The sequence below is a fragment of the Bacteroides sp. D1 genome, assembly GCF_000157095.2.
Lineage (GTDB): Bacteria > Bacteroidota > Bacteroidia > Bacteroidales > Bacteroidaceae > Bacteroides > Bacteroides xylanisolvens.
This window is the reverse complement of record NZ_JH114350.1, coordinates 806,736-864,406: the sequence shown is the minus strand read 5'-3', so window position 1 is coordinate 864,406 and position 57,671 is coordinate 806,736. Positions and strand designations below refer to the sequence as shown.

Below are 57,671 nucleotides of genomic sequence, written 5' to 3'. Positions count from 1 at the left end.
TATCCGTGGCATTTTCATAGTGAGTATGAAATTATTTATGTGGAGAAGGGAGAGGGGGATTGTCTGGTGGGTGACAGCATTATCTCCTATTCAAAAGGTGATTTGATTCTTTTCGGTTCCGAACTGCCTCATAGTATGCAAAGTCCACCGGACGGCGGGGAAGAATCTGATAACGAAGAAAAATCCGAACCGAAAGTAAGAGGAGTCAATATTCAGTTTGAGAAAGATTTTATGCATTATTCAATTTCTCAATACTCCCAGTTTATTCCTATCAGGAATTTATTGGAGGATGCTTGCAGAGGAATTAAATTCACAATTACCCGTTCGGGGAAAATCATTAAGTTATTGGAACAAATTCCTTCTGCCAAAGGAGCAGATCAAATCATCCTGTTGCTTTCACTTCTACAGATGATGGCTACCAGCAATCATAAGAAATATCTGACTACTTCTCATTATACTCCGTCCCCTTCGATTATGCGTAATGAAAGAATGGAAAAGGTGATTGCCTATTTGAATAAACATTATACCGAGTCTATCGGTCTGGATGAAATTGCTTCTTATACAGCGATGAACCCTGCCGCTTTCTGCCGATACTTTAAAGAAAACACAGGAAAGACATTTAAAGAGTATGTACTTGATATGCGTATCGGATATGCTTGTAAACTATTGAATAGTAGTATGATGAATATATCTCAAATCAGTGCTACTTGCGGATTTGAATCACCTGTACATTTTAACCGCATCTTTAAAAGGGTGACAGGAATGACACCTACTTTTTATAGGGAACAGATGGAATAAGCTTTTTCAGGCAATAAACATTTGAGTATAATTTCTTTCTCGTTCGTATATAATAGAAAAGGAATAAACATGAACGTAAATAGAATGAAGAAAAGAATTTTGCTTTTGTTGTTGGTGATACCGGCATTGGTAAAAGCGCAAGATGTGATGACAGAAACCCGTCGGGAACTGACGTCTCCTGATGGAGCTTATCGTTTTACCTTTTATCAACGTGCGGTGGGAGAGGATAATGCACAAATGTATTATACCTTGACTTATAAGAATCGTCCGGTGATTGAAGAAAGTAAACTGGGTGTTCTGATTGAAAATCAGTTATTTGAATCGGCGTTGGGTATACCGAATGATACTTGTCATTTTTGGTGTGAGAATCTGAAGTTGACAGAGACTGAACATCAAAAGACGGACGAGAGATGGAAGCCTGTATATGGCGAACGTGCGGAAGTACGTGATTGCTACAATGAGATGACTTTGAAACTCAAGAAGGGAGAAGGAAATGGCAATCAGGACGGTGGTTATGATAAGCGTAAGAATTACTTTATGAATATCATAGTTCGTGCCTATAATGAAGGAGTTGCTTTCCGCTATCATTTTCCGGAAATGACAAACGGGCTTTTCTTGCATATCGTTGGTGAGCAGACTAGCTTCACAATGCCTGAAGGAACGATGGCGTATTATGAACGTTGGGCGCAAGGACCTTATGAACTTCGTCCGTTGGAAGGATGGGGCAAAGAGGAGAGTGAGCGTCCTTTGACCTTGAAACTGCCTGATGGATTATCTGTAGCTTTGTTGGAAGCGGAAATGGTGGATTATGTTCGTGGTAAATTCCGTTTATCGGCAGAGAAACCTTCCACTTTGGAGACAAGCCTGTATAGTAGCGTTGATATTATTTCTCCTTACAGCACTCCGTGGCGTGTAATCATGGCTGCCGAACGTCCGGTCGATTTAATTAATAACAATGATATTGTCTTGAATCTGAATCCGGCTTGTAAGCTGGCTGATACTTCTTGGATTAAACCCGGGAAAGTATTCCGTTCGGGCGACTTGAAACAAGATAGAGTAAAAGCAGCCATTGACTTTGCGGCAGAACGTGGTATTCAGTATGTGCACATGGATGCAGGCTGGTACGGACCGGAAATGAAAATGAGTTCGGATGCTACTACTGTTTCTCCTGATAAAGACCTTGATATACCCGCTTTGTGTAAATATGCCGAATCGAAAGGAATCGGACTTATGGTGTATGTCAATCAGCGTGCATTAGTGCAGCAGTTGGATACTCTGTTGCCTTTGTATAAAAAATGGGGACTGAAAGGTGTCAAGTTCGGTTTTGTACAGATAGGTAATCAGCGTTGGAGTACCTGGCTGCATGATGCAGTTCGTAAATGTGGAGAATATGGTCTGATGGTAGATATTCATGACGAATATCGTCCGACAGGTTTCAGCCGTACTTATCCTAACCTGATGACGCAGGAAGGTATTCGTGGAAATGAAGAAATGCCGGATGCCACACACAATACGACTCTTCCTTTCACCCGCTATCTGGCAGGTGCAGGAGACTATACGCTTTGCTATTTCAATAATCGGGTGAAGAATACGAAAGCACATCAGTTGGCGATGGCAGCTGTGTATTACAGTCCTTTGCAATTTATGTTTTGGTATGACAGACCGGAATTCTACCAGGGAGAAGAAGAACTGGAATTTTGGAAAGCAATTCCGAGTGTATGGGATGACAGCCGCGCGTTAGATGGAGAGGTTGGTGAATATATCGTTCAGGCACGTCGTTCGGGGAATGACTGGTTTGTAGGAGCAATGACGAATACGGAAGCCCGCACAATTACATTGACTACGGATTTTCTGGAACCGGGTAAGAAGTATATGCTTCACCTGTACGAAGATGATGACAAGCTGAATACACGAACGAAAGTACGCAGTACTCATAAGAAGATAAAAGCCGGAGATAAGCTTGTTTTGAAGCTAAAAGCAAGTGGCGGAGCTGCATTGCATTTTATTCCGTTTAAGTAGGCAAGTTTATGTTTCTTTTTAGGCACGGATAACGCAGATTACACTGTTGCTTTATGCAACCATCATTTCTAAAACCGTGAAATCCGTGTAATCCGTGCCTGAAAAATATAGTGAGGTATTATTTGCTATAATTAATCAACCACTTCACCATTTCCGGGTCGTAATGAGAGAAGAGGAGAGTTTTCTCATTCATTGAGTGGAAAGGTTATTCAAGGAATTAAAGAACTAATTCCTTGAACAACCTTTCTAAAGTATTATCTAAATCTGTAGAGAATCCCGGATGAGGACGGGACACTTGAATACAGGAGCTTTTTACCGCAGTCAGCCACCGGAAGCGGTCCGGAATATCCATATTGGCAATAACTCCTCCTTCTTTATTTCCCTGACAAATCTTGTCGAAGACTTTCAGACCTTCTATCAGACAGTTGATGTCCAATTCGGAAGAGAACAGTTTCAATTTGTTTTCATCTATTGTATAAAGAGATTTGAGATATTTGCACCGTTTGGAAAACAGTACAATACCTACATTAATAAATTCCTCACGTTCTACTTTAGGAACGAAACGGATAACTGCGTATTCATATAAGTGCCTTTCTTGCATTTTGCGCTTCATTTACAAATATTTCGGAATGCTTGATCCTTTCTTCTAAAAATTGAATATAAACATCTCTCAAGTCTTGCGGAGTTTCCTGTCCTTCCGTCCAGTTCAGCCAGTCGTCAGGGACGGCATTGACTATCTCTCGTATCTTGTCATCGGTAAGTAGTTGTTTGAATGTTGCGTCTACTTCTTCCAGTTGATCGGCAAACGGCAATAGTACATGATCTTTTATTTGTACGAACGGACTAAGTGCGTGTTTCTGCCAATTCGTCCACGAATGATGGAAATAAAGGGAAGCTCCATGATCGATTAACCACAATTCTTTATGCCACATCAGCATATTCGTATTCTTGATTGTACGGTCTACATTGGTCAATAACGCATCCAGCCACACAATTTGCGAAGCAGTTTTACCGTCCACCTTATGCACAACAGGGTCGAACGTCAATGAACCGGACAGGAAATGCAGACCCATGTTCAACCCACGGCTCCATTGCAGTAAATCCTGTATTTCTTCATCCGCTTCTGTCCGTCCGAAAGCCTCATCCAGATTCAAAAATATAATCTCCGGAACTCTGAATCCCAGTGTACGGGCTATTTCTCCCCCTATCAATTCGGCAATAAGGGCTTTAGTCCCATGTCCTGCTCCTCTGAATTTTACGACATATTTAAATTCATCATCCGCTTCAGCCAAAGCCGGCAATGACCCTCCTTCCCGCAAGGGAAGAATATATCTTGTTACATTTGCTGTACGTAAATCCATATCACTCCTTTCTTAAATTGAGAATAAAGATACAACGTTTTTATGGAATAGTCAGTGAAAGGCTTCCTATAATAATAGTTTTTTTGTATTTTTCGGTTGAGTATACTTTCTTCCTGCTACGTATTATATAAAACAATGATAAATGAATTAAACATGAAACTACTTCGATTTTGGGTGTTTGGAATAATGTCCGTTATTCTGTTACCCAGCAATATGGCAGCCGAATGGCAGTGGTCTGTACAGCTGCCAGGTATTATTTCCAACGAAACGAACGATCATCCGCAAGCATTCTTGTGGATACCTTCCGATTGTACTCAAGTGAAAGCAGTGATAATAGGCAATCATAATATGACAGAGGAGACTTTGTTTGAAAATTCCCTATTTCGTGAAAGATTATCAGAAACGGGTATAGCACTGATATGGATTACCCCTGGATGGGATCAAAGATGGGATATAACTACCGGATGTCAGGAAGTCTTTGAAAAGATGATGGAGGATTTTGCGAATGTCAGTGGCTATAGTGAATTGAAATATGCGCCTATTGTCCCTTTAGGACATTCGGCAATGGCTACTTACCCGTGGAACTTCGCAGCCTGGAATCCCGACCGCACATTAGCCATTATCTCTTTACATGGAGATGCGCCGCGCACTAACCTTACCGGATATGGTCGTGACAATATGGAGTGGGGGAAACGTACGATTGACGGCATCCCTGGATTGATGATTGAAGGCGAATACGAATGGTGGGAAGACCGTGTAAATCCGGCTTTGGCATTCCGTATGATGTATCCTAAAAGTTGCGTCTCTTTCCTTTGCGACACAGGACGAGGACATTTCGATATAGCCGACCGCACCGCTGGTTATATTGCGTTGTTCTTAAAGAAAGCACTGGAATATCGTATGCCCGCAACGTATGATTTGGATAAGCCTGTGGAATTGAAGAAGCTGAATCCGCAGAATGGCTGGCTTGCCGAAAGGTGGCATCCGAATCAGAAGAAACGTGCAAAAGCTGCTCCTTATAAAGAGTATAAAGGAGACTCGCACGATGCATTCTGGTATTTCGATAAGGAAATGGCTGAAATGACGGAAGAACGCTATCGCCGGGAAAGAGGGAAGAAACCACAATATTTAGGTTTTGTACAAAAGGGGCAATTACTCACATATAATCCCAAATCCCATGTGAAAGTTGCCGCCCGCTTCCTGCCGGAAAAAGACGGATTGACTTTTCATCTGAAAGCTGTATATACGGATAGCTTGCATACTGCAATTTCTGACGAACATTCGCTCACTTCTCCTGAAATAACCCGTATTTGTGGCCCGGTTCAGAAGGTGAACGACACAACCTTTACTGTCCGTTTCTACCGTATGGGAATGTACAATCAGCGCCGTACGGGAGATATTTGCCTTCTAGCTGGTAATGATGGTGACAAACATTATAAAAGCACAGTTCAGGAACTTAGTTTTCGGATTCCCTATCGCAATACGGAAGGTAAACGCCAGCATATTCTTTTCCCGGGTCTTGACGATGTGAGGAAAGGCACGGAAACTATCTCTTTACATGCAACCTCCGATTGCGGGCTACCCGTATATTACTACGTGAAAGAAGGGCCGGCAGAAATAGAGGGAAACAAGTTGGTATTTACTCGAATTCCCCCACGCAGTAAGTTCCCATTGAAAGTGACTGTGGTGGCATGGCAATATGGATTGGCAGGAGAAGTGCAGACAGCCGAATCGGTAGAACGGAGTTTCTTCATTTATCAATAGGCAATTGATAAATGAAAGATTATGGCACTATAAGTTGGAATTCGTTTTTTTGCATTGAGTAATAGGCGGAGTCTATTCGTATCCAATAATAAATAAGGATATTAAAAATGATTATGAATAAGAAATCTTTAGTTGCAATCGCATTATTGGCAGTATCGGCTATATCGTCGGCTCAATCTGTGTACCCCGGACAGCACCAGGGGAAAATGAAAAAAGAGACAGTGGCTCCTGTTCGGGTAGAAAGTTTTGATTTGAAAGACGTCCGTTTATTACCGAGTCGTTTTCGTGACAATATGTTGCGGGATTCCGCATGGATGACCTCTATCGACGTAAGTCGTCTGTTGCATAGTTTCCGGACAAATGCCGGAGTCTTTGCCGGTCGTGAAGGCGGTTATATGACAGTGAAAAAACTCGGTGGTTGGGAATCCTTGGACTGTGAACTTCGCGGACATACTACCGGACATCTGCTTTCGGCTTACGCTTTGATGTATGCTGCTACTGGAAGTGAGATTTTCAAGTTGAAAGGGGATAGCCTTGTCAACGGGCTGACCGAAGTCCAGAACGCTTTGAAAGGCGGATATTTAAGTGCTTTTCCCGAAGAACTGATAAACCGTAATATCCGGGGAAAGAGTGTTTGGGCACCTTGGTACACCTTGCATAAGCTTTATTCCGGCCTGATAGACCAATATCTGTATGCGGATAATCAGCAAGCTTTGAAAACAGTGACCAAAATGGGCGACTGGGCTTATAACAAACTGAAACCACTTAGTGAAGAAACCCGCAAACTCATGATACGCAATGAGTTTGGAGGTGTCAACGAATCATTCTACAATTTGTATGCTATCACAGGAGATGAACGTTACCGTTGGTTGGCTGAATATTTCTACCATAATGATGTAATTGACCCGTTGAAAGAACTTCGGGACGATTTGGGAACCAAACATACGAATACGTTTATCCCGAAAGTCATAGCCGAAGCGCGTAACTATGAACTGACAGAGAATGAGACCAGCAAAAAGCTCTCGGAATTCTTCTGGCATACCATGATTGACCACCATACTTTTGCTCCGGGATGCAGTAGTGATAAGGAGCATTTTTTCGACCCGAAGAAATTTTCTAAACACTTGACCGGCTATACCGGAGAAACCTGCTGCACTTATAATATGTTGAAGCTTAGTCGTCATCTTTTCTGTTGGACGGGCGATTCATCTATTGCCGATTATTATGAAAGGGCACTATATAATCATATCTTGGGACAGCAAGATCCGGAAACAGGAATGGTCACTTATTTCTTGCCCTTACTTTCGGGCTCACATAAACTGTATAGTACCAAAGAGAACTCTTTTTGGTGTTGTGTCGGCAGTGGATTCGAAAATCATGCTAAATACGGAGAAGCTATCTACTACCACAACAACCAGGGAATCTACGTAAATCTGTTTATTCCTTCCCAAGTCACCTGGAAAGAAAAAGGGTTAACCCTTCTCCAGGAAACGGAATTTCCGAAAGAGGAAACGACCCGGTTTACTATTCGTGCCGAGAAACCGGTTCGTACTACTGTTTATCTAAGATATCCTTCATGGAGTAAAAAAGCGGAAGTTCTTGTGAACGGTAAAAAAGTAGCAGTAAAACAAAAGCCAGGTTCTTATATCGCTATCACCCGTGACTGGAAAGATAATGACCGTATCTCGGCTACTTACCCGATGCAGATTGCATTGGAAGCCACTCCCGATAATCCGAATAAGGTAGCTTTATTGTATGGCCCGTTAGTGCTTGCCGGAGAACGGGGTACGGAAGGTATGCAGGCTCCCGCACCTTTCTCTAATCCAGCTTTTTATAATGATTATTATACTTATAATTTCCATGTGCCTGCCGATTTGCGTACCTCATTGAAAGTAGATATGAAACATCCGGAACGTACTTTGCAGCGTACAGGAAAAGAACTGAAATTTATAACAGAACAAGGAGATGTGATTCGTCCGCTTTATGATTTGCATCATCAGCGTTATGTGGTATATTGGGATTTGCAGTCGAAATAGAAAAATTTAAGAACGAATTACACGAATTACGCGGTTTTATAATTATAATTGCATCAAACAATAGCGTAGTTCGTGTAATTTGTGTTTAATACGAATTTAATAGATAACGAAAATGAAGGGAAGATTATTAATCGTAATTTTTATAAGTATCTGTTTTATTGCAGGTTCCTGCAATGTATCATCCGTACAAGGGAGTCGTTATAACTTCTCTTCATTAGATTCTGTTATTCAAGGCTGGGTGAGTAAAGAGTACTATCCAGGTGCTTCTATCTGTGTAGTAAAGAATGATTCTGTCATTTTTCAGAAGAACTATGGTAGCTATACTCCTGATACAAAAGTATACGTAGCCTCTGCCGGAAAATGGGTGGCGGCTGCTGTTATCGGAGCGGTAGTGGACAGTACCAGTTTGGACTGGGATGACCCTGTGGAAAAGTGGTTGCCGGAATTTAAGGGAGATGCCAAAGGAAAAATCCTTTTACGACAACTGTTATCTCATACTTCCGGAGTGCGTCCCTATCTTCCTGAACCGCGTGTAGATAATTACAATCATTTGGATTCTGCCATTATTGAAATATTGCCGTTAGATACGGTTTTTACTTCGGGAAGCCGGTTCCAGTATGGAGGGCTTGCCATGCAGATTGCCGGAAGAATGGCGGAAGTGGCAATGGGGAAGGAGTTTGAAACTCTCTTTCAAGAACTATTGGCGCAACCATTGGAAATGAAAAATTCTCATTTTACTCCGATAAATACAGATGGCGGACATGCCCCGATGTTAGGTGGTGGTCTGTGTACCACCTTGAACGATTATATTCATTTCCTATCTATGATTTATCATGATGGAATGTATAACGATAAGCGGATTATATCAGCAAAAACTGTAAAGGAAATGCAGGCCGACCAAGTGAAAGACGCAATAATCCCTTCGAATAACTCGGATAATTATGTAGCGAAAGGGCTAGGACAATCCCACAATGGAATCTACGGATTGGGAGAATGGCGTGAATTAATCGATAAGAAGACAGGTGAAGCTTATCAGATTAGTTCACCAGGATGGGCTGGCGCTTACCCGTGGATCAATAAACGGGAGAATGTTTATGGCTTCTTTATTGCTCATGTAGTCGGTGCTTCCAGTAAAGAAGATGGTTTCTCGTCTTTTTATGGTAGTCCTGTAATTTCGAGAACTGTTTCAGAGATTGTAAAGGGACATCCGTTGGTTGTGAAACAAGGCCGCGTTGAAGTGGGCAACGGTTCTCTTTACTATGAGGAAGCCGGCACAGGTGCTCCCGTCATCTTTGTTCATGGTCATTCTTTGGATCATCGTATGTGGGATGAACAATTTTCCGTACTGGCAAAAAAATATCGTGTGATCCGCTATGATTTGAGAGGATATGGCATTTCGTCTTCACAAACGGAAGACTATCAATTCACACACGCTGGAGATTTAGTTACTTTGATGGATTCTTTGCACATCAAGAAAGCGCATATCGTCGGACTTTCTTTAGGTGGGTTTATTACTGCTGATATGTTGGCGTATTTCCCTGACCGAATGTTATCTGCTTTTTTAGCCAGTGGAAACATTCGGAAATCGAAAGGTCCCAGTGAACCGATGACTCCGGAAGAAGCAAGAGTACGTGATAAGGAGATTGCTGCTTTGAAAGAGAAAGGGGTAGATGTGATGAAGAAAGAGTGGTTTGAAGGATTGATGAAGTCAGGAGGAAGTCAGCGGGAACGAATGCGTGAGTCTCTATGGCAAATGATCGATGAGTGGGATGCGTGGCAACCTTTACACAAAGAAGTACGGGTGGTAGCTGGTTTGGATGCCATCGAGAAATTGAAAAAGAATCATCCCGATGTACCTGCTTTAATTGTTGAAGGTCATTCTTCCGGCAACCGATTCTCAAAAGAACCTCCCATTTTACAATATCTTCCCAATGGAAAACTGAAAGTAATTGACGATTGCGGACACATGCTGAATATGGAACGCCCGGAAGAATTTAATGCAGCATTGGAAGAATTTTTGAAAAACGTTCAATAAAGAATAATATTGTAACTGATTATATATAGAATAGACTAAGTACCATGAAACAAACTATTATTGCTGTTATCTGTTTTTTTTGTGTTTCTTCATTATATATACAAGCACAAAAAATAAATCATCCTTCATTACTGTATACTCCACAACGCATACAGCAAGTGAAACAGCGTATGCAGCATGAACCTAAATTGCAGGAAGCATGGGGAGATATTAAGAAAACAGCCGATGAAGCTTTGCAAAAGAAAGATTTTAATCGATTAGACTATTTGTCGTTAGCTTATTTGATGACTGATAATAAGGAGTATGCAGACGCAATCAAAGAAATCCTCCTGAAAGCTGTGGAAGCCGAATCATGGGGAGATGTGGAAATGATGGCACGTATTCCTGCATGGCGTTCACAACTGGGTATGGCTCATAAGAGTTTTCTTTCCGCAGTGGGGTATGATGCTGCATACAATGTCATGTCTTCTTCAGAAAGAAAAAAGATAGCCGAAGGATTGAAACGGTTAGCCGTGGAACCGGCATTGGGAGACTGGTTGTTGGAGCCGACCCGTATTCACTCATTGAATTCGATGGGACATAACTGGTGGACCTCCTGTGTTTGTCAGGGTGGAATATTGGCTTTGAGTCTTCAAAATGAACTTCCCGAAGTAAAAGAATGGGTGGAGCAACTTCACGAATCACTTCCTGAATGGTTTGATTTTGCCGGTGATGTATTGCAACAGAAAGCAAAGAGTTTTGATGAGGCTGGTGGAATGTATGAAAGTCTGAATTACGCCAACTTTGGTATTCAGGAAGCTTTGTTGTTTAGGATCGCTTGGATAAATACTCATCCCGGACAGAATCCGGGTGATATTCCTCAATTGGCAAAATTGCCGAGTTACTTCTCACAAGTCTGCTATCCGCGTACAGGTATGCTGCATAGTTTGAATTTTGGAGATAGCCATAAAAATGTATCGGCAGAATCCAGCATGATGTTATTGTATGCATTGGGGGTGAAAGATCCAACTATTTTGTGGTATATAGCCCAGGTGGAACAAGGACAACATCGTGATGGCTTTTTCCTGAATCGTCCCATGGGCTTCTTTTACACTCCTGATTTGAGTAAGGCGCCCGCTGTCCCTCAACTGCCGACTTCTCAATTATTTGCCGATTTTGGTTGGGCTACGATGCGTGATTCGTGGGAAAAGGATGCTACGATGCTGGCTGTAAAAAGCGGTCATACATGGAATCATTCTCACGCAGATGCCAATTCATTTATTGTCTTTCATAAAGGGGTGGATATTATTAAAGACGGGGGAAACTGCTGGTATCCTAATCCTGCTTATCGGAATTATTTCTTTCAAAGTCAGGCGCATAATGTAGTATTGTTTAATGGAGAGGGACAACCTCGTGAGCAGCAGTACAGCGGTTCTACTTTGAGAGGATATTTATATCATCTTCTGGATGCGGGAAATGTGAAGTATGTTCTGGCTAATGGAACAGGTCCTGTATCTAATAATTTCAGTCGTAATTTCCGTCATTTCCTTTGGATGGATAATGTTATTTATATGATTGATGATTTGAAAACACATAAAATAGGGCAATTTGAATGGTTATGGCATACGAACGGGACATATAAAAAGTCGGGAGTTGACGTGAATGTGACGAATGGTAACTCATCGGTTGTGATTCGTCCGTTATATCCTCGTTTGCTGGCTAAATCCGATTTTGTGCATGACTACCCGGAAGATTTGTATTGGGAAGAAATAGAAGCTCCCACTGAAGATTTGAAAGGCACTGAAACCTATTATTCATTTCATTTGCCGGCAGAAGTCAATCGTGTAAAAGGGCTGACAGCTATTATATTAAAGGAGACTCCTAATGAGAAAGACTTGCCACAAATGGAACGGCGGGAAGGACAAGATTGGATTGGGCTTCGTATCCGTCATAAAGGGAAAGTGACCGATCTTTATATTAATCAATTAGCGGACGGCAGGCTAATGCACAGCAACTCATGGATTATGCCGGACGGCTGGATGACAGATGCTTATATGTTTGCTGTCTCTTATCCCGAAGGTACTGAAGCTGCTGATGCAAAAGATTTCTTTATCTGTCATGGCAGTGCATTGAGACGTGATAAGGAGACTTATTTTTCTTCTTTGGCCAAGTTGTTTGTCATTCAAAAGGAAGAAGATAAGAAACTCAATCTTTGGATAGACGGGCAACCGAAGATCCATGCTAGTTTCAGGAGTAAGAAGAAGCCAATAAGAGTAGAGGTTAATAATAAGAGAATTCCAGTTGTGTATAAACAATCCCAATTGAGTATAAAGCTGGTAGATTAACACTCATTTTTATTGAGGAGTGTGTTTTGTTTTTGTATAAACCTACATAAAATTCGGGATATTTTATGTAGGTTTGCATTGTTTCATCAAATATGAATCCTATGAATAATCTGATACGACATATAACAAGCCTTATATTTATTTCTCTTTCTCTGTCTGCCTATCCGATTTCTTATTCTTTTCGTGGTCTGTCAGAAACAAATGGATTATCTGATTTAACGGTCAGTGCCTTGTATAAAGACTCCGTAGGTTATCTTTGGATTGGAACAGCTACGTCTGTTGAATGTTTTGATGGTTTTCGTTTCAAGCATTATCCGATATTCGGAGATGATGAAAAACTGAAATGGGTGAATGTGATTGCGGAAACGCAAGGCAATCAGATTTTGGTGGGAAACGATATGGGCCTTTGGCGGATAAATAAAGAATCCGGTAAATTAGAACCGTTTGTTGCTGAAGTGATAAAATTCGGAGTTCGTTCTTTATTGACCGATGCGCAGGGAACCTTATATATTGGCAGCGAAAAAGGATTGTTTGTCTGCAAAAATAATGAATTGGAGCAGATTACTATCAATGCGGATATGTGGTCATCGGATAATTTCATAGTCGATTTGAATATGGGAGAAAAAGATACATTATGGATTCTGACCCGCTCCAAACTATATTCAATGAATCTGTCTACCCGAAAAATAACTTTATGTCCATGCGGTGACAATGATAGACAGGATTATACTTATCGAAAAATGGCACGAATTGGTTCCAGGCTCTATTTAGGGATAATGGAACATGGAGTGGTTGTTTACGATATACCGACAGGGAAGTTCAGGGATAATTGGATTGATTTGGGATGCAATGTAATTTCTTCTTTGTCGGGTGACGGAAAAGATATACTTTATGTTGGAACAGACGGAAATGGAGTACATTTTGTATCTGTCAAGGAAAATAAGGTTATGAAATCTTTCCGCTATGAACCCGGTACTAATGGCGGAATCCGCTCTAACTCTGTCTATTCATTGCTGGTGGACAGGGAAGGATTGATATGGGTTGGATTCTATCAGTTGGGACTTGATTATACACTGTATCAGAGCGGGCTTTTCTCTACCTATTCTTATTCTCCTTATTTTGATTCAAAAGACATACCGGTACGGGCTATAGCTATCAATGAGAATGAAAGATTGATAGGTTCCCGCAATGGCCTCTTCTATGTTGATGAGACGAAACGGCGTTTTAGGAGTTTCAAGTCACCCCAATTACGCTCTAATATGATAATGTGCATTTACCCGTTTCAAGGAAAGTATTATATCGGTACGTATGGTGGTGGCATGTATATACTGGATTCTTCTACATTAACTATCCATGATTTTGAACCTTCGGAGACTCCTTTTGTGAAAGGGCATGTTTTCTGCATCAAGTCGGACAATGACGGTTGTCTGTGGATTGCCACTTCAATGGGCTTGTATCAGTATAAAGATGGCGAACAACTCAATCACTATACCAGTTCGAACTCCAAACTTCCGGAAGGGAATGTGCTTGATATATGCTTTGATTCTACAGGAAAGGGCTGGATTTGTACGGCTACCGGTTTATGTATTTGGGATCCTTCCACTCGTAGTATCAAATCAGATATATTCCCCGAAGGCTTTATACATAAAGAGAAAATCAGGACAGTATATGAAGATTCTTCCCACGAGCTCTATTTCCTTCCGGATAAAGGCCCTATTTTTATTTCCGATTTGTCAATGACTCATTTCCGAAGATTCCAGCCGGGCATTCTTTTGGAAGGGAAAGATGCCATGTTTATGATCGAAGACCGTGAAGGGTGGCTGTGGATTGGTACGAATCTGGGCCTGTACCGTTATGATAAAAAAAGTACAATTGTTCCTTATACTTTTGTGGATGGATTACCGAGTTCTGTTTTTATTACCTGTTGCCCTGTTATAGATGCTTCGGGAACAATCTGGTTTGGCAATTCCAAAGGATTGATTTATTTGACCAGGGATTTACGTGATATAAATGAAGAAAACAGTTATCCCCTGGCTATTACAGATGTATATGTGAATGGTAAAGAACCTTATCATCCTGCTATACAGAGAGAACAGCATCTCTATAAAGTCTCTTTGGAATCGTCGCACAAGAATCTGACTATCTGTTTCTCCGGATTTACCTATTCCGATCCTGCATATATGTCTTATGAATATAAAATGGAAGGGATGGATGATGATTGGCAGTTGTTGGGTGGTAAATCCGAACTGACCTATTATGACTTGTCTTCCGGGAAATATCAATTCAAAATCCGTCGGATTGGTGAGCCCGGTTCGGAAATCTGTTTATCAGTGACTATTGCTTCCTCTTTTAACGCGACCTTATGGGGAACAATTCTATTATTGATTGCAATAATATGCTTAAGCTATGCTTATTACCGGAGAAAAAAGAACTCTCCGGCTCTTGCGGTGGACGCCATAGAAACCGGGAAACCGGTAGTTGAAGAAAAATACAGAAAGAGCAATGTGAGTATGGAAGAATGTCATCGGCTGGCAAACGAACTGGACATGCTGATGCAGGAAAAAAGACTGTATGTTAACCCTGATTTAAAGATTGCGGATTTGGCGTCAGTGCTGAACGTCTCTCCATATACATTGTCCTACGTGTTTAATCAGTTCTTGAACAAGAATTATTATGATTATCTGAATGATTACCGCATAGCTGAGTTTAAACGATTGCTTAATGAGGATGAATATTCAAAATATACCTTAAGTGCTTTAGCTGAACTGTGTGGTTTTAGTTCTCGTACTTCCTTTTTCCGTTATTTTAAAAAGACGACCGGAATAACCCCGAACGAATACGTCCAAAGTATAGGACGAACTAATGAAGATTGATTGCCGGAGTCTCATATAATAATTTGAGACTCTAGCTTGCTATTGTTTAATTAGTTGATTATCAGTAGATATTATGACTTCTGTTTCCCTTCCAATAGGATGAAATCTATCCGCCCTTTTTTATTGTTTCTTTTCCGTATTTACCATTTATATTTGCCAGCGTAATGATAAACAAAAATCTAAGCAATGGAAAATATAAACATGAAATCCACTCAACTGGTTGCTGACTCTTATAAGAGTTATCATCATTCCGTTTATCTTTATATCTATTATAAAATAGGTAAGGACGAAGAAGCAAAAGACCTGTCACAAGATGTCTTTTTGCGTTTGATGGACTATAAGCAGATATTGTGTCCGGAAACAGTGAAACATTTTATATTCGCGATTTGCCGGAATCTGGTAACGGACTATTTGCGTCGTTTTTACAAAGCTCAAGAAGTAACTTCCTATCTTTTCGACCGGATTCCTACTTGTACCAATGAAGTGGAGAGCCAGATTATTGCCAATAATCTATTGACATGCGAATGGGAGAGAGCCAATCAGCTTCCTGAACAACGTCGGAAGATTTATATCATGAGTCGTTTCGAAAATAAATCCTCGGCTGATATTGCCGCCCAATTGGGAATTTCTTCCCGTACGGTGGAAAACCACTTATTTATCAGTCGGAAAGAAATCCGTGAGTATATCCAACAGTGTATCTAATATTAGAATAAATAGTATAAATGTTAGTTTTAAATTTTATGTATATGAAAAAAAATCTCTTCAGATTCTCATCGAGAAGATTTCTATTCTCTACGGTGATGGCCTCTGCCCTTGTAACAGGTGCTCCGCAGGTGGTATTTGCCAATGTGGGAGAAGTGCAGGCTGTTTCGCAGACTGGGGCAATCAAAGGTAAAATCGTGGATTCCTATGGCGAACCTGTTATTGGTGCCAATGTCAAAGTGAAAGGCACTACCAATGGTACGATAACGGATATGAATGGAAACTTTACTTTGAATAATGTATCAGGTGGTACGTTAGTGATTTCTTTTATTGGTTATAAGACGTTGGAAGTTTCTGTAAAAGGGACGAATCTGGCTAAAATTATCATGCACGAAGATACAGAGGTGCTGGATGAAGTTGTTGTGGTAGGTTATGGTACTCAGAAAAAAGAATCGTTGACAGGCTCGGTAACAGTGGTCGACCAAAAACTTTTTAAGGACAAAGGTACAGTGGCCAATCCGCTCTCGGCTATGCAAGGTCAGGTTCCGGGCTTACGCATCACCCGCTCGTCGGCTGCTCCCGGCGAAGAAGGATGGGGTGTCTCAATCCGTGGCTCTGTCTCAAAGAACAAGGTAGAACCTCTTTTGATTATTGACGGTGTACCAGCCAGTGGTGTCAGCGAGATGGCTCAACTCAATGCCGACGACATCGAAACCATTAACTTCCTGAAAGATGCTTCGGCTGCTATTTATGGCGCAAAAGCAGCGGGTGGTGTGATTTTGGTAACTACCAAACGTCCCGATGCCGGCAAAACCAGAGTGGAATATAGCGGTTCGGTTACACGTAAAATTGTGGGTTTGCAACCCCGCATGATGAGCATGGACGAATGGACGGACGGTGTGCTCCAAGCCCGTTTGAATGACGGCTATGGCGAAGACGACAACTGGGTGCGCTATGCCCGTTTGGCCAAAGCGATGAAGGGGAGTTGGATTAATCTGCATGGTGGAAACAACCCCGATGAAGATCCTATTCCGGGAGGATTCCGTGGCGTGGCCGACTTTGTGTTTCACGATATGAACTGGACTGATGTGCTGTGGGGAAATGCCACTTCTACCCAGCATAACCTCAGCGTAAGCGGAGGTTCGGAAAAATCGACCTACCGACTTTCGTTGGGGTATTTGAACGACCAAGGGACACTGCAATGGGGGAACAACTCGAACGAACGCTATAACGTACGTTTATTCAACAGTTTCAAGATAAACAACCGTATCAGCTTGGAAACCAATATGTCAGCTAGTCGTCAGCATCAAGTGGCTCCTACACAGATTGGTAGTATATTAGGCAGTAGCATACCGCAGCCAGGGCTACCGGTTTCGACCATTGATGGCAAACCGTATGCGTGGGGAGGCATTCATACTCCCAACTGGTCGGCCGAATTGGGTGGTGACAACAAACTTGTGGTGACCACTATGAATGTGAACGAAATTTTGAAAGTGAACATTTTGGATGGTCTTGATTTTCAGGGAACTTTGGGATACTCAACGAACAATGCGGCCCGTGACGAACAATATCTTTCGATTGATTGGTATCAATACGACGGCACTCCGATTCTGAATGAGAACTCTCCCTATCCCGCAAAAGAAAAATCATCGTATACTAAAAGTTCTGCGCGTACCGACAATTACACGGCATCAGCTTTCCTCACTTATAAGAAATTATTTGATGAGGTTCATGACATATCGCTTATGGGAGGTGTGCAATACGACTATGCCGCTTACGATTATAGCGGCACCAAAGCAATGGACGTGGAAGCGGCAATCGAATCGCTTAACGGTAAAGGACAAATCTACATAGACAAAGTAGACCGTTGGGAGGAAGCCATTCTTTCTTATTTCGGTCGCTTGAATTATAACTACAAGTCGAGATATATGGTCGAAGTGAATGCTCGCTACGACGGCTCTTCGAAATTCTTGCCCAAGAATCGCTGGAACTTCTTCTGGGGCGCATCAGCCGGATGGCGTATTACTGAAGAAAAATTCATGGAGAACTTGCGTGACTATGTGAATGAACTGAAATTACGTGCCTCATATGGTGAGGTAGGTAACCAAAATGGTATCGGACGCTATGACGGCATCCAACTTTACAACTACAAATCGAACAGCGGCGCTTTGTTGGGCAACTCGAAAGGAACCTATGTGGAATCTGCCGGACTGGTGAGCACCGTGCGTACTTGGGAACGTATCTACAACTATAACTTGGGGATTGACTTTGGATTCCTCAACAATCGCCTTACGGGTACGTTCGAGGTCTTTAAAAAGAAAAACGACAATATGCTGGTTTCGCGTCTGCACCCCGGTGTATTGGGTGGAACTGCTCCCAGCACCAATAGCGGTAAGTTTGAAGCCAATGGTTACGATGCCAGCTTGACTTGGCGTGACAAGATAGGCAGTTTCAACTACCATGTTGGCGGTACGTTAACTTATATGACCAACAAACTCGTTGATGGAGGTAACATCGTGGTGAGCGCAGGTTATAACGAAGCCGTGAATGGTTATCCACTCAACTCGGTATTTGGCTACCGCTACGTGGGCAAAGTACAAAACCAAGACCAACTGGACTATTACGTGGACAAATATGTGGGCAGCAACTCTATTGCCCTACCTGCCAACTTGCGTTTGGGCGACCACATGTATGAAGATGTGAACAAAGATGGTAAACTGACACAAGACGACCTTGTATTTCTTGGTTCCGACGACCCCAAATATTCGTTCTCGTTTAATTTCGGATGCGAGTGGAAAGGATTCGATTTCAATACCGTGTTCCAAGGTGTGGGCAAGCGTACCATCTATCGTGAAATTGACTCTTGGAAAGTGCCTTTCAAAGCTATTTGGCTGAACACTACCAACCAGTCGGTAGGTAATGTATGGAGTCCTGAAACTCCTAACAACCATTTTCCTACTTATTCAAACAGTAATGACATCAATAACTATAACTACATTCCCTCTACCTGGTCGGCCGATAATGGAGCATACCTGCGTCTCAAAGAGATTGTACTAGGTTATACATTGCCAAAGGCATGGATGAATAAGAGCGGTTTCATCAGCAACCTGCGTATTTATGTATCGGGCGCCGACTTGTGGGAAAAATCATATATCACCGATGGTTGGGATCCCGAAGCCACCCGCAAAGTGGAAAACAAGCAACGCTATCCGTTTAACCGCACCGTGACTTTCGGTGTGAATGCCACATTCTAATTTTTATTCTTAATATTGAAGATAACAATGAAAAAAATAGCATATATTTTAGGAATCATTTGCGCCATGACCATGCAGTCGTGTTTAGACCTTGAGCCCAAGACACAATTGGCGGATACCAACTATTGGAAGTCGCCCGAACACTTCAAACTTTTTGCCACCCAGTTCTACGGCTGGTCGGCCGACTTTCGATGGCTCGACGACAGTCAGCACGCTGATATTCGCTCGGACTTGTTTGCCGGTAGCACGGTGAACATCTATAGCAACGGAACAAACAGTATTCCGTCATCTGACAAGCATTATACCGACAATTACAATCGTATTCGTCAAACCAATACTTTATTGCAACAAGCCGATGCGTATGAACAACAAGCCGACATCGCCATTTCGGTGGGGGAAGCCCGTTTCTTCCGTGCTTATTGTTACTTTGAGTTGTTGCAGGCCTACGGTGACCTTATCATTACCCGCACGCCGCTCGACATCGACTCGCCTGAGATGCAGAAGGCTCGCAATCCGCGTACCGAGGTAGCTGACTTCATCATTGACGACTTGAAAGAAGCCGCTAAACTATTACCCGTCGATAAGGCTATCAGCAGCAGCGACGAAGGTCGCCTCTCCAGCGAAGCTGCTTTGGCATTTCTTTCACGTGTAGCCCTCTATGAAGGTACATGGGAGAAATTCCATAATGGTGGTCAAAATACCGAACGTACAAAAAATTTGCTCAATACCGCAGCACAGGCGGCTCATGATGTAATGGCGGGCGGAGCATTCGAGCTTTTTGCTCCTCAAGAATTGGGTACGGAAGCCTACAAATATCTCTTTATCTTGGAGAATGAAAAGTCGAATCCTGCCAGTATCAATAAAACAGGTAATAAAGAATATATCTTTACCCGCCGCCACGACCCTGTAATCAATTCTATCGGCTTCAACATCACACAAGGGCGTTTGGGCAATGCCTTGTACGTTACTCGAAAAATGGCTAATATGTATCTGCAAAGCAATGGGTTGCCCATCAATCCCCAAACGTGGAATTACACGAAAGTGGATGATGAATATAAAAATCGCGACAACCGCATGAACAATCAACTTATGGTGCCCGGACAAACTTACTGGGGTACAAACGGCGGACGCATCGATTGGAGCGGCAATGCTGCCGAAATAGCCAATGCCTCGCATAGGAACTTCATGCCTCAAACGGGTACAGGCTACTTTCCCCACAAGTGGTGTAGCGAACGCGACGGAGTGCCTACCGGTATGGAAGCCTATGACTTCCCCATCATCCGCTATGCCGAGGTACTGCTGAACTATGCCGAAGCCGTGTTTGAACGCGATGGACAAATATCGGATGAAGACTTAGCTATCAGTTTGAACTTGACACGCAAACGCATCAACCCCGAAATGCCTGACTTGACTAACGACTTTGTTACGGCAAATAATTTGGATATGCGCACAGAGATTCGTCGTGAACGTACCATCGAATTTTTCGATGAGAACTTCCGCATTGATGATCTGAAGCGTTGGAAAACGGCCGAAGATGAAATGCCGATGAACCTCACCGGTGTGAAGTGGAAAGGTACCGATTTTGAAAACAGATGGCCTGATGCTTCCTTTAAGGACAAAGATGGCGAAGGTTGCATTATCCACGAGAAAGGACGCAACTGGCACGAAAAGCATTACTTATTGCCACTGCCCACCGACCAGCTCAAACTGAACTCCAACTTGAAACAAAATCCGGGTTGGAACCAATAATCCATTCATTGTTCATTTATAAAGTAATCGAATTATGACATACAAAAATATACTTCAAAAGGGTGCGTTTGCAGCACTGATGACGGCTGGCTTAATGATGACCGTTTCGTGCAACGATGACGATGTATCCCCTGTTTTAGAAGAGAGAGTGCTCGTTAAGGAAATCAACCTTGAAGTGACCCCCGAACTGCCTCTGCTGATAGGCACTGACACTTTGATAAAATATACCGTAGGCCCTGATGAGGCTTTCAATAAAGAGGTGGTATGGAAATCGACTGTGCCCGATGTGGCTACCGTAGATGCCGAAGGACGCATCACGGCAGTGAAGGCAGGTAGCACGGTAATTTCGGCCAAGCCGGCTGTGGGCTATTCTGCCACTTCGACCATTAATGTGAAGGTAGTAAACGAAATTATTCACATCACTGATATCAATCTCACTAACGAAGACCTCGAAGTGTTTGTAACCTCGACTTTGCCCCTCACTTGGCAGACTTCCCCGGCTGACCCCACTTACCCCGGGTTGATTTGGAAAAGCCTTACTCCCGATAAAGCCACTGTCAATGAAAAAGGCGAGGTGAAGGGCATAGCCGAAGGAAAGGCACGCATCCAAGTTACCGCTACCGACGACAAACATTTCACGAAAGAGTTTGAAATTAAGGTGAAGCCCATTATCTATATCGAAAGTATGGAATTTGTGAAAGAAGCAGACAAACTAGCTTTGGGCGAAACCTACACTCCGCAGATGAATGTAACGCCGATAGATGCTACGCTTTCGTACATCGTATGGGAAAGCAGTAAGCCGGATGTTGTAGAGATTGATGAAAAAGGCCGGTTCGTGGCGAAGGCTTATGGCAATGCAGTGATTACCGCTTTGGCCGACTATGGTGACGGTAAACCTGTCAAAGCTACGATGAGTGTCAACGTGAGCGAAGGTTTAATGAACGACCAGTTTACTGTCGAGAACATCTGGCAGCCATTCGGAAACTTTACCCACCGGGAATTTGAATGGATGGAGAATGACGGAGTACTTCGTATTTTCCCCGGTGAAGATAAGACTTACAAAGCTGTCCGCATTTGTCGCAACGGCGGTTTTGGGTTCAACGTAACCAACTATCCCATCTTGGCCTTTAAAATGAAATTCCCCGAAAATGTGTTCGAAGCATCGACAAGTATAGAGTGGTATCTAGACATTTGGGGCGGAAGCGGCATTACCGTAGCCGGTAAATATGGCGAAGATACCGATAAAGGAAAAAATGCCATGACTGTGGTAGATTGCGGTGAATACAAAGTATTCTACGCCGACTTCACGAAGAAATTCCTTGGCAAAAATCAACAGTATATGCCTACCTCATTGACGAAGTACGACACGGTGGAACTTCAATTTTGGAAAATCTGGTATGAAGCCAATGAAACAGGCAGCATCTATGTGGATTGGATAAAGACTTTCGAATCGGAACAAGAACTGAAAGATTTGATAAAGAACGAAAGTGGTAAACAATAGCATCTACTTTCTCTGGAAACTGATTGAATAACAAAATGAAAATTGAATGTATGAAAAATCTGATTTATACCTTCGTGGGCAGCGTAACGCTTGTGTTGCTGACCAGCTGTAGTGCTGAGTTCGAGAACGGAACTCCCGAACCATGGCAACGCGAAATCAACCCCAATGAAAATTATGAGTACACCATCAAGCATCCTTGCCTGGTGAATACCGAAGCTGACTTTGAACGCGCACGCCGCAAAGTGAACGAACGTGCCGAACCTTGGATAAGCGGTTGGGAAAAATTGTGCGAAAGCCGATTTGCCCAACTGGGCTACAACGCAAACCCGCAAGAAGAAATTGTACGCCACTCGCAAGGAGGCAACTTCAATACGGCCGCTTTCGATGCCGGTGCCGCTTATCAGTTGGCTGTACGCTGGAAAATTTCGGGAGATGAAGATTATGCTAAGGCAGCTGTTAAAATTCTGAACGGATGGGCTAAGACTTGTAAGGGGGTGAATTATAAAACATGGCCCGACGACAGCCATCGTCTGCTTGCCGCCGGATTTATCGGATACCAGTTTGCTGCTCCAGCTGAATTGATGCGGGATTACGAAGGCTGGAAAACCGAAGATTTTGAAGTCTTCAAGAAATGGATGGATAAAACGTTCTATCCCATCTGTGATGATTTCTTGGATAACCACTTTAATTCTTCAGCCATTTCGGGCTGGATGAGTTGGGATTTGCCCGCCATGCTCACCATTCTTTCTATCGGCGTGCTGAACGATGACGATGCCAAGATTAAACAAGCCTTGGAGTTTTTCTATCACGGAAAAGGTATGGGCTGTATCGAATGGTCGGTGAAAGGTATGCACGAGGATCCTGCGGGAAAAGTGAAAGGCAGACATTTGGCACAGAGCCAGGAGATGGGACGCGACCAGGGGCACGCTACTCTCAACGTAGGCTTGCACGCTTACTTCTGCCGTACAGCCTATAACATGGGCATCGACCTTTTTGCCTACAACGACAACATCATTCTTGACCTCTGCGAATATACGGCTAAGTATAACTTAACTTCGGCCGAAGATGTGGAAATGCCTTTCGAACCTTACTATCACCCCAAATACGGTTGGCATGAGAAGGTGTCGGCTGACGGTAAGGGGCGTGCCCGTCCGGGATGGGAACTCCTTTACAACCATTATGCCAAGGTGAAAGGTATGAATGCTCCATATTCGCAAGCTTTTGCCGAAAAAGAACGCCCCGAAGGATATGGCGAGCGTGGTACTGCCGAAGCCGGTGATTTGGGGTTTGGAACATTATTGTATACTGAAGAATAACTTTTTGAGATTTTCCTACTGATTTCAAGGAGTTAAGAGGTTAGGCTTCTTAACTCCTTGACGTTACTCAATGGAAACCCTTACAACCCTTTATCTTATGATAAATAGATTATTTTCTACCTTATTATTCCTTTCCTGTCTTTTTTGTGGTTTGTCCCCAACGGCAAAGGCGCAAAACAACGAGTGGGAAAATCCCACCCAATATGAGTGGAACAAAGAGAAACCACACGCTGACTTTCGCCTCTACGAGCGCGCAGATGATGCAGTGAACGATAATCCCCAAAAATCGCCTTGGCAATACTCGTTGAATGGTACGTGGAAATTTGTTTATGCTCCCTCTATCGCAGAAAGCATAAAAGATTTTTATCGTACAGATTTATCCGACAATGATTGGGATACAATTATTGTCCCTTCCAACTGGGAAATCCAAGGATTCGGTGAGCCGATAATCCGCAACATTCAGTATGTGTTTTCACCCAATCCACCTTATATCGACGTTGATAATCCTGTGGGGACTTACCGACGCACATTTACGGTTCCTCAAAACTGGCAGGGGCGTGAAGTGTTGTTGCACTTCGGTTCCATCAGCGGCTACGCCCGTATCTATGTGAACGGGCAGCAGGTGGGGATGACTAAAGCATCCAAGACTCCGGCAGAATTTAATGTGACAAACTATTTGAAAAAAGGAGAGAACTTGCTTGCTGTACAGGTGTATCGCTGGCACGATGGCAGCTATATGGAAGACCAGGATTTTTGGCGTCTAAGCGGTATCGAACGCGATGTTTTTCTGACCGCTTATCCCCAAACGACCATTTGGGATTTCTTTCTGCATGCAGGACTGGACGATACCTACCGACACGGGCAATTCCGGGCTACTGTAGACTTGCGTTCTTTCAATACCAATGCAACCCTGCAAAAGGGGACACTTACACTTGATTTGAAGGACGCAGGGGGGAAGACTGTCCTATCTGCGCAGAAAGTATATTGTATCTCAGACATAAGTACTACACTTACTTTCGAAGGCACTGTGCGCAATGTGCGGAAATGGAGCGCCGAACACCCTTCGCTCTACGACTGTATCCTGACACTTCGATCCGATGGCGACAAGCAACAGACGGTAGTGGCTCATAAAGTCGGATTCCGCCGCATTGAGATTAAGAATGCGCGGCTACTGGTAAATGGTGTACCCACCTATATAAAAGGTGTCAACCGTCACGAACACAATGATACGTTGGGACATGTGCAGACCCGCGAAATCATAATGAATGATTTGCGACTGATTAAACAACTGAACATGAACGCTGTTCGTACCAGTCATTATCCAAATCATCCGTTATTCTATCAATTGTGTGACCAATATGGTATCTATGTAGTGGATGAAGCCAATATTGAAACTCATGGAATGGGTTCGGTTCCTTATTTCAAAGATACCATCCCGCATCCTGCTTATCGTCCCGAATGGTATGCAGCCCACGTCGACCGTATCACCCGAATGGTGGAAAGGGATAAAAATCATCCATGTATCATCGGATGGTCATTAGGAAACGAATGTGGTAATGGAATCGTGTTCCACGATGAGTATAAGCGCTTGAAGAAATATGATCCCGGTCGTTTTGTACAGTTCGAGCAGGCTTGGGAGGATTGGAATACAGATGTTGTCTGTCCGATGTATCCCAATATGTGGAAAATAACAGAATATCGGAAGTCCGGCAAACAGCGACCGTTTATCATGTGTGAGTATGCTCACGCCCAAGGAAACAGCAATGGCAATTTTAAAGACCTTTGGGATATTATTTATGACAGCCCTAACTTGCAGGGCGGTTTTATCTGGGATTTTATGGATCAGGGATTTAAGGTAAAGACCGAACCAAGAGACGGACGTACTTATTGGACGTATAATGGTAAGATGGGGAGCTATAAATGGCTGGAAGATAAAAAAGGGGAACTAAACACGGGAACTGACGGTTTGATTTCTGCCAATGGTATTCCCAAACCACAAGCGTATGAAGTGAAGAAAGTGTATCAGTACATTCAGTTTAGCGCAAAAGACTTGGGGAAAGGAATTATTTCCATTAAAAACCGTTATGACTTTACCAATCTGGATGAGTATGCTTTTATATGGGAAATATACAAAAACGGAGAAAAAATATCTACAGGGGATTTCAACGTTGATTTAATACCTCACGAAGAGAAAGAGATACGTTTATCTCTTCCTGTTATTCCGGAAGACGGGAATGAGTATTTCCTTAATCTCTATGCGCACACCCGGGTTGCTACCGATTTAGTACCTGCCGGTTATGAAGTAGCTAGAGAGCAGATGCAATTAAATAAAAGTAGTTTCTTCACATCGCTTCCGCCTTGTTCGGGAAAACTATCTTATGAAACAAAAGATAATATTTTGTCTTTTCAATCGGGGGGCGTTTCTGGTAAGATTGATTTGAAAAAGGGAATCTTATTTGATTATATGATAAATGGCGAGCAACCTATCAAGCAATATCCCGAACCAGCCTTTTGGCGTGCTCCGATTGATAATGATTTTGGAAATAAAATGCCCACTTTGGCAGGTGTTTGGCGGACAGCTCATGTCAACCGTTATGTGAAGAAAGTGACAATAGACGAACAGAATGAAAAAGGATTATCCATCAGGATTGATTGGATATTAAATGATATTCAGGTTCCTTATATGATGGAATATTTGATCTGTAATAATGGTGCTATTGTTGTGACAGGCAGTATCGACCTGACAGGAACGAAACTTCCCGAACTTCCCCGTTTTGGTATGCGTATGGAATTGCATCAACCTTATGAAAACTTGGTCTATTACGGTAGAGGGCCTTTTGAGAACTATATCGACCGTTATTCGAGTTCCTTCATCGGACGATATGAGGATAAGGTTGAAAATCAGTTCTATTGGTATACACGTCCGCAGGAAACAGGAAATAAAACAGATGTTCGTTGGCTGTCCTTATTGGATAGCGAAGGGCAAGGAGTGAGAATTACAGGCTTGCAACCTATCGCATTTTCCGCTTTGCATTTCTCACCGGAAGACCTTGATCCCGGCCTGACCCGTAAATTGCAGCATACTATCGACATTGTTCCGCAAAAGAATATCTTTCTGCACGTTGACTTGAAGCAACGTGGATTAGGCGGCGATAATAGTTGGGGAATGTATCCGCACAATGAATATCGCTTGCTTGACAAGAAATATACTTATAGCTATATGATTGAATTGGTAAAAAAGAATTCAGATTAAGGCTATTATTTGAATCAGTGGCAGATAAAATCTTCAATAGCATTGAGTAAATAAATTCTCCCCTTCGTATTTGTTTTCCATATATAACAAATACGAAGGGACTATTTTTTTGTATAAAGGAATGTGCTCTTTTGGAGATTTTTATGTATGTTTGTCACATGTTTAATATGAAAGGAAGCGGTTGTAAGTGAAGAACACGATTAAATATCTGATTCTTTTAATCATATACTTGGTTTGTGGTGTAAATCTGCAAGCCCAGAATTATACATTTCGTAATGTAGTCATGTCCGATGGACTGTCCGGGCTATTGGTGAACGCCATTTATAAAGACTCGGAAGGTTTTGTCTGGCTAGGAACAGATAATTGTCTCGATCGTTTTGATGGTGTGAAAGTTCGCCATTATGAATTTCGAGGCGTGGATTCCGGAAGGAAGAAACGGGTGAACTGCATCACGGAAACAGCCGACAATCAGCTTTGGGTGGGAAACGGTATCGGACTTTGGCGTCTGAATCGTGCAAACGGCCAGCTGGAGAGAATTGTTCCCGAAAAGATAGATTTTGCTGTAAATACCTTACTTCCGGATGGAGATATTCTCTATATCGGTACGGAGAAAGGATTGTTCATCCAAAAGGACGGGCAATTGCTCCAAGTATTGACCGACCGGAATATGCTGGCTGCTTGTAATCGAATTATGGATCTCTGTCTGAATGAAGATAAAAGTGCGTTATGGCTGGCTACAGTGCAAGGTTTATTCTCTTATTCATTGAAAGATGGTAAGATTGATTCCTGGCATTTCCAGGAGAATGTTCCCGAGGCCGATTATTTCCGCTGCCTGACTCGTATTGGAGAAACCCTTTATCTAGGTACAATGAGCCAGGGAGTAGTTCGTTTCGATATAAACAAAAAGAGCTTTTCGCATACGGTGTCTTTAGGCTGTGATGTCATTTCCGACATATCCAGTGATGGAAAGGAGACAGTATACATTGCAACAGATGGTAATGGCGTTCATTTCCTTTCACATAAAGCCCAACAAGTGGCACGTCGTTTTTGTCACGATGTAAGTGATAAAGAAGGTATTCGCAGTAATTCCATTTATTCACTATTGGTGGATGACAGAGGTGCTGTTTGGGTGGGGCACTTTCAGGCAGGTTTGGATTACTCACTTTATCAGAATGGTCTTTTCCAAACTTATGCTTATCCTCCTCTGTTTAACTCTGCCAATCTTTCTATTCGTTCTTTTGTCAACAGAGGACACGAAAAAGTCATCGGTTCACGTGACGGCTTGTATTATATAAATGAAGCTACCGGAGTCGTAAAGAGTTTTGTGAAACCTGTTTTGACTTCGGATTTGATATTGACAATCTGTTTTTATGAAGGCGAATATTATATCGGTACGTATGGCGGAGGTATGATGGTGTTGAATCCGGAGACGTTATCTCTTGAATATTTTGCCCGGGGAGGAGATACAGAGCTGTTTCAGAAAGGACATATCTTTTGTGTGCGACCGGATGAGAAAGGAAATCTCTGGATAGGCACTTCACAGGGATTGTTCTGTTATAATAGACAGGCAAAGCAGATCAAACACTTTACCAGCGCCAATTCCCAATTGCCGGAAGGTAACGTTTATGAAGTTAGTTTTGACTCTACCGGCAAAGGATGGATTGCCACGGAAACCGGTATGTGTATATATGATCCTGCTTCTCAAAGTTTACGATCGAATGTGTTCCCTGAAGGATTTGTGCATAGGGATAAGGTGCGTACCATTTATGAAGATACAGGACACAACCTTTATTTTATTCGTGAAAAGGGAAGTCTGTTTACCTCTACTTTAACGATGGATCGTTTTCGGAACCGTTCCGTCTTTTCCACGCTTCCTGACAATTCGCTGATGTCGATTGTGGAAGATAACCAGGGTTGGTTGTGGGTGGCTTGCAATGATGGATTGTTACGAATAAAGGAAGAAGGAGAAGAGTACGATGCCTTCACTTTCAATGATGGAGTACCGGGACCCACTTTTACGAATGGGGCTGCTTATAAAGATGAAAAAGGAATATTATGGTTCGGCAACACCAAAGGTTTGATTTATGTCGATCCGAAGCGGGTGGATGAAGTGCGTGGTAAAGTCCGTCCGATTGTGTTTACGGATATATTGGCTAATGGCATTTCTTTTACCAACCCGTCTTTAAAATATAATCAGAATAATCTGACTTTCTGCTTTACGGATTTTGCTTATGGTCTGCCTTCTGCTCTATTGTACGAATATCAGTTGGAAGGAGTGGATAAAGACTGGAAACTATTGGCTGCGCAGAATGAGGTTTCCTATTATGGATTATCTTCCGGAACTTATACGTTCCGTGTGCGCCTTCCGGGAAATGAACAGTCGGAAGCTGTTTATCAAGTGACGGTGCGTCCTATGATACCTTGGTGGGGATGGGCACTTTCTGTTTTATTAGTTGTAGGCATTATTGCTTTTATACGATATTATGTGTGGAATCGTATGCGCCGCCTGCTTACTTCTCCTGCATCGGCAATCTCCGCATCCATAGAGAATACACAGCAGAAAGACCAAACGATAGAACAAGCGGAAGTGATTTCTGAAGAGTCTTCTATCGCTGCAACCGAAGAAAAGTATAAAACTAACAGGTTGACTGAAGAAGAATGTAAAGAGCTCCATAAGAAACTGGTTGCTTATGTGGAGAAAGAAAAGCCATATATTAATCCTGATTTGAAAATGGGCGACCTGGCTTCTGCTCTGGATACTTCTTCGCATTCATTATCGTATCTTTTGAATCAATATCTCAATCAGTCTTATTATGATTTTATAAACGAATACCGCGTCACTCAATTCAAGAAAATGGTGGTGGATAGTCAATATTCCCGCTATACATTAACTGCACTGGCAGAACTTTGCGGCTTCAGTTCTCGTGCTTCTTTTTTCCGTTCATTCAAAAAGAGTACGGGAGTCACTCCGAATGAATATATTCGTAGTATAGGTGGAACAGCCAAAGAAGAGTAACTTTTCGACTTATTATCACTGAAATCTATTTTATACTCATATCCCTTTCACCCTTCACACCGTCCTATTCATCGGGGTTAGAGGGTGAAGGACCTCCCTTCACCAAGTGGATTTTCCTTTTACTAGTCTTTTTCTCGTAATCTATTAATAGATAAGTTCTTCTTCTCCTTATACAAACTTCTTTTGGTCCTATTGCAAAGTTGTTTTTTATAGGGAGTAATCTATAAACGCAAGCTTTGTTTTTATAAATGCAACTTGCGTTTATAAAAACAAAGCTTGCAATTATATAATTGAAGCTTTCATTTATAGTTTACCCTTAATCAAACGTAACTTTGCAATAAGTGCAAAGCAAGTTTATCTTTAATGAAACGGAACTTATCTATTAATGTTCGTACTTCATTAATAGCTTTGATGTGACAATGAAACGATCAAATAATAAAATTGAAGAGGGGAAGAGGATGGGAGCAAACGAGCGTAAGTGGAGCAAAGATACGTTGATTTGAGTGATTTGAGTCTCATTTTATAAAGTGATACTCTCTTTTTTACAAACGTAATATGTTGATAATTAGAGTTGTATATTTAAATGAGTCTACCTAGATTCATTGAGATTGATCTGCTTTATTTTCTGGCTGTTATATCCAAAATCACCTCTATATTTGCATCGTGATCAAAACCGAAAAAGATAGTATTATGGAGACAACAGCTAACACTTCCGACAACATTATCACCCGTTCTTATGAAGAATATTATCAGGTGATTCTTACCTATATTGCTTATCGTATCACTCATCGCTACGAAGCGGAGGATTTAACCCAGGATGTATTTGTACGTCTGCTGGACTACAAGCAAATGCTCCGTCCGGACACTGTGAAATATTTCTTGTTCACCATTGCCCGCAATATTGTAATCGACTATATCCGTCGTTATTATAAGAAACAGGAGATAGACAGCTACATCTATGATACTATGTCCACTTCTACCAATGAAACCGAAGAAAAAATTATCGGTGATGATTTAATGACAATGGAACGGACTCGCTTGGCTGCTATGCCCGAACAACGTCGGTTAATTTATACATTGAACCGCTTCGAAAATAAAACGTCTCCGGAAATCGCAAATGAACTGAATCTAAGCTGCAGGACGGTGGAAAACCATCTGTTTCTGGGACGTCGTGAAATGCGCGAGTTTTTCCGGAATTGTATATAATCTTATTCATTAATAAATAACCCTTTGTGCTTATGGAAAAGGAGTCAGAATTTACAAAGAGGTACTTGTACACCTCACCTTATTTTAGAGAACAAAAATTTAATACTATTTTTAAACCTCAAATTTAATTTTATGAAACGAAGAGGATTAATATTTAATTCGCGACCTAACAAAACAGCGGTGTTTGCGTTAGGATTAATGCTGGGACTTTGTCCTGTTTCAAAGGCGTGGGCCGATACAAACATGAAAGATAGTCAAGTAGTGGCACAGGCTCAAAAGAAAGTGAAAGGTCAAGTCGTTGATGCAACAGGCGAACCATTGATTGGTGTGAATATTACTGTAATAGGAGGAACAGAAGGAACTATTACGGATATTGACGGAAATTATACGATTGGTGTACCTGCTGGAGCTAAGTTGAAATTCAGCTATATTGGTTATAAGGATCAAATTATAGATGTGGCTGCACAAACTGTGATAAATGTAAAATTGCAGGAAGATAGCGAAGTATTGGACGAAGTTGTGGTAGTGGGATACGGTTCACAAAAGAAGGAGACATTGACTGGTGCTGTAACAGTGGTATCTGATAAAATGTTGAAGAATAAAGGAACGATGTCAAGTCCGTTACAGGCAATGCAAGGTCAGGTTCCGGGTGTTACGATCACTCGCAATTCGGCAGCTCCGGGAGATGAGAGCTGGGGCTTGAAATTGCGTGGTTCTGTTTCTGCAAATAATGCGGAGCCATTGATCGTTATTGACGGAGTTGCTTATGATGGTGTAAATGCACTGCGTAATATCAACCCTTCTGATATTCAGTCTATCAATTTTCTGAAAGATGCATCGGCTGCTATTTATGGTTCCCGGGCTGCAGGTGGTGTGGTATTGGTAACCACTAAGCAGGCAAAGGAAGGAAAAGCGAGAATAGAATATAGCGGTTCATACACTTACAAGATGGTGGGATTGCAGCCGGAGCTGATGACTATGAACGAGTGGGCGAATGCAGTGTTACAGACTTGTCAGAACGATGGTCAGCCGGATTCTTACTCATGGGTGAAATATGCGAAAATGGCATTGGCTAATGAAGGTAAATACATTGATTTGGATCACAGTGCAAATCCTTTCGCTCCCAGCTATTCAGATGTAATGGATTTCGTGTTCATGGATACCAACTGGCAAGACGTGTTGTTCGGCAATTCTTATTCTACGCAACATGACTTAGCTGTTTCCGGAGGTACAGAAAAGAATTTATATCGCTTGTCCGTAGGGTATATGTATGATGACAGTAACTTGAAGTGGGGAAATAATAACAATCAGCGTTTCAATCTTCGTTTGACTAATAAACTGAAAGTCTTTGATAACTTTTCTATTGAATCTGTGATAGCCTATAACCGTCAGGATCAGGTGGCTCCTTCACAACTGAATAGAACATTGACTTCCAGTTATCCGCAACCGGGACTTCCGGCTTCTACGATTGATGGAAAACCTTATTCGTGGGGAACTTGGTTGTCACCGATTTGGTTTGCCGAACTGGGTGGAGATAATAAACTGAAAGTATCTGAAATTAATATCAGTGAGAAATTCACTTACAATATTAATAAACATCTGGATGTAGTAGCAAATCTTGGTTATAACTCCGGAGTAGCTTCACGTGATATAAAGAAGATGGCTATTACTTCATATAATTATGCGGGAACCAAGATAAACACCAAGGCCGACGGTTACAAACAGGAAGAGTCGTCTTACGAGAAAACAAGTTCGCGTACAGACTTCTATTCTATGGCAGGTTATGTTGATTATCATAATACATTTGCGCAGCATCATAATGTAAGTGCAATGGTTGGTGCTCAATATGAATTGAAAGAATACGATTATTTTGGTGTATCAGTGAAAGATATACAGAACTCGTTGGAAACTGTAAATGGGGCAGGTTTGGTAAATCTGACAGATAAACATGGTACGAAGTGGCATGAGGCTGTGATGTCCTACTATTCTCGTTTAAACTATAATTATAAGTCAAAATACTTATTGGAAGTAAATATGCGTTATGATGGTTCTTCCAAGTTTAAGCCGGAAAATCGCTGGGACTTCTTTTATGGAATATCCGGTGGATGGCGTATTACGGAAGAGGCGTTTATGAAGAACATCAAATGGTTGAATGATTTGAAAATCCGTCTTTCTTATGGTGAAGTTGGTAACCAGAGTGGTATTGATCGATATGATGGTACACAATTCTATAAATTTGAATCTCAAAGCGGAGCTTACATCGGTCCTAACAAAGGTACTATCATAGATACGAATGGTAAAATCGCTTCTCTGGGACGTGAATGGGAACGCATTAAGAACTATAATTTAGGATTGGATTTCTCTTTGTTTAATTCCCGTCTGACAGGTACTGCCGAAGTATACATGAAACGTAATGATAATATGTTGATTAATGTTTCTTATCCGGGAGTTCTGGGTGATAACGCAGGTATGTCAAACAATGGAAAATTCAGATCACATGGATGGGAAGTCATGGTAAACTGGTCTGATAAGATTGGAAAAGACTTCACTTATCATGTAGGAGGTACTTATTCTTTTAATACGAATAAACTGACGGATATTGGTGCAGTTTCAGTTCTGAAATCCGGTTTTGTTGATAAACAGCAAGGTTATCCGTTGAATAGTATTTTTGGTTTGCGTTATGCCGGCAAAGCACAGACAGAAGAAGAACGTCAAAAATATCTATATCGCTTCCTGACTGGTAATACTATCGGATTGACAGAACAAAACTTCCGTTTGGGAGATAATATGTATGCTGACGTAAATAATGACGGCAAACTGGATCAGAATGATATTGTTTATTTAGGTACAGATGATCCGAAAATCTCTTTCTCTTTTAATGTAGGAGCAGAATGGAAGGGATTTGATTTATCATTGGTTTTCCAGGGTGCTGCTCAACGTACAATCTTCCGTACGGGAGATAATAACGGTAATGAGATTTGGCGTATACCGATGAAAGCATTATATCTGAACACTTCGAATCAATCGGTAGGTAACACGTGGAGTCCGGAGAACCGGGGTGCTTATTATCCGACATATAGTAATAAGAATGAAATCAATGACTACAACTATCAGGCTTCTTCCTGGTCAGTGGAAGATGGTTCTTACATTCGTCTGAAAAATGTGACATTGGGATACAATGTACCTTCTGCCTTTTTAGCTAAAACGAAAGCAATTAGTTCTTGTCGTGTATATGTAGCAGGTGCTGATCTTTGGGAATATTCTAAAATTAACGACGGATGGGATCCGGAGGCTAGCCGTAAGGTATCAGCAGCAGGACGTTTCCCCTTTGTCCGTACAGTGACTTTCGGATTAAATCTAACTTTTTAATGTATGAAGAATATGAAACTATATAAGAAAGCTCTTTTAATTTTATCGCTTGGTCTGACACTGAATTCGTGTCTGGATCTTGATCCGCAGGACCAACTGGCAGATGGCAACTTATGGGGGGCAGCAGATGATTTTAAATATTTTGCAACTAATTTCTATGGTTGGACTCGTGATTTTACATCGGTAATTTCTGATGGTGCACATTCTGACTGGCGTTCGGACTTGATGACTTCCAGTTCTGTAAATATGTACAGCAATGGTAGTAATCCGATTCCTACTTCAGACGGTAACTATACCAGCAATTATGCCCATATCCGCCGTTGCAATTTGTTGCTGCAAAAAGCGGCGTCTTTTTCCGGTAACGGTGATATTAGTCGCTATGTAGCAGAAGCGAAGTTCTTCCGTGCTTATTCTTATTTTGATTTGGTGCAATTGTTTGGCAATGTGATTATCACTAAAGAACCGTTGGATATTACTTCACCCGAGTTACGCATGAGCCGCAATGACCGTAGCGAAGTGATTGACTTCGTGATTCAGGATTTGAAGGATGCGGCTGAAGTATTGCCGGAAACAATTACGACAGACGATGAAGGGCGTATCTCAAAATGGGGAGCTTATGCATTCCTTTCACGTGTCGCTTTATATGAAGGCACATGGCAACAAAACCGCAATAACGAAGAACGTGGTAAAGCATTGTTGAGTATTGCAGCGGATGCGGCGAAAAAAGTTATCGACAGTAAGCAATTCGAGCTATTCAAACCAGCAGCATTGGGAGAGATGGCTTATAAATACCTGTTCATTTTAGAGAATGTACAGTCTAATCCTGCGAATCTGACTAAGAGTGCCAATAAAGAATATATATTCTATCGCCGTCATGATGAAACGATTGCTCCGATCGGGACTAATATCACACATGGTTGTGTAGCGAATGTGCAATATATTAATCGTAAATTTGTGAATATGTATCTTTGTAGCAATGGGCTACCTATTGACCATGCCAAGAGTGCTGACCTCTTTAAAGGTTATGGAGGTCTGACTACGGAATTTGAAAATCGTGATAATCGCATGAAGAACTGTCTTCTGGCTCATGGCACTAAATATTGGGATAACGACAAACCGCGTATTGACTGGAAAGGTATGGATGGGGAAGATGCAACCAATGCCATTATATGTAATGTATTCCAAGGTTCCGGTTATCAAAACCAAAAATGGGGTACGGAACGTAAGGTGGCTGATACATTTGAAGGTTACGACTTTCCGATTATTCGTTATGCAGAAGTTTTATTGAATTATGCAGAAGCTATGTATGAGTTGGGAACCACCGGCAAAGCTTTGGATGATGCTTTGAATATCTCGTTGAATTTGGTTCGTCTCCGTGTAAACCCGGATATGCCTAAACTGACTACGTCTTTTGCTTCAGAAAACAGTTTGAATATGCGAGAGGAAATCCGTCGTGAACGTACCATCGAATTGTACAATGAAGGTTTCCGAGTTGATGATTTGAAGCGTTGGAATACTGCTATTGTAGAGATGCCTAAACCTATTCTAGGAGTGAAATGGACAGGAACTGATTTTGCGACTTCATGGGCTGGCGCTTCTAATATGGCAAAAGACTCCGATGGCTGTTTGATCTTGGAAAATAGTCGGCGCTGGGGTGGTAAAAATGACCTGTATCCGCTTCCGGTAGATCAGTGTCAGTTGAATCCGAATTTGGGACAGAATCCGGGATGGCAATAATCAAGTCTGAATAACTTAAAGAATAAGAATCATGAAAAGAGATTATATAAAATATTTTGTTGGACTGGCGGCTTGTTCGTTTTTAGGTCTGACTTCATGTGATGATGATAAGGATTTAGGAGGAAAGATGGACGAAATGATTACAGTGTCCACCATTACTCTTAACGAAACTCAATATGATGCAGGGAATAAAACAATTTGTCTGCTGAAGAACAAAGAACTGCAACTCTCTTGGAGTATTGCACCTGAAAATGCAACCAATGCTAATGTGCAATGGACTTCGTCGGATGAATCTATTGTTGCTGTTACACGGGAAGGTAAGGTCGTGACTAAGGATAAAGCAGGAAAAGCTATTATTACATTAACGCCGGAAATCGGTTTCGGTCCGGAAGCTACGATCGTCACTAGAACAGTTGAAGTTATGGACGAATATACCTATATGTCAGCCATCAATATAACGAATGTTCCGGCAGAAGAGATTGCGGCAGGCGATGAATATCAATTAACTGTTTCTTCAGAACCGGCAACTACTACGTTCAAGCGTTATAAATGGACAAGTAGTAACCCGGAAGTAGCTACGGTGGATGAAAAGACAGGTTTGGTGACCGGAATCAGCAAAGGGGATGCGACTATTATAGTGACGGCTGATGATTTCAGTTCGAATCCGGTGTCTGCAAGTTGCGAGATAGGGGTTAAGATAGTAACTCCAATTACCGGAATGACGTTTACTGAAGATGCGGAACTTAATCAATTGGGATATGGACAGGAATATCAGATTAAGTACACATTGGAACCGGTAGATGCTACTGCTTCGCTGCTGACTTGGACGAGTGATAATCCGGAGGTGATTAGTGTGGATAAGACTGGTAAATTGAAAGTACATACTACTAAGGCCGCTTCTGCTGTGATAACAGCTTCTTATGGCCCTGTTGTACAAAATGTAACTGTCACAGTTGCCGATGGACGTTTCTGGTATTCATTAGGTAATGGTTTGGGTAACGGACTGGATAATAATTGGTATTTGGATGGCAACAATGCGTCTGTCGTTTCATCTGACGGAAATAAGACCACTGTTCAGATGGGTGGACCTGATAGTAAGGTTAAGTATCGTGGTGATTTATGGCTTGCGAGAAGCGGTAAGGGAAAAGTTGTTAATATAACTCCTGCTGAATATAGATATCTTGCTGTTAAAATTGGATTTAAGTCTCAATTACATGTTGGAAATAATAGTCAGGGCTGTATCAAACTTGAAGTTTTTGATGATGGCATTAAGAAAATTGGTCCTGAATATTGGGGTACGGCTGGAGATGCAAATAACAGGTATGCCATTTTGGGTACAAGTGAAATATCAATTACAAAACCTAATGTGTTGTATTATGATTTGCAGGCAAGATATAAAACAGTGACTCCTACAGATTGGAATCAGGTCTTTGATTTGTCGCAATGTAAGTTTGTAATTGCTGATTTCCCGGAAACAGCTCAGACTTATGATCTTTACTGGATTCGTTCTTTCAAATCCATAGAGGAACTTCAAGCTTTTGTAGATAGTGAAAACAATACTAACGAATAACTACCATGAATAAGATGAAATTATATACAATAATAGGAGCAGGGCTTTTTGCCCTGACTTCTACCACGCTTTTAGCATGTAGCGAAATAGAAGACGGCTCTAATGATATGAGTAGTTGGCCGGAAGTGAAGGATTATGTTACGACTTTGGAACATCCTTGTATGCTTCATACAGAAACGGATTTTGAGTTTGTAAAAGGAAAAGTGCAAGCCGGTGCGCAACCTTGGAAAAATGCGTTCGATCATTTAAGTCGTGGTGGGAATAGCTTGTCACAATCAAATTATAAGGCTTCTCCGGTGAAATTATTGGCGCGTCTCGATCAAAATAATTGGGCAGGCAAATATCCCAATGACTGGAATAACTACACGAAGTTGATGAAGGACGCTGCCGCAGCCTATCAATTGGCCCTTCGATGGAAATTGTCGGAGACTGACGGTGCACAGTATGCAGATGCTGCTGTTGCTATTTTGAATGACTGGGCTAAAACATGTACAGGATTTATCGTGAATGATAAAGGTGAATTTATAGATCCGAACGAGTTCTTGATTTTTATTCAGGTACATCAAATAGCAAATGCAGCGGAGATTATGCGTTCTTATTCAGGATGGCAGGAAGCTGATTTCATTAAGTTTAAAGCATGGATTGCAGATGTCTTTTATCCTCATATCACAAAATTCCTGTCTACGCACAATGGAAATGAATGTGCGCTTCATTATTGGCTCAATTGGGATTTATCTGCGATGACAGCTTTACTTTCTATCGGTATTTTGGCGGATGATAACTTTAAAATCAATGAAGCTATCCAATATTTCAAATTTGGTATTGGTTCGGGAAATATAGGAAATGGCGTTCCTTTCATACATTTAGATCCGGATAGTAATGAAATGCTGGGACAATGTCAGGAATCAGGTCGTGACCAGGGACATGCTACCTTGTGTGTCAGTCTGCTGGGTGCTTTCTGTCAGATGGCAAAGAATGTAGGTGAAGACCTTTTCATCTTTGATGACGGACGTGCATTGGCTATGTGTGAGTATGTGGCTAAATACAATATCGGTGGTGCTGAAACCGGTAGTTCAAGTGCCAGTTGGAAGATGACCGGTTTCAGGTATACAGATAATGATCTGCCTTATACTACTTATACAAATTGTAGTGGAAGCTGGGATACCATTTCTGCACAGGAAAGAAGAGAGGGAAAGGATTCACGTGGTGAAGTGCGTCCTGCGTGGGAGCTGGTGAATCGTTTGGCGCAGGATTATGGTAAATCAAGCATCTATGCTAAGATGTGGGTTGATAAAATGCGTGAAAATGCATCACGCGGAAATTCCGATGGTGGGGCAGGTGATTATGGACCTAATAGCGGCGGTTATGACCAATTAGGTTTCGGAACCCTGATGTTTGCAAAAGAGTAAAGAAAAAGCTGTTGGTAATATAGCATGATTGTTTTACAATAATCTTAGATAAATAGAAAAAAGTTGGAAAGGGATTAGGTATTTACCTAATCCCTTTCGTATATATAAGTAAATAGGTCAGTAAATAGATTGTTTTGAAATCAGAGATAGGATTCAGTTTTAAAAGTGCTTGGTTTTTATATAAGGTAGAAAGAACCTGTTTTTAGGAATAACGAATCTAGTTTTGAATGAAATTGATTAGTAAGGTATATGCGTAAAAAGATTCTGTTTTTAGCAGGAATGATGGCTTGCAGTTCATTGGCAGGCGCACAAGAAATTTCTAAGACCTGGGTGGCTGATAAGGGGAATGGAACTTATCAGAACCCGGTTCTTCATGCTGACTATTCAGACCCGGATATCTGTGCGGCCGGAGATGATTTCTATATGACAGCATCCAGTTTTAACTGTATTCCTGGAATTCCTATTCTTCATTCCAATGATTTGGTTAATTGGTCGTTAGTAAACTATGCGTTACCGGTTCAGGAGCCGGAACCTTTCTTCGATAAGGCACAGCATGGTAAAGGCGTATGGGCACCGGCCATTCGTTTTCATAACGGAGAATTTTATATTTACTGGGGGGATCCGGATTATGGAATCTATATGATTAAAACCAAAGACCCGAAAGGAAAATGGAGCAAACCGGTATTGGTGAAAGCAGGGAAAGGAATGATTGATGCAACTCCTTTGTGGGACGAAGACGGAAAAGTATATCTGATACATGCTTATGCCGGAAGCCGTAGTGGAGTGAACAGTATCCTCGTCATTTGCGAACTGAATGCGGAAGGAACAGAAGTTATTTCCGATCCGGTGATGGTGTTCGACGGAAATGATGGAAAGAATCATACTGTAGAAGGACCGAAGCTCTATAAACGCAACGGATACTATTATATTTTTGCTCCGGCAGGAGGTGTCGCAGCCGGTTGGCAATTGGTACTTCGCTCAAAGAACATCTATGGCCCTTACGAATCGAAAATCGTGATGGCACAAGGAAAGACAACGATAAACGGACCTCATCAGGGTGGCTGGGTAGACACCAACACAGGAGAATCCTGGTTCGTCCATTTTCAAGATAAAGGCGCTTACGGACGTGTGATTCATCTGAATCCGATGATGTGGGTAAATGACTGGCCTGTAATCGGAGTGGACAAGGATAAAGATGGTTGCGGTGAACCTGTAACGACTTATAAGAAACCGAATGTGGGAAAGACCTATTCGGTAGCTACTCCGCCGGAGAGTGACGAATTCAATACCCGGCATTTGGGATTACAATGGCAATGGCATGCCAATAAAAAAGACACTTACGGGTTTACTACCGATTTGGGATTTATCCGTCTTTATGCAGGCAGCCTCTCGAAAGAGTTTGTGAACTTCTGGGAAGTTCCTAATCTGTTGATGCAAAAGTTCCCGGCTGAAGAATTTACAGCTACGACCAAGCTGACATTTACTGCCAAGCAGGATGGAGAACAAACCGGAATTATTGTGATGGGATGGGATTATAGTTATCTTTCTATTCGCAAGGCGGGCGATCAGTTTATTCTGCAACAGGCAGTTTGTAAGGATGCGGAACAGCAAAATCCTGAACAGATAAAAGAATTGGCAAACATTCCGGTAAAATATTTGAAGATGCCGGGAGTAGCAGATAATGAATGGCAAACTGTTTACTTGCAAGTAAAGGTTCGTAAAGGAGCCGTTTGTACATTTGCTTATAGTCTGGACGGGAAGAAATATACGACAGTAGGAGAGTCTTTCACAGCCCGTCAGGGCAAATGGATTGGAGCCAAAGTCGGACTATTCTGTGTGACTCCGAATGAAGGCAATCGGGGATGGGCAGATGTCGATTGGTTTCGGATGAATAAGTAATTGACCAATCAATAATTGACAAAGAGAAATAAAGATTAAGAATTAACTCGAAGATATCAGATTAAGATGAAAAAGATTGTAGTAGGTTTGGCTGTGATGTTAGGTTTCTGTACGTGTGTTCATCAGCCGTCCGGTACATTGGATGTGAATAAGGCATTGGACTATTGTGCAGAGCAGACACAACGTACGCTTGCGGAACTGAAAACAGACTCCGGCATCGACTATACAATGATGCCACGTAATATCATGACTGACGAACATCATTGGAATTGTCGGAAAGCGACGAAGGAAGAATGGTGTGCCGGTTTCTGGCCCGGAGTATTGTGGTATGATTACGAATATACGAAAGATAAACAGATTCAGGAAGAAGCGGAGAAGTTCACGAACTCTCTGGAGTTCCTTTCCAGGACTCCGGCTTTCGACCATGATTTGGGCTTCCTCGTGTTCTGTAGCTACGGAAATGGTTACCGCCTGACCAAGAATCCGGCTTACAAACAAGTGATTCTTGATACAGCCGATACGTTGGCTACTCTGTTCAATCCCATCGTAGGAACCATCCTTTCATGGCCTCGTGAAGTGGAACCTCGCAACTGGCCGCACAATACCATCATGGATAACATGATTAACCTCGAAATGCTTTTCTGGGCAGCGAAGAATGGTGGAAATCCTTATTTATATGATATTGCCGTTTCTCATGCCGATAAAACGATGAAATGCCAGTTCCGTCCTGACTATACATCTTACCATGTAGCGGTATACGACACCATTACAGGTAATCTGATAAAAGGAGTAACCCACCAAGGTTATGCTGACAGCACCATGTGGGCGCGTGGTCAGGCATGGGCAATCTATGGATACACGGTAGTTTATCGTGAAACGAAAGATCCTAAGTATCTTGATTTCGCGCAGAAAGTGACAGATGTCTATCTCGAACGTTTGCCGGAAGACAAGGTTCCTTATTGGGACTTCAGTGCCCCGGGAATACCGGATGCTCCGCGTGACGCTTCTGCTGCGGCAGTGGTGGCCTCTGCTTTGCTTGAACTATCCACTTACCTCCCGAATGGAACCGGAAAACGTTATAAAGATGCAGCTATTGAAATGCTGGCAAGCCTGAACTCTGACAGTTATCGGAGTGGCAAGAGCAAACCGTCCTTCCTGCTTCATAGCGTAGGACATTGGCCGGCTCATTCCGAGATAGATGCTTCTATTATTTATGCAGATTATTATTATATCGAAGCCTTATTGAGGCTGAAACGTCTGCAAGAAGGACACGGGGTATTGGGATAACAGTATTACCGGGCTTATGAATACGGTAATATCAAAGTATCGGTAGAACTAATAAAGTGAATAGTCCGATTAGAATAGGTGATAGTGTAAAAAAGGAAAAGCTCTGCAAGAACGAAGGTTCTATGCAGAGCTTTTTTTACTGGTTAGGGTTAGGCTTATTATTATTTTACCTTGATGATGTCATAATTCAGATCGCTGACAGCTTCTTGCAAGCTATCGTTCACCAAACGAAGAGTGGTGTCGTTAACAACCACGAAATACATCGGAGCTTCACCATCCTTCGGAGTTAACTTAACAGCAGTAACAGGTTTTTTGTTCACAACCTTGTGTACTGTTTGTTGTTTTCCTTTTGAAGTGAAAGTCTTGTTTTGTCCTTGACCTTCAGCGTCGAGGTAAGTCATATCCAGTGTATACGCAGTATCCACACCGTCAGTTGCAGCGTTCAGGGTCAGTACATAGTCAATACCCGGACCGTCGGCAGCAGGAAGAGTACCTTCATAAACTTCAGTCAATTCGGTAATCGGAGTCATCGCAAGAGCTAGACTGTCTGCTTGTGCCTCTGCGGCTTTGTTTGCTTTTGATTGGCATGATGCCAAAGCAGCTACGACTGCTGCTAACATAATTACTTTTTTCATCGTTAAGTGCTTTAAGTTAATATAAATATAGTGAGCTATTGCTCGTTTTTTGCTATCCTATTCCTGTTCATCGTCCCGTTTGATGACAAGCAGTTTGTCTACTCGTCCGCGGTCCATGTCCACCACTTCGAATTGCAGATTCTTGTAGGTGAAGATGTCTCCTGCTTTCGGGATGCGACCAATCAGGAACATGGCCAATCCACCCAGAGTGGTGAAGTCTTCCGATTCCAGATCTTCGTAGGATAGGATACCCATTTCCTCCATGAAGTCGTCGATATTCATTGAAGCTTCCACCAGCATTGAACCATCCTGCCTTGTGACGATTTCTTCTTCTTCCATTTCATCCTCTTCAAGGATGTCTCCAAAGATACTTTCGGTCAGGTCGTGCAGTGTGATAATGCCTTCTGTGCTGCCATACTCGTTAACAACAACTCCGAACTTGTTTTTGTTCTTCTTAAATAGCTCTAAAACTTTATTTGCATACAAACTTTCCGGAATAAAGAGGGGAGGACGGGCAATTTCGCGCAGGTTAAACACCTTTTTGTTGCCTACCATCAGGATAATATCCTTTACGGAAACCACACCGATAATCTCATCTTTCCGTTCGTCTACCAATAGATATTTGCTGTAATGTTCTTCTTCGATAATCTTCATCACTTTTTCCTGTGTATCATCGGGATGAAGGATAATAAGATCTCTGCGATGTGTCATCAGTTCGTTGGCGCGTTTATCAGAGAAACGGAATACGTCGCGTATCATTTCCGTTTCCTCTTTGTCAATCACACCCTGCTCCGAACTTTGATGCAGGATCATTTTGATTTCCTCCTGTGTCATGGGGCGTTCTTCGCTTTTCAGACCGATAAGTTTGTTCAGTAACCGGGTAGAGACGCTTAGCAACCACACAAAAGGATAAGAAACCTTCGTCAGCAGAATCATGACCGGGCTGAACAAAGTGGCGTACCGTTCCGGATTACTAAGAGCAATGGATTTAGGAACCAGCTCTCCGATAATCAGAGAAAGATAGGTGATGATTGCTACGGTAGTAATCATTGCCAGGTTGCGTGCGTATGCTTCTGCGCCCGGAATGAGAGAAAAGAAAGGTACGAGGTCGTCGGCAATAGCCACACCACCATACGCACCGGATACGATACCGATCAGCGTGATACCAATCTGAATGGTAGACAAGAACTTTTCCGGTTCTTCCAATTGTTTTAAAACTCCTCGGGCTGATTTGTTGCCTTTTGCGACAAGTGTTTCAAGACGTGCTTTGCTGGATGATACCAACGCAATTTCATACATGGCAAAAATGCCATTCAGTATAAGTAAGAAAAGTATGATAAGAAATTCCATAAATGGATTTAAATGGTTATAGGGTCGAAATTACAAGAAATCGGGACACTATGCAAATATGTGTAATATATTAATGAAAATTTAATAATCGTGTTGTCTTTTTTGTGTAATCATAATAATATAATTGAGGCACGGATTACGCAGATTTCACAGTTTCAATTAAATAAGACCTGTGTTAATCCGTGTAATCCGTGCCTTAATAAAAATCAACAGGAAGTTTTGAACTCTTCCTTATATATTAGATAAACTCTTTACTTCTTAGCGTAGCTGTCTGCTTTGGCTTTTGTACGTTCAATGCGCTTTTGAGTGTCCGGATGTGAAGAGAACATTCTTTGTGCATAGGATGCTTTAGGAGCATCTTTTGCAAGTTCTGCCAATTTACTCAAGGCATTTGCCATTGCATAAGGGTCGATGCCGTTTTTTACACAGAATTCAACACCATAATCATCGGCTTCATTTTCTTGCTTTTGTGAGAATTGTGCACCGGCAAGAGCTTCTGCCATGGCTCCCAGTTCGGAGTCTGTCAGTTTGGCTACTTTGTCGTTGGCTGCACCTGCCGCGTTCTTCACAGCTGAACGTAGGTAGGCATTTTTCATAGCGTCTTTGGAATCTGTGTGAACCACATGACCGATTTCATGACCTACCACTGCCATTACTTCTTCATCCGTCATAACATCCATCAGACCGGCGCAGATACGTACACTACCGTCACCGCAGGCAAAGGCGTTTACGTCTATTACTTCATATACGCCAAAGTTAAGTTTCAGTCCGTCCACTTCTTTGATATGTCCCGTCAGTTTCTCCAGACGTTTGCCATATTCAGTATCAGGTTTTGTCAATGGATTATGAGTGTCCATCCATGCCATATATTCCTTACTCATATTAGCAATGTCCGCATCAGATAACGTAACGGCTGATACTACATCTTTACCTGCTTGCAAAGCTTTTCCTAAATTAATCTTCTTGCCGAATTGTGCAGAAGCTGTCATTCCCATGCCTAATAATACGAAGGCAATCATAGCGATTTCTCTTTTCATACTCTTTTTCTAGTTTAATGTTCTATGCATAAATTAATACTCAAATGTTATTCCTAATGTGGGGAGCAAAGTCCCGCTCGATTGTTTGAGGCGTTTCATTTTATAGTGTTGGCTGTTGGCAGGAGCTTCCGGATTCTCGATGATGCCGGTGCTCATCAGCACATCCTGCTGTTTCAGTTTGCTGGCCGTGATATTCTGCAAATCAAGATAGAATCCCAGCATGCAATGTTTCAGATAAAATGTCTTGTCGATACGGAGGTCTACCTGTGCAAAGGCCGGAAGACGTTCCTTATTATATTTTGAATAGTCGTAATATGCTTTGCCTTGTGCATCCCAGGCGGATACCAAAGATGACTTTTCTTCATCGTATGGGGTATAAGGAGCACCGCCGATGCAACTGACTTTCATGCCAACACTCCATTGGTGGGGCAGATTGTAAGTTCCCCGCAAATTGAAAATATATCGGTTGTCCCATGCGGATGCGATGTATTCGCTCTCTTTGTCGTTGCGGTATTCACTTTTAAAGATGGTGAAGGAAGAAGCCAGATTCAGTTTCTTGGCGATCAGCCACTTTACCAGAATCTCCGCGCCATACGAACGTCCTTGAGCGGTAGAAGTCAGCAATTCATTGCCAATCACTCCATAGTCATTTCCTTTGCAGGTAAGAGGAATCCCGTCTACAACGGAGAGCGGAATTTTGTCATAGTCTTTATAGAATCCTTCGACGGAGACTTCGAACGTATCTCCTTTGCGCCAACTAATGCCCAGACTTTCCTGGCTGACTTTCATATAGCGGAGATTGTATTTGTTGACATACGTTCCGTTATTATCTTTAAAACCGAGTGCCGTGTAAGGAGGCAACTGATAATAAAGTCCTGCATTTCCGCTTACGAACCAGTGCTCGGCAAGTTGGTAGGAAAGCGATATGCGGGGAGAAAGCTGATCGGAGAGTGACTTCATGGCCGACGAATAATTGTTGGCATCAGCTCTCAATCCCAAGGAAGCTGTGAAACGTTCGTCCATCGAAGAGTAGCTGATAGTGCCGAAAAGTCCCCAACGCATCATTCCCAAATAGGTATGGTAATCAAACGTTTGTACCTGATTGGTATATGCCTTTTGAAAGGTGGTGTTGGTATATTGACTATAATCCAGATTCACTCCGAGATTGACTTTCCAGTTGCGGAAAGAAGAATTGTTTTCGAAGCGGAACTTCGTTTCCTGTTCGGTAGAACGGAGGCGGAGCATCAGATTTTCCGGAATGCTTTCATCATTCTGCCGGTATTTGGTGTTGCGATTGTTAAGGTAACTGTGACTGACTACCACTGATTGCACATGCGGCCCTGCATAGTGACGATATACAGCACCTAAGGTAAACGTTTCCTGCTTGATTTTTGGCAGGTAACTAAGGATGTATTCATTGTCCTCGCTATCTGCTTTCGTGTTCAATCGCATATTGTCGATTCCTCCAAGCCCCAATACCGTCAATTCGTTCTGCTCGTTGAACCGGGTTTTCAATTTGAATTGCGCATCGGTGAAAGTCGGCAGGAAAGGCAGGTCGAGCATATCAAACAGGAATTGTAGATAAGATTGACGCACAGATACCAGATAGGAGGTTTTCTTTCCAATATGTCCGTTGGAGGCCAGAGAGACTTCGGATGCTCCGAGGGTGGCTTTTAGTGAGTTATGCTCCATGTCTCCGTCGCGCAATTTGAAATCAAGCACGGAGCTAAGTGCGTTCCCTCTATCAGTGGGAAAAGCACCGGTATAGAAATTTACTTCACGTATCAGGTCGGCATTAAGGATTCCCACCGGACCGCCGGATGCTCCTTGCGTGCTGAAGTGATTGATATTGGGTATTTCCACTCCGTCCAGATAGAAACGGTTTTCAGAAGGAGACCCACCGCGTACAATCAGGTCATTGCGGTAGCCGATAGGAGAGAAGGCAACTCCCGGATAAGACTGAACAATACGCGAAATGTCTCGATTGGCTCCCGGACTCTTTTCTATTTCCTGCAATCCGATGATGCGCAGGCTGACCGGACTTTCCAAGTCGCGCCGGAAAGGAGAAGCGGTGACGGTTACTCCTGCGAGTTCGGTCAGGTTCTCTTCCATTTCTATCGAAATGTTCAGATCTTTGGTAGATAAGATATATTCGGGAGTAGTGACACTCTTGTAGCCGATGGCTGTCGCTTGCAAACGGTAGATGCCGGGAGGCACTTGTTCGATGGTGAAATGACCTTCCGCATTGGTGACACCACCTTTGTTCAGCCCAAGAATCATTACGTTAATGAATTCTAATGGCTGACGGCTGTTTTTCTCAATCACCGTTCCCTTTATTTGATGTACAGGTTGTGCCTGTAACAGGGAAAACAGGATGTTAGAAAATAGTAGCAGTGTCAATAGTTTTTTCATGTGATTGCCAATTGTCGGTGCGAAAGTACGAAAAAAGTATTAAATAATGATACCTTCCGTGAATAAAAAAAGAATCACTTCTGATTTGGTTCGTTTTACCTGCTGATAAAGTTAGTCGGGTTTTGTTTCACATTTCATTTTTATATCTTATTTTTGTGGGACATATTAAAACAGATTCCTTATGAAGACTGTAAAATTGATAACTTGTAATGATGCGATGAAGGCACATATCCTTCAGGGAGCATTGGAGAATGAAGGCATCGAGTCTATTCTGCACAATGAGAATTTCTCTACTTTGTATAAAAGTTGCGTAAGTAGTATAGCAGGGGTGGATATATTGGTGGCAGACGAAGACTACGAGAATGCTGTCCAAGTGTTGAAGGATAACGATAGTTGGCCGGAAGAGTTAACGCTTTGTCCGTACTGCGGTTCATCGGACATCCAGTTGGTTTTGAGAAAAGAAAAGCGTTGGCGTGCTATGGGGGCTGCTATCATTTCTGCATTAATGGTCATTCCTCCGGGAGACAACCACTGGAACTATACCTGTAAACAGTGTCATAAAAACTTTGAAATGCCGGTTGCTAAATTTAATCCTGCTGCAGAACCAGAGGAATAATTATATCTAACTATTTATAACACACAATGGAAAAGAAAAAAAATCTATTAATTGCTCTTCTTTTAATTTGGGTAGCTCCCTCTTTTGCTGCCAAAGTAGATACCTTGTTAATTAAAAGTCCTTCCATGAATAAGGAAGTGCAAGTGGTCGTTGTTACGCCGGATGCTGCATCAGGAAAGAAAGCGGTGGCTTGTCCCACCATTTATTTACTGCACGGTTACGGTGGAAATGCTAAAACATGGATTGGCATTAAACCGAATCTTCCCCAAATTGCGGACGAAAAAGGAATCATATTCGTTTGTCCGGACGGAAAGACCAGTTGGTACTGGGATAGTCCGGTCAATCCGTCTTTCCGCTATGAAACTTTTATTTCGTCGGAACTGGTGAAGTATATCGACGAACATTACAAGACGATTGCCGACCGTAAGGGACGCGCCATCACCGGATTGAGTATGGGTGGACACGGAGCGATGTGGAATGCAATCCGTCATAAAGATACGTTTGGTGCCAGTGGAAGTACAAGCGGAGGGATGGATATTCGCCCGTTCCCGAAAAACTGGGACATGGCTAAACAGTTGGGAGAATATGAATCGAATAAGGAGGTATGGGATAATCATACCGTTATCAATCAGATTGATAAGATAGAGAATGGCGATTTGGCTATCATTGTCGATTGTGGAGAAGATGATTTCTTCCTGAATGTGAACAAGGATTTGCATAACCGCCTGTTGGAAAGAAAGATCGATCATGATTTTATTACCCGCCCGGGAGCGCATAATGGACAGTATTGGAATAATTCCATTGATTATCAGATTCTGTTCTTTGATAAGTTTTTCAAGAAATAAAACCGGGAATACTTGACTTTGGCTTTTCAATGTTGTATCTTTGGTACAGAATCATAAAATAGATTGAGGTTAAACTACGATAGAAGGAGGGAGCGGAAGCTTTCTCCTTTTTTGTTGTATCCTTGGGAGTCGTGAGCTTTATCCCGGTTTATAAAAGGGATGAAACCAGAGATTAACGTGTTTTATACCGTAGCTTTATAAAAATTAGACGGTGCGTTACGACTCATTAAACGCTGCATTAGGAGAAGTTAGAGCCTTTGTTAGGTAAAATCAGAGCCTTTGTTTCGGAATAAACAAAGTTGAGGCATGAAAAGTATCTTTATAGGTTAAGAATCTATAATTCTGCTCTTGACAGAAATAGAGTGATTATGCTACTTTAAAAGAGAATTCGATGTCCGAATGAAAGATTATTCGAAAGAAATCGAAATGTTGCGTGTGTATGGATAATAGCTGGCCTGTCCTCCGGCATAGGTCGTCTGACAAATCATCCTGGATGGATTTCCTTTTTTATCAAACCCATACGAATAGACTGTCTTTTCGTCGTTACTTCCTGCAGGACAACTGTGCATGGTGAAATGGCGCGGATCCTTACCCAATAACCCTGCGTAAAGAGCTTCAATATGGAATGTCAGAGGGTGTATTTCCAATAAACCGAGGCAGGGCAAATGATATGTCGAACTTTCTTCTCCCGGTTCATAAATGAACTTGTTTTCAAGGCCGTTCATCTTGGAACTGATAGAGGTTATATCTCCGTTCTCGTATGTAAGTGATGTTGATGAATATTCTGTATCGTCAATATTCTCGACAATTCCGGTTAAGTATCCTTCTGCAGAGTAAGAAAATTGATAAATACGATTTTGTGAAGACAAACTGTATACACATTGACTGGCATAGCCTTCGCTATTTAATGTATATACTAAAGTGAGATAGTCAGTGGTAACTGTTACCTGATTATCAGAGTAGCTCAAGTTTACTTCGTTACTGATTTCTTCTTCGAAATAACGTTGTTTTATAATATGTTGAATCAGGCGCTCGCCATCGAACATAAACTTCTCTGTTCTATCTACAGGATTTGAATCGCTCTTGACGGTTTCATTGAAAATCATAGCCCATTGCCCTTTATCCTCTACTGTGCCCTTTTCGTCATCATCCGAACAACTGAATGTCAGTATTGCCAGCAATAAAATAGCTATTTTTTTCATCCTTTCTTATTTTAATCGTAATCCGTTACTACTAAAACGTCTACTTGCCGGACTTATTACGCTTTTCTCTATCTTGAATTGCGCTTTTGTCGTCTCTTCGGTTTCCTCGTCCTTGGGTGGATAACTTCCATCTATTACACCGAGAGCTACTTTCAACAGTCTCTCATCTTTATTGCCGAATGGCAGAAACTCGCTATAATTGGTTATTCCATCAATGATTGTCTCACTGACTTTAAGATCTGTAGCAGGTGATATAGAGCCGTAGGTATCATGATTAGAATCATAAACCGTGCAGACTGCCGGGTTGATTGACCATAGAAATTCTTCATTAATGAATTGCTCCGTTGCTACATTTTGTCCTTTAGTAGCACCACCAATGGCTACGACGGGATAACTATCTTTTAGATAAAGGCTTCTGATTAACATTTCCGGAGCTCCAGCTGTTGTGCTACTCGTAATGACAAACAGACCGGGGAGGTTTAAGTTAGTTCCTCCCTTTAATACTTCACCATCAAAGTGGATGGTAGCATCCTTGTCTCTGTTTTTATCATTATATTCGAGATAAGCCATTGGGGCATTTGAGTCATATCGTTCCCCTGAAGTTAAAATTGTACCTAACAATTGAACACAATCCAATGAACCTCCGGCGTTGTAACGTAGGTCAAGTATAACATATTTCACACCTGCTGTTTTGAATTCTTGTGAAACTTGGCGTAGTTCGTTATTGTATTTTTCTGGATCACTGCTGGTTCCGGCTGTGAAGCTATTGTACATGAGATAACCGACTTCGATTTCTTGACCATTCTCTTTTGCCGGAAGTACTGTATACTTATGTACCGGATTATCTTCAACGACTCGTGCTGCAGGTAGTTTTAGGGTTTTACCGTTAGGCACTACTTTGTACACATATTCTGTTTCTCCTTCTCCTCCTTCTTCCGTATCGGCTTTTGTTTTATCTTCCTCTTCTACCACAGGAACTTCTTTCCATACCCCCATCACCAAATCTCGGGCTGGGATTCCTTGTAGCAGTTGAGTCTCATATTTTTTGCTGATATAAGAAGTGTCCACTTTCATAATCCAGTCTCCACGCACCAATCCGGCGTCTGCCGCTGGTGAACCGGGAATTACATAAGTAATCAGAGCATTATAAGCTGTATCGATATCCGCACTTCTAACCAGTGAATAATCAAATCCATAAGTAGGTAGCGGAGTCTCCATCACAGAGTCCACAAACGAATAACTGTCGTTTTTTGATTTCACTTTAGATAAAAACGAAGCAGGCTCTAGAAACAGATTCACATCATCGTAGGAAGGTAGATCTTGATACCACAGATAGTTCTGTTGCATGATGTCGTACATCCATGTATCCAGTGCAGTTTGATGGGCATACTCCGGCCAGCGGTCGACACCACAGGAGAAGAAACCACTGATAGATACGAGGATCAGGGCAGGTATGAGGATTATCTTTCTTAATTTCGTCATCATAAAAAGCTTTTTACTGTGCAAATGTAGGAAATACTTTGCTTATCTACCACATTTATGGTATAAAAATGCCTTCAATGTGTGATTGGGTGTTAGAGAATCTTGCCTTATCTTTGTGACATCAAAGTTTTCGATAGGTATTAGCTAAAATATAGAAAGTTATTAATAGACGGATTTTTATTCATGGAGATAGCTGCATTATTATCAGGAGGTGTCGACAGTTCGGTTGTCGTACATCTCCTTTGTGAGCAAGGATATAAGCCTACTCTTTTTTACATTAAGATAGGCATGGACGGAGCGGAATATATGGACTGTTCGGCAGAGGAGGATATTGAATTATCTACTGCAACGGCACGTAAATACGGTTTGTCTTTGGAAGTGGTGGACCTGCATCAGGAGTATTGGGAGAATGTGGCGGCGTATGCCATTGATAAAATTCGGCAGGGATTGACACCGAATCCGGACGTGATGTGTAATAAGCTTATCAAATTCGGCTGCTTTGAACAGCGTGTCGGGAAAGATTTCGACTTTACGGCAACCGGTCACTATGCCACCACCTTACAACGTGATGGTAAAACTTGGCTGGGCACAGCAAAAGATCCCGTGAAAGATCAGACAGACTTTCTCGCCCAGATTGATTACCTGCAAGTTTCCAAGCTCATTTTTCCCATTGGAGGGTTGATGAAGCAGGAGGTACGTGAGATTGCAAACCGTGCCGGATTGCCTAGTGCCAAAAGGAAAGACAGTCAGGGGATTTGTTTTCTCGGAAAGATAAACTACAATGATTTCGTTCGTCGTTTTTTAGGAGAAAAGGAAGGGGCGATTGTTGAACTGGAAACCGGAAAGAAAGTGGGTACACATCGCGGCTATTGGTTCCACACAATTGGTCAGCGGAAAGGGCTCGGATTGAGTGGTGGTCCCTGGTTTGTAGTCAAGAAGGATATTGAGGAAAATACTATCTACGTATCTCGTGGCTACGGTGTAGAGACACAATACGGTAATGAATTCAGGATGCATGATTTCCATTTCATTACTGATAATCCTTGGAAAGGTCAGGAGAAGGAGGTAGACATTATTTTCAAGATTCGCCACACTCCCGAATTTACAAAAGGAAAACTGATACAGGAAGGGGAGAAGCTGTTTCACATCTTGTCGTCCGAAAAGTTGCAAGGCATTGCTCCGGGACAGTTTGGGGTGATTTATGATGAAGAAGTAAAAGTTTGTGTGGGGAGCGGTGAAATCATCTGTTAAATAGTTTATTTTGATTGGTGAAGATTGGATTATCAGGAGATTTCTCACTACTTTTGTTTCGTAGAATATAAATAAAGGAGGATTGCTTATGACAACGATGGAATTGAAAAGTCTGAAGATGGACTTGGTGGAGGAACTCCTGAGTTTGAATGACAAAGAGATGCTCAATCGAGTGAAGAACTATTTGAAACGACTGAAAAAAATGGAAGCTGAAAAAGAAGAGGAAGAAATCACGAAAGAAGAAGTTCTAGCAGGGATTGACGCCGGACTGAAAGAGGTAAAACTTTCAATGGAAGGTAAGTTGGAGGTAAAGACTGCAAGAGAGTTCATTAATGAATTATGAAATTATAGTTAAGCCGACATTTCAGCGGGAGGCTAAAAGGCTGGCGAAACACTATTCCTCTTTTAAGGAGGATTTTGTTTCATTGATTGATGATTTAGAACAGAATCCTCTGCTAGGAACGGACTTGGGACATGGACTGCGCAAAGTTTGTATGAAAATAACTTCAAAAGGAAAAGGTAAAAGAGGAGGAGCAAGGGTTATAACATTTACTTTAGTCGTTTCTCAACAAGATGCAGTTTTGAATCTTCTTTATATTTATGATAAAGCAGATAGAGCGTCTATATCAGAAAAGGAAATAGAACAACTTCTGAAACAGAATGGATTGAAATAGAATAGAGAAAGGCACTGTTCACTAGTTTGTGCTAATAGGATGTGTAGGGTAATTCTTATAAGGCGGCATCTCAAATATAGTATTCCGCTAAATCCACAATCCCAGCCCTCATCGCATATTTAGTAGCTTCATGTACATTATTTACTCCCAATTTGCGAAAGATATTCTTACGATGACTGTTTATCGTATGGAAACTAAGATTTTTCTCTGCTGCAATCTCTTTCGTCGTTTTTCCCAATGCAATTTCTTTTAGGATATTCTTCTCCGTTTGTGTCAATAGATGATCGTCTACGCTTGAGGCAGCCAGCGGAGAAGAAGCGCCCGAAAGCAACAGATTGCTGACATGATTGCAAATATACCGTTGTTTGCGGGTGGCACATTGAATGGCAGTCATGATTTCTTCTTTTGAATTATCTTTCATCACTACCCCGAAAGCCATACTGCTGAACAGTACCTGGCGGAGAAAGTTCAGGCTAAGTTCGTCAGAGAATAGAATCCAGTCGGCTTCCTTGAATCTTTCCTGCAAGACAATCAATTCATCCGCCCCGGCAAAATTGAACAGTGTATAATCCAATACAATCACCGCTTGCGGATGCAATCGTAGCTGCTGAATCAGTTCAGCCTTGTTATCAGCTTCTAAAAGGAGGGACACTTCCTTTTGTTTACTTAGCAGGAACATCATTCCCGCCTTACTGATATCCTGATTGTCTGCGATGATAAATTCTCTCATAATCAACGATGAATAAAAAAACTCCGCTACAAATGTACGCATTTTGCGCGATTTGTAGCGGAGTTATGATAAGATTCTTGTATCCGGATTACCAGGAACGTCCTTTGAAGATATTTGACTGGTCAAGCGGAACGATATTTCCGTTCAATGTCAGGTTATTGTTGCTGAAGTTCGGGCTGATACTAACCGAAGCAGTATTGTTTCCGCTGCTCATATTGATAAATACTTGAGCGGAGATGCCGATACCCTGAACGCTGAATGAGCAGTTCACATTTCCTTTTTTGTCGATATTCATCTTCATATCCGAAGAATTACCATCTACTGTAACACCACCGATTCCGTTAGGACCTGGGTAAGGAGTGTTGAAAGCAGTCTGTACGGTAGCTCTGTTGCCGTTCATCAAGACGAAGTTGGTGTTTGAAGTAACAAAAGCACTCATACCGTTGCGGAAGACAACTTGATTAGCTTCCAATACAAATTGCTTGTTCTTCAAAGCCTGTACAGCTTGTTGATAGGCTGCCATGTCCTGCACCTCTTCTTCGGCACGGAGTTTTGCTCTTTCTGCATCTCTTTGAGCTTTTCTTTCTGCGCGGCGTGCTGCTGCGTTACTTTCTTGTGCATACATCATTGTGCTTGCACTTACTAATACTAATGCTACTAATGCAATAAACTTTTTCATAACTTTTTTTGTTTAGGTTTAATACGTTGTTCGTTTATTGCAAAAACAAAGTGTATGCCAGATTGTTCACGAACGTCTTGCAATTTTATATCCGATGGCTGCCACAGTGATACTCATTAAGGGGCTGATAATGTTGAAAAAACAATAAGGTAGATACACAAGTGTGGGTACACTCAAGATAGTAGCTTGTGTCATTCCGCAACTATTCCACGGAATCAATACGGATGTAACGGTTACTGCATCTTCCGTCGTACGGCTTAGTAAGCAACTTTCATACCCTTTCTTGGCATAAATATCACGAAACATATTTCCCGTCAGAATGATACTGATGTATTGGTCGGCAGTTGTCAGATTAAGAAACAGGCCGGAGCAGACTGTCGCTCCAACCACGCTGACTGTTTTCTTCATGAAACGGACGAAGATGGAAGTGATACTTCCCAGCATACCGCTTGCTGTCATTGCCCCGCCAAAACACATGGCGCACAGAATCAGCCAAATCGTATTCATCATTCCCGCCATCCCACGTGTGGCGATTAAATCTGTCAGAACGGTATTGTCTGTATGTAAATTTGTCGCTCCATAGACGGTCATCATCAGTCCTTTGAATAAAGAATCGAATCCGGAAACGGCAACTCCGGAAATCTCTTGCAACAACTCCGGCTGAAATATCAAAGCAAAGACACCAGCCAGCAGAGTGGATAGGAACAGCGTAACGATAGAGGGTACTTTCCGTGCTATCAGTATTCCGGTTACAACAGGGACTATTAACAACCACGGAGTGATATGGAACTTCTCGTTCAAAGCGGTTGCTACCTCCGCAATATGTTGTGTATTGCTGGCATCATGGGAAAGTCCTGCCACTGTGAAAATAATCAGCGTGATGATAAGAGACGGTATCGTAGTAATCATCATATAACGAATGTGACGGAACAGGGGAGTGTCTGTGATGGAAGACGCCAGGATAGTGGTTTCGGATAAAGGAGATATTTTATCCCCGAAGTATGCCCCCGAAATGATAGCTCCGGCAATCCATCCATCTTCAAAGCCTTGCGCCTTTCCGATACCCATCAATGCAATACCGATGGTGGCAATAGTGGTCCACGAACTTCCGGTCATTACAGAAATCAACGCGCAGATGATGCAGGTCGATGCCAGGAAGAAACTGGGATGGATAATTTGCATCCCGTAATAGATTAAAGTCGGCACTACTCCGCTAATCATCCAAATGCCACTCAACGCACCGATTATCAACAGAATGATGATGGCTGTTGCCACTCCGGCAATATTGTTGGTGATGGCGAGCTCGTAATCTTTCCAGGGAATCTTATAAAACGCCATACCAATCAGGATACAAATGGCTGTAGTGGTAAGCAATGACACTTGACTTCCGCCGCTTAGGGCATCACTGCCAAAGGTACGGATAGTGGCAAACAATAATAACACCAGTACAACAATCGGTATCAACGATATGAGGGGAGAGGGGGCTTTCTTCATCTTGATTCTTATAACCTTTTATTTATTTTCCGGCTACTGTTTGTTGATAGCCGCGCAAAGATACAACAAAAAAGAATGAAATCTTTTGCTTCAAAACATCAGGTAATAAAAATTATTAGATGTTTATATTTGATTGGAATATGTAGGAGACGGCTCAACTGGCAAAAGTCTTGCGCCTGATCCACCAGTAACGGATGAAAAGCACCCCTGTCAGGATGAGGGCGATGGATAATCCGGTATAGAAAACAGAAATGAACGTTTCGGGCAGGAGGTGGAAGCTACGGATGGTGATTCCCAGGGAAATCATGAATATCATTGTAATCCAGCTTTTCACATCGAAAAAGGAGAACGGACAATTCCGGCGTTCTTTCTTTTGCTCGATTCGCTGGGTATGTTTATAGTAGAGCCTTCTGAAAACCAATACGAAGAATAATAAGAAAACCACGGTGGCTTCTCCTATTTTGAACATCCAATCTTGGGAAGTGTTTAACCAGGTCACAATTCCTATTCGCAGAATATTGGCACCGGCTATAATCCAGACGGCACCGGCTGTGATAAGTAAGATTTGTCTGTTAACTCCGTATTTCATTGGCGTTTTTTTTATAATAAACGGTTTGAGTGTTCGTTTTGTTGACTCATTTCTTGTAGAAAATCGTAATTAATAAAGAAATCCCGGTTAAAACAACTCCGGTACTGATAACTCCGTGCCAGCCATACAGTTGCCAAAAGCTGCCTGCCAGAAATGTTCCCATAGAACCACCGATAAAGTAAGTAGTCATGAAAACT

The 57,671-nt window shown here is 42.1% G+C and carries 39 protein-coding genes (2 of these 39 cut by a window edge); 26 read left to right on the top strand and 13 right to left on the bottom strand.

The annotated features are described in order from the left end of the window. Window positions 1-798: the 3' portion of an AraC family transcriptional regulator gene (locus BSAG_RS01565; RefSeq protein ID WP_008020334.1), read on the top strand. It extends 84 nt beyond the left edge of the window; the window shows 798 of its 882 coding nt (coding positions 85-882); the start codon falls outside the window, past its left edge; the stop codon is at window positions 796-798. 69 nt (window positions 799-867) lie between these two features. Continuing rightward, window positions 868-2,817, top strand: a complete 1,950-nt coding sequence (locus BSAG_RS01570) for a glycoside hydrolase family 97 protein (protein ID WP_008020336.1) — start codon at window positions 868-870, stop codon at window positions 2,815-2,817. A 217-nt stretch (window positions 2,818-3,034) separates the two neighbouring features. Here BSAG_RS01570 and BSAG_RS01575 read toward each other — a convergent pair whose 3' ends face one another. Beyond that, entirely contained in the window at window positions 3,035-3,418 is a 384-nt protein-coding gene (locus tag BSAG_RS01575; RefSeq protein ID WP_004316036.1) for a DUF3037 domain-containing protein, read from the bottom strand. Continuing rightward, the gene (locus tag BSAG_RS01580; RefSeq protein ID WP_004316035.1) at window positions 3,396-4,178 is read right to left on the bottom strand and encodes a HipA family kinase; all 783 of its coding nucleotides are present in this window, start codon (window positions 4,176-4,178) and stop codon (window positions 3,396-3,398) included. Before BSAG_RS01580 ends, BSAG_RS01575 begins: the two co-directional genes overlap by 23 nt. Window positions 4,179-4,331: 153 nt before the next feature. On the opposite strand from BSAG_RS01580, the gene BSAG_RS01585 reads away from it, so the two are divergent. From BSAG_RS01585 to BSAG_RS01675, 19 genes are all read left to right on the top strand, one after another. Continuing rightward, a complete protein-coding gene (locus BSAG_RS01585; protein WP_008770875.1) occupies window positions 4,332-5,942 on the top strand; it encodes a hypothetical protein in 1,611 nt (536 codons plus the stop codon). A 107-nt stretch (window positions 5,943-6,049) separates the two neighbouring features. Further along, window positions 6,050-7,978, top strand: coding sequence for a glycoside hydrolase family 127 protein (locus BSAG_RS01590; protein ID WP_008770876.1), 1,929 nt, complete (start codon window positions 6,050-6,052; stop codon window positions 7,976-7,978). A 112-nt stretch (window positions 7,979-8,090) separates the two neighbouring features. Continuing rightward, the gene (locus BSAG_RS01595) at window positions 8,091-10,013 is read left to right on the top strand and encodes an alpha/beta fold hydrolase (protein WP_004316032.1); all 1,923 of its coding nucleotides are present in this window, start codon (window positions 8,091-8,093) and stop codon (window positions 10,011-10,013) included. A gap of 44 nt (window positions 10,014-10,057) precedes the next feature. Next, window positions 10,058-12,337, top strand: coding sequence for a heparinase II/III family protein (locus BSAG_RS01600; RefSeq protein WP_004316031.1), 2,280 nt, complete (start codon window positions 10,058-10,060; stop codon window positions 12,335-12,337). A gap of 101 nt (window positions 12,338-12,438) precedes the next feature. Continuing rightward, on the top strand, window positions 12,439-15,210 hold the full coding sequence (locus tag BSAG_RS01605) for a two-component regulator propeller domain-containing protein (RefSeq protein WP_004316030.1): 2,772 nt from the start codon (window positions 12,439-12,441) through the stop codon (window positions 15,208-15,210). 186 nt (window positions 15,211-15,396) lie between these two features. Beyond that, a complete protein-coding gene (locus BSAG_RS01610) occupies window positions 15,397-15,912 on the top strand; it encodes a sigma-70 family RNA polymerase sigma factor (RefSeq protein ID WP_004316029.1) in 516 nt (171 codons plus the stop codon). A gap of 44 nt (window positions 15,913-15,956) precedes the next feature. Further along, window positions 15,957-19,166 (top strand): SusC/RagA family TonB-linked outer membrane protein, encoded by a 3,210-nt coding sequence (locus tag BSAG_RS01615; RefSeq protein ID WP_008997760.1) that lies wholly within the window; start codon window positions 15,957-15,959, stop codon window positions 19,164-19,166. A gap of 27 nt (window positions 19,167-19,193) precedes the next feature. Further along, window positions 19,194-20,915 (top strand): RagB/SusD family nutrient uptake outer membrane protein, encoded by a 1,722-nt coding sequence (locus tag BSAG_RS01620; RefSeq protein WP_008020342.1) that lies wholly within the window; start codon window positions 19,194-19,196, stop codon window positions 20,913-20,915. 34 nt (window positions 20,916-20,949) lie between these two features. After that, window positions 20,950-22,416 (top strand): Ig-like domain-containing protein, encoded by a 1,467-nt coding sequence (locus tag BSAG_RS01625; protein ID WP_004316026.1) that lies wholly within the window; start codon window positions 20,950-20,952, stop codon window positions 22,414-22,416. A 50-nt stretch (window positions 22,417-22,466) separates the two neighbouring features. Then, a complete protein-coding gene (locus BSAG_RS01630; protein WP_008020344.1) occupies window positions 22,467-23,732 on the top strand; it encodes an alginate lyase family protein in 1,266 nt (421 codons plus the stop codon). A 97-nt stretch (window positions 23,733-23,829) separates the two neighbouring features. Continuing rightward, window positions 23,830-26,985: a glycoside hydrolase family 2 TIM barrel-domain containing protein gene (locus BSAG_RS01635; RefSeq protein WP_004316024.1), complete on the top strand. Its 3,156-nt coding sequence runs from the start codon at window positions 23,830-23,832 to the stop codon at window positions 26,983-26,985. Between the two features lie 187 nt (window positions 26,986-27,172). Further along, the gene (locus BSAG_RS01640) at window positions 27,173-30,001 is read left to right on the top strand and encodes a two-component regulator propeller domain-containing protein (RefSeq protein ID WP_004316023.1); all 2,829 of its coding nucleotides are present in this window, start codon (window positions 27,173-27,175) and stop codon (window positions 29,999-30,001) included. 690 nt (window positions 30,002-30,691) lie between these two features. After that, on the top strand, window positions 30,692-31,207 hold the full coding sequence (locus tag BSAG_RS01645; RefSeq protein ID WP_004316022.1) for an RNA polymerase sigma-70 factor: 516 nt from the start codon (window positions 30,692-30,694) through the stop codon (window positions 31,205-31,207). Between the two features lie 132 nt (window positions 31,208-31,339). After that, entirely contained in the window at window positions 31,340-34,576 is a 3,237-nt protein-coding gene (locus BSAG_RS01650) for a SusC/RagA family TonB-linked outer membrane protein (protein ID WP_008770882.1), read from the top strand. A gap of 3 nt (window positions 34,577-34,579) precedes the next feature. Continuing rightward, complete coding sequence (locus tag BSAG_RS01655; protein WP_004316020.1) at window positions 34,580-36,313, top strand: RagB/SusD family nutrient uptake outer membrane protein; 1,734 nt, start codon at window positions 34,580-34,582, stop codon at window positions 36,311-36,313. Between the two features lie 31 nt (window positions 36,314-36,344). Continuing rightward, window positions 36,345-37,883 (top strand): Ig-like domain-containing protein, encoded by a 1,539-nt coding sequence (locus BSAG_RS01660; RefSeq protein WP_004316019.1) that lies wholly within the window; start codon window positions 36,345-36,347, stop codon window positions 37,881-37,883. Between the two features lie 5 nt (window positions 37,884-37,888). Further along, window positions 37,889-39,292 (top strand): alginate lyase family protein, encoded by a 1,404-nt coding sequence (locus BSAG_RS01665; RefSeq protein WP_004316018.1) that lies wholly within the window; start codon window positions 37,889-37,891, stop codon window positions 39,290-39,292. 249 nt (window positions 39,293-39,541) lie between these two features. Continuing rightward, window positions 39,542-41,191 carry a glycoside hydrolase 43 family protein gene (locus BSAG_RS01670; protein ID WP_004316017.1) on the top strand — a complete coding sequence of 550 codons (1,650 nt, stop codon included), beginning with the start codon at window positions 39,542-39,544 and terminating at the stop codon, window positions 41,189-41,191. 66 nt (window positions 41,192-41,257) lie between these two features. Beyond that, window positions 41,258-42,478: a glycoside hydrolase family 88 protein gene (locus tag BSAG_RS01675; RefSeq protein ID WP_004316016.1), complete on the top strand. Its 1,221-nt coding sequence runs from the start codon at window positions 41,258-41,260 to the stop codon at window positions 42,476-42,478. Between the two features lie 161 nt (window positions 42,479-42,639). Here the strand turns inward: BSAG_RS01675 and BSAG_RS01680 are convergent, their stop codons facing one another. From BSAG_RS01680 to BSAG_RS01695, 4 genes are all read right to left on the bottom strand, one after another. Beyond that, window positions 42,640-43,113: a copper resistance protein NlpE N-terminal domain-containing protein gene (locus BSAG_RS01680; protein WP_008021672.1), complete on the bottom strand. Its 474-nt coding sequence runs from the start codon at window positions 43,111-43,113 to the stop codon at window positions 42,640-42,642. Between the two features lie 57 nt (window positions 43,114-43,170). Continuing rightward, window positions 43,171-44,463 carry a hemolysin family protein gene (locus BSAG_RS01685; protein ID WP_004296963.1) on the bottom strand — a complete coding sequence of 431 codons (1,293 nt, stop codon included), beginning with the start codon at window positions 44,461-44,463 and terminating at the stop codon, window positions 43,171-43,173. 251 nt (window positions 44,464-44,714) lie between these two features. Continuing rightward, window positions 44,715-45,500: a M48 family metallopeptidase gene (locus BSAG_RS01690; protein WP_004296962.1), complete on the bottom strand. Its 786-nt coding sequence runs from the start codon at window positions 45,498-45,500 to the stop codon at window positions 44,715-44,717. A gap of 33 nt (window positions 45,501-45,533) precedes the next feature. Further along, complete coding sequence (locus BSAG_RS01695; protein WP_004316014.1) at window positions 45,534-47,912, bottom strand: TonB-dependent receptor; 2,379 nt, start codon at window positions 47,910-47,912, stop codon at window positions 45,534-45,536. 181 nt (window positions 47,913-48,093) lie between these two features. Between BSAG_RS01695 and BSAG_RS01700 the strand changes: the two genes are divergently transcribed. After that, window positions 48,094-48,528, top strand: a complete 435-nt coding sequence (locus BSAG_RS01700) for a DUF2007 domain-containing protein (RefSeq protein ID WP_004316013.1) — start codon at window positions 48,094-48,096, stop codon at window positions 48,526-48,528. A gap of 26 nt (window positions 48,529-48,554) precedes the next feature. Further along, on the top strand, window positions 48,555-49,373 hold the full coding sequence (locus BSAG_RS01705; protein WP_004316012.1) for an alpha/beta hydrolase: 819 nt from the start codon (window positions 48,555-48,557) through the stop codon (window positions 49,371-49,373). A gap of 407 nt (window positions 49,374-49,780) precedes the next feature. On the opposite strand, the gene BSAG_RS01710 is transcribed toward BSAG_RS01705, so the two are convergent. Continuing rightward, window positions 49,781-50,575 (bottom strand): DUF4595 domain-containing protein, encoded by a 795-nt coding sequence (locus BSAG_RS01710; RefSeq protein WP_004316011.1) that lies wholly within the window; start codon window positions 50,573-50,575, stop codon window positions 49,781-49,783. A gap of 6 nt (window positions 50,576-50,581) precedes the next feature. Then, window positions 50,582-52,060: a S41 family peptidase gene (locus BSAG_RS01715; protein WP_004316010.1), complete on the bottom strand. Its 1,479-nt coding sequence runs from the start codon at window positions 52,058-52,060 to the stop codon at window positions 50,582-50,584. Between the two features lie 180 nt (window positions 52,061-52,240). Between BSAG_RS01715 and mnmA the strand changes: the two genes are divergently transcribed. From mnmA to BSAG_RS01730, 3 genes are all read left to right on the top strand, one after another. Then, entirely contained in the window at window positions 52,241-53,308 is a 1,068-nt protein-coding gene (mnmA, locus tag BSAG_RS01720; RefSeq protein ID WP_004316009.1) for a tRNA 2-thiouridine(34) synthase MnmA, read from the top strand. A gap of 88 nt (window positions 53,309-53,396) precedes the next feature. Continuing rightward, a complete protein-coding gene (locus tag BSAG_RS01725) occupies window positions 53,397-53,651 on the top strand; it encodes a hypothetical protein (RefSeq protein ID WP_004316007.1) in 255 nt (84 codons plus the stop codon). Next, a complete protein-coding gene (locus BSAG_RS01730) occupies window positions 53,641-53,982 on the top strand; it encodes a type II toxin-antitoxin system RelE/ParE family toxin (RefSeq protein ID WP_004316006.1) in 342 nt (113 codons plus the stop codon). The genes BSAG_RS01725 and BSAG_RS01730 overlap by 11 nt, the downstream gene beginning before the upstream one ends. A 70-nt stretch (window positions 53,983-54,052) precedes the next feature. Here the strand turns inward: BSAG_RS01730 and BSAG_RS01735 are convergent, their stop codons facing one another. The 5 genes from BSAG_RS01735 to BSAG_RS01755 form a co-directional block, all read right to left on the bottom strand. Then, on the bottom strand, window positions 54,053-54,712 hold the full coding sequence (locus BSAG_RS01735; RefSeq protein ID WP_008770885.1) for a LuxR C-terminal-related transcriptional regulator: 660 nt from the start codon (window positions 54,710-54,712) through the stop codon (window positions 54,053-54,055). Window positions 54,713-54,800: 88 nt separating this feature from the next. Beyond that, window positions 54,801-55,391 carry a DUF4251 domain-containing protein gene (locus BSAG_RS01740; protein ID WP_004305931.1) on the bottom strand — a complete coding sequence of 197 codons (591 nt, stop codon included), beginning with the start codon at window positions 55,389-55,391 and terminating at the stop codon, window positions 54,801-54,803. A 66-nt stretch (window positions 55,392-55,457) separates the two neighbouring features. Next, window positions 55,458-56,885, bottom strand: a complete 1,428-nt coding sequence (nhaC, locus tag BSAG_RS01745) for a Na+/H+ antiporter NhaC (RefSeq protein WP_004316004.1) — start codon at window positions 56,883-56,885, stop codon at window positions 55,458-55,460. A gap of 154 nt (window positions 56,886-57,039) precedes the next feature. Then, window positions 57,040-57,474, bottom strand: coding sequence for a hypothetical protein (locus tag BSAG_RS01750; RefSeq protein ID WP_008018526.1), 435 nt, complete (start codon window positions 57,472-57,474; stop codon window positions 57,040-57,042). Between the two features lie 46 nt (window positions 57,475-57,520). Then, window positions 57,521-57,671, bottom strand: the 3' portion of a protein-coding gene (locus BSAG_RS01755; protein WP_004315999.1) for an MFS transporter. 1,025 nt of this gene lie beyond the right edge of the window; the window shows 151 of its 1,176 coding nt (coding positions 1,026-1,176); its start codon lies off the right edge, out of view — the gene reads right to left on this strand; its stop codon occupies window positions 57,521-57,523.

Bases quoted from the DNA above. Each gene is read 5' to 3' on its own strand.
- BSAG_RS01570 (WP_008020336.1), top strand. From the start codon at position 868: ATGAACGTAAATAGAATGAAGAAAAGAATTTTGCTTTTGTTGTTGGTG.
- BSAG_RS01575 (WP_004316036.1), bottom strand. From the start codon at position 3,418: ATGCAAGAAAGGCACTTATATGAATACGCAGTTATCCGTTTCGTTCCT.
- BSAG_RS01580 (WP_004316035.1), bottom strand. From the start codon at position 4,178: ATGGATTTACGTACAGCAAATGTAACAAGATATATTCTTCCCTTGCGG.
- BSAG_RS01585 (WP_008770875.1), top strand. From the start codon at position 4,332: ATGAAACTACTTCGATTTTGGGTGTTTGGAATAATGTCCGTTATTCTG.
- BSAG_RS01590 (WP_008770876.1), top strand. From the start codon at position 6,050: ATGATTATGAATAAGAAATCTTTAGTTGCAATCGCATTATTGGCAGTA.
- BSAG_RS01595 (WP_004316032.1), top strand. From the start codon at position 8,091: ATGAAGGGAAGATTATTAATCGTAATTTTTATAAGTATCTGTTTTATT.
- BSAG_RS01600 (WP_004316031.1), top strand. From the start codon at position 10,058: ATGAAACAAACTATTATTGCTGTTATCTGTTTTTTTTGTGTTTCTTCA.
- BSAG_RS01605 (WP_004316030.1), top strand. From the start codon at position 12,439: ATGAATAATCTGATACGACATATAACAAGCCTTATATTTATTTCTCTT.
- BSAG_RS01610 (WP_004316029.1), top strand. From the start codon at position 15,397: ATGGAAAATATAAACATGAAATCCACTCAACTGGTTGCTGACTCTTAT.
- BSAG_RS01615 (WP_008997760.1), top strand. From the start codon at position 15,957: ATGAAAAAAAATCTCTTCAGATTCTCATCGAGAAGATTTCTATTCTCT.
- BSAG_RS01620 (WP_008020342.1), top strand. From the start codon at position 19,194: ATGAAAAAAATAGCATATATTTTAGGAATCATTTGCGCCATGACCATG.
- BSAG_RS01625 (WP_004316026.1), top strand. From the start codon at position 20,950: ATGACATACAAAAATATACTTCAAAAGGGTGCGTTTGCAGCACTGATG.
- BSAG_RS01630 (WP_008020344.1), top strand. From the start codon at position 22,467: ATGAAAAATCTGATTTATACCTTCGTGGGCAGCGTAACGCTTGTGTTG.
- BSAG_RS01635 (WP_004316024.1), top strand. From the start codon at position 23,830: ATGATAAATAGATTATTTTCTACCTTATTATTCCTTTCCTGTCTTTTT.
- BSAG_RS01645 (WP_004316022.1), top strand. From the start codon at position 30,692: ATGGAGACAACAGCTAACACTTCCGACAACATTATCACCCGTTCTTAT.
- BSAG_RS01650 (WP_008770882.1), top strand. From the start codon at position 31,340: ATGAAACGAAGAGGATTAATATTTAATTCGCGACCTAACAAAACAGCG.
- BSAG_RS01655 (WP_004316020.1), top strand. From the start codon at position 34,580: ATGAAGAATATGAAACTATATAAGAAAGCTCTTTTAATTTTATCGCTT.
- BSAG_RS01660 (WP_004316019.1), top strand. From the start codon at position 36,345: ATGAAAAGAGATTATATAAAATATTTTGTTGGACTGGCGGCTTGTTCG.
- BSAG_RS01665 (WP_004316018.1), top strand. From the start codon at position 37,889: ATGAATAAGATGAAATTATATACAATAATAGGAGCAGGGCTTTTTGCC.
- BSAG_RS01670 (WP_004316017.1), top strand. From the start codon at position 39,542: ATGCGTAAAAAGATTCTGTTTTTAGCAGGAATGATGGCTTGCAGTTCA.
- BSAG_RS01675 (WP_004316016.1), top strand. From the start codon at position 41,258: ATGAAAAAGATTGTAGTAGGTTTGGCTGTGATGTTAGGTTTCTGTACG.
- BSAG_RS01680 (WP_008021672.1), bottom strand. From the start codon at position 43,113: ATGAAAAAAGTAATTATGTTAGCAGCAGTCGTAGCTGCTTTGGCATCA.
- BSAG_RS01685 (WP_004296963.1), bottom strand. From the start codon at position 44,463: ATGGAATTTCTTATCATACTTTTCTTACTTATACTGAATGGCATTTTT.
- BSAG_RS01690 (WP_004296962.1), bottom strand. From the start codon at position 45,500: ATGAAAAGAGAAATCGCTATGATTGCCTTCGTATTATTAGGCATGGGA.
- BSAG_RS01695 (WP_004316014.1), bottom strand. From the start codon at position 47,912: ATGAAAAAACTATTGACACTGCTACTATTTTCTAACATCCTGTTTTCC.
- BSAG_RS01700 (WP_004316013.1), top strand. From the start codon at position 48,094: ATGAAGACTGTAAAATTGATAACTTGTAATGATGCGATGAAGGCACAT.
- BSAG_RS01705 (WP_004316012.1), top strand. From the start codon at position 48,555: ATGGAAAAGAAAAAAAATCTATTAATTGCTCTTCTTTTAATTTGGGTA.
- BSAG_RS01710 (WP_004316011.1), bottom strand. From the start codon at position 50,575: ATGAAAAAAATAGCTATTTTATTGCTGGCAATACTGACATTCAGTTGT.
- BSAG_RS01715 (WP_004316010.1), bottom strand. From the start codon at position 52,060: ATGATGACGAAATTAAGAAAGATAATCCTCATACCTGCCCTGATCCTC.
- mnmA (WP_004316009.1), top strand. From the start codon at position 52,241: ATGGAGATAGCTGCATTATTATCAGGAGGTGTCGACAGTTCGGTTGTC.
- BSAG_RS01725 (WP_004316007.1), top strand. From the start codon at position 53,397: ATGACAACGATGGAATTGAAAAGTCTGAAGATGGACTTGGTGGAGGAA.
- BSAG_RS01730 (WP_004316006.1), top strand. From the start codon at position 53,641: ATGAATTATGAAATTATAGTTAAGCCGACATTTCAGCGGGAGGCTAAA.
- BSAG_RS01735 (WP_008770885.1), bottom strand. From the start codon at position 54,712: ATGAGAGAATTTATCATCGCAGACAATCAGGATATCAGTAAGGCGGGA.
- BSAG_RS01740 (WP_004305931.1), bottom strand. From the start codon at position 55,391: ATGAAAAAGTTTATTGCATTAGTAGCATTAGTATTAGTAAGTGCAAGC.
- nhaC (WP_004316004.1), bottom strand. From the start codon at position 56,885: ATGAAGAAAGCCCCCTCTCCCCTCATATCGTTGATACCGATTGTTGTA.
- BSAG_RS01750 (WP_008018526.1), bottom strand. From the start codon at position 57,474: ATGAAATACGGAGTTAACAGACAAATCTTACTTATCACAGCCGGTGCC.